This is a genomic window from Streptomyces sp. NPDC033136, assembly GCF_055578235.1.
The window spans coordinates 256914-308733 of the sequence record NZ_JBVIPD010000006.1; the positions used below are offsets into that span (position 1 = coordinate 256914).

At 71.8% G+C, this 51820-nt stretch carries 47 protein-coding genes and 7 tRNA genes; 38 read left to right on the forward strand and 16 right to left on the reverse strand.

What is annotated here, in order from left to right:
- Window positions 1-214 precede the first annotated feature (214 nt).
- The 4 genes from cobT (at window position 215) to ACZ5TL_RS14070 (ending at window position 5944) form a co-directional block, all read left to right on the forward strand.
- On the forward strand, window positions 215-3244 hold the full coding sequence (cobT, locus tag ACZ5TL_RS14055; protein WP_468589830.1) for a nicotinate-nucleotide--dimethylbenzimidazole phosphoribosyltransferase: 3030 nt from the start codon (window positions 215-217) through the stop codon (window positions 3242-3244).
- A 173-nt stretch (window positions 3245-3417) separates the two neighbouring features.
- Window positions 3418-4659, forward strand: a complete 1242-nt coding sequence (gene cobA, locus ACZ5TL_RS14060) for a uroporphyrinogen-III C-methyltransferase (RefSeq protein ID WP_468589831.1) — start codon at window positions 3418-3420, stop codon at window positions 4657-4659.
- 64 nt (window positions 4660-4723) lie between these two features.
- Window positions 4724-5542 (forward strand): TrmH family RNA methyltransferase, encoded by an 819-nt coding sequence (locus ACZ5TL_RS14065; protein WP_468589832.1) that lies wholly within the window; start codon window positions 4724-4726, stop codon window positions 5540-5542.
- Window positions 5543-5551: 9 nt separating this feature from the next.
- Window positions 5552-5944, forward strand: a complete 393-nt coding sequence (locus tag ACZ5TL_RS14070; RefSeq protein WP_468589833.1) for an NUDIX domain-containing protein — start codon at window positions 5552-5554, stop codon at window positions 5942-5944.
- A 25-nt stretch (window positions 5945-5969) separates the two neighbouring features.
- Here the strand turns inward: ACZ5TL_RS14070 and ACZ5TL_RS14075 are convergent, their stop codons facing one another.
- Window positions 5970-7427 (reverse strand): serine/threonine-protein kinase, encoded by a 1458-nt coding sequence (locus ACZ5TL_RS14075; RefSeq protein WP_468589835.1) that lies wholly within the window; start codon window positions 7425-7427, stop codon window positions 5970-5972.
- A gap of 195 nt (window positions 7428-7622) precedes the next feature.
- On the opposite strand from ACZ5TL_RS14075, the gene ACZ5TL_RS14080 reads away from it, so the two are divergent.
- The 4 genes from ACZ5TL_RS14080 (at window position 7623) to ACZ5TL_RS14095 (ending at window position 10154) form a co-directional block, all read left to right on the forward strand.
- Window positions 7623-7862, forward strand: coding sequence for a hypothetical protein (locus ACZ5TL_RS14080; RefSeq protein ID WP_468589837.1), 240 nt, complete (start codon window positions 7623-7625; stop codon window positions 7860-7862).
- Window positions 7863-8098: 236 nt separating this feature from the next.
- The gene (locus ACZ5TL_RS14085) at window positions 8099-8308 is read left to right on the forward strand and encodes a hypothetical protein (protein ID WP_468589838.1); all 210 of its coding nucleotides are present in this window, start codon (window positions 8099-8101) and stop codon (window positions 8306-8308) included.
- A gap of 525 nt (window positions 8309-8833) precedes the next feature.
- Window positions 8834-9775, forward strand: coding sequence for a phosphotransferase family protein (locus ACZ5TL_RS14090; protein WP_468589840.1), 942 nt, complete (start codon window positions 8834-8836; stop codon window positions 9773-9775).
- A gap of 79 nt (window positions 9776-9854) precedes the next feature.
- The gene (locus ACZ5TL_RS14095; protein ID WP_468589841.1) at window positions 9855-10154 is read left to right on the forward strand and encodes a TFIIB-type zinc ribbon-containing protein; all 300 of its coding nucleotides are present in this window, start codon (window positions 9855-9857) and stop codon (window positions 10152-10154) included.
- Window positions 10155-10217: 63 nt separating this feature from the next.
- Here ACZ5TL_RS14095 and ACZ5TL_RS14100 read toward each other — a convergent pair.
- The 5 genes from ACZ5TL_RS14100 to ACZ5TL_RS14120 all read right to left on the reverse strand — a co-directional run bounded on the left by ACZ5TL_RS14100 (window position 10218) and on the right by ACZ5TL_RS14120 (window position 10685).
- Window positions 10218-10289, reverse strand: a tRNA-Val gene (locus ACZ5TL_RS14100).
- Window positions 10290-10332: 43 nt separating this feature from the next.
- A tRNA-Val gene (locus ACZ5TL_RS14105) sits at window positions 10333-10404 on the reverse strand.
- Between the two features lie 25 nt (window positions 10405-10429).
- Window positions 10430-10501, reverse strand: a tRNA-Val gene (locus ACZ5TL_RS14110).
- Between the two features lies 1 nt (window position 10502).
- Window positions 10503-10576: transfer RNA gene (locus ACZ5TL_RS14115), tRNA-Cys, on the reverse strand.
- 36 nt (window positions 10577-10612) lie between these two features.
- A tRNA-Gly gene (locus ACZ5TL_RS14120) sits at window positions 10613-10685 on the reverse strand.
- A 178-nt stretch (window positions 10686-10863) separates the two neighbouring features.
- Between ACZ5TL_RS14120 and ACZ5TL_RS14125 the strand changes: the two genes are divergently transcribed.
- The 3 genes from ACZ5TL_RS14125 to ACZ5TL_RS14135 are packed head-to-tail and all read left to right on the forward strand — an operon-like array spanning window position 10864 to window position 13603.
- Window positions 10864-11907, forward strand: a complete 1044-nt coding sequence (locus tag ACZ5TL_RS14125; protein WP_468589843.1) for a chorismate-binding protein — start codon at window positions 10864-10866, stop codon at window positions 11905-11907.
- The gene (locus ACZ5TL_RS14130) at window positions 11904-12725 is read left to right on the forward strand and encodes an aminotransferase class IV (RefSeq protein ID WP_468589844.1); all 822 of its coding nucleotides are present in this window, start codon (window positions 11904-11906) and stop codon (window positions 12723-12725) included. Before ACZ5TL_RS14125 ends, ACZ5TL_RS14130 begins: the two co-directional genes overlap by 4 nt.
- 53 nt (window positions 12726-12778) lie before the next feature.
- Window positions 12779-13603: a GNAT family N-acetyltransferase gene (locus tag ACZ5TL_RS14135; RefSeq protein WP_468589846.1), complete on the forward strand. Its 825-nt coding sequence runs from the start codon at window positions 12779-12781 to the stop codon at window positions 13601-13603.
- A 26-nt stretch (window positions 13604-13629) separates the two neighbouring features.
- On the opposite strand, the gene ACZ5TL_RS14140 is transcribed toward ACZ5TL_RS14135, so the two are convergent.
- Entirely contained in the window at window positions 13630-14142 is a 513-nt protein-coding gene (locus ACZ5TL_RS14140; protein WP_468589847.1) for a DsbA family protein, read from the reverse strand.
- A gap of 204 nt (window positions 14143-14346) precedes the next feature.
- Between ACZ5TL_RS14140 and ACZ5TL_RS14145 the strand changes: the two genes are divergently transcribed.
- Together ACZ5TL_RS14145 and ACZ5TL_RS14150 are read left to right on the forward strand one after the other, a co-directional pair.
- A complete protein-coding gene (locus tag ACZ5TL_RS14145; RefSeq protein ID WP_468590040.1) occupies window positions 14347-14784 on the forward strand; it encodes a hypothetical protein in 438 nt (145 codons plus the stop codon).
- A 155-nt stretch (window positions 14785-14939) separates the two neighbouring features.
- Complete coding sequence (locus ACZ5TL_RS14150) at window positions 14940-15137, forward strand: hypothetical protein (protein ID WP_468589849.1); 198 nt, start codon at window positions 14940-14942, stop codon at window positions 15135-15137.
- 70 nt (window positions 15138-15207) lie between these two features.
- Here the strand turns inward: ACZ5TL_RS14150 and ACZ5TL_RS14155 are convergent, their stop codons facing one another.
- A complete protein-coding gene (locus tag ACZ5TL_RS14155; protein ID WP_468589851.1) occupies window positions 15208-15768 on the reverse strand; it encodes a CGNR zinc finger domain-containing protein in 561 nt (186 codons plus the stop codon).
- A 287-nt stretch (window positions 15769-16055) separates the two neighbouring features.
- Window positions 16056-16469, reverse strand: coding sequence for an SsgA family sporulation/cell division regulator (locus ACZ5TL_RS14160; RefSeq protein ID WP_004002642.1), 414 nt, complete (start codon window positions 16467-16469; stop codon window positions 16056-16058).
- Window positions 16470-16660: 191 nt separating this feature from the next.
- On the opposite strand from ACZ5TL_RS14160, the gene ACZ5TL_RS14165 reads away from it, so the two are divergent.
- From ACZ5TL_RS14165 to ACZ5TL_RS14195, 7 genes are all read left to right on the forward strand, one after another.
- Window positions 16661-17113, forward strand: coding sequence for a TIGR02611 family protein (locus tag ACZ5TL_RS14165; protein ID WP_468589852.1), 453 nt, complete (start codon window positions 16661-16663; stop codon window positions 17111-17113).
- A gap of 87 nt (window positions 17114-17200) precedes the next feature.
- Window positions 17201-17272 (forward strand) — tRNA-Val (locus tag ACZ5TL_RS14170).
- Window positions 17273-18075: 803 nt separating this feature from the next.
- Entirely contained in the window at window positions 18076-19365 is a 1290-nt protein-coding gene (locus ACZ5TL_RS14175) for an ABC transporter substrate-binding protein (RefSeq protein ID WP_468589853.1), read from the forward strand.
- On the forward strand, window positions 19365-20366 hold the full coding sequence (locus ACZ5TL_RS14180) for a carbohydrate ABC transporter permease (protein WP_468589855.1): 1002 nt from the start codon (window positions 19365-19367) through the stop codon (window positions 20364-20366). The genes ACZ5TL_RS14175 and ACZ5TL_RS14180 overlap by 1 nt, the downstream gene beginning before the upstream one ends.
- Window positions 20363-21250, forward strand: coding sequence for a carbohydrate ABC transporter permease (locus ACZ5TL_RS14185; protein WP_468589856.1), 888 nt, complete (start codon window positions 20363-20365; stop codon window positions 21248-21250). Before ACZ5TL_RS14180 ends, ACZ5TL_RS14185 begins: the two co-directional genes overlap by 4 nt.
- Window positions 21251-21257: 7 nt before the next feature.
- On the forward strand, window positions 21258-21848 hold the full coding sequence (locus ACZ5TL_RS14190) for a hypothetical protein (protein WP_468589857.1): 591 nt from the start codon (window positions 21258-21260) through the stop codon (window positions 21846-21848).
- A gap of 118 nt (window positions 21849-21966) precedes the next feature.
- Window positions 21967-24702 carry an exo-rhamnogalacturonan lyase family protein gene (locus ACZ5TL_RS14195; RefSeq protein ID WP_468589858.1) on the forward strand — a complete coding sequence of 912 codons (2736 nt, stop codon included), beginning with the start codon at window positions 21967-21969 and terminating at the stop codon, window positions 24700-24702.
- Window positions 24703-24802: 100 nt separating this feature from the next.
- On the opposite strand, the gene ACZ5TL_RS14200 is transcribed toward ACZ5TL_RS14195, so the two are convergent.
- The 4 genes from ACZ5TL_RS14200 to ACZ5TL_RS14215 all read right to left on the reverse strand — a co-directional run bounded on the left by ACZ5TL_RS14200 (window position 24803) and on the right by ACZ5TL_RS14215 (window position 30861).
- Window positions 24803-25009: a hypothetical protein gene (locus ACZ5TL_RS14200; protein ID WP_468589859.1), complete on the reverse strand. Its 207-nt coding sequence runs from the start codon at window positions 25007-25009 to the stop codon at window positions 24803-24805.
- An 11-nt stretch (window positions 25010-25020) separates the two neighbouring features.
- On the reverse strand, window positions 25021-26379 hold the full coding sequence (locus ACZ5TL_RS14205; protein WP_468589860.1) for a type III PLP-dependent enzyme domain-containing protein: 1359 nt from the start codon (window positions 26377-26379) through the stop codon (window positions 25021-25023).
- A 270-nt stretch (window positions 26380-26649) separates the two neighbouring features.
- Window positions 26650-28311 (reverse strand): helix-turn-helix domain-containing protein, encoded by a 1662-nt coding sequence (locus tag ACZ5TL_RS14210; RefSeq protein ID WP_468589861.1) that lies wholly within the window; start codon window positions 28309-28311, stop codon window positions 26650-26652.
- A 132-nt stretch (window positions 28312-28443) separates the two neighbouring features.
- Window positions 28444-30861 carry an SCO7613 C-terminal domain-containing membrane protein gene (locus ACZ5TL_RS14215; RefSeq protein WP_468589862.1) on the reverse strand — a complete coding sequence of 806 codons (2418 nt, stop codon included), beginning with the start codon at window positions 30859-30861 and terminating at the stop codon, window positions 28444-28446.
- A 61-nt stretch (window positions 30862-30922) separates the two neighbouring features.
- On the opposite strand from ACZ5TL_RS14215, the gene ACZ5TL_RS14220 reads away from it, so the two are divergent.
- Both ACZ5TL_RS14220 and ACZ5TL_RS14225 read left to right on the forward strand, forming a co-directional pair.
- Window positions 30923-31369, forward strand: coding sequence for an SRPBCC family protein (locus ACZ5TL_RS14220; RefSeq protein WP_468589863.1), 447 nt, complete (start codon window positions 30923-30925; stop codon window positions 31367-31369).
- A gap of 39 nt (window positions 31370-31408) precedes the next feature.
- Window positions 31409-31480, forward strand: a tRNA-Val gene (locus ACZ5TL_RS14225).
- A 127-nt stretch (window positions 31481-31607) separates the two neighbouring features.
- Here the strand turns inward: ACZ5TL_RS14225 and ACZ5TL_RS14230 are convergent.
- Complete coding sequence (locus tag ACZ5TL_RS14230; RefSeq protein ID WP_468589865.1) at window positions 31608-32336, reverse strand: exonuclease domain-containing protein; 729 nt, start codon at window positions 32334-32336, stop codon at window positions 31608-31610.
- Between the two features lie 169 nt (window positions 32337-32505).
- Here ACZ5TL_RS14230 and ACZ5TL_RS14235 point away from each other — a divergent pair, with 169 nt between their 5' ends.
- The 4 genes from ACZ5TL_RS14235 to ACZ5TL_RS14250 all read left to right on the forward strand — a co-directional run bounded on the left by ACZ5TL_RS14235 (window position 32506) and on the right by ACZ5TL_RS14250 (window position 36998).
- Window positions 32506-33072, forward strand: a complete 567-nt coding sequence (locus tag ACZ5TL_RS14235; RefSeq protein WP_468589866.1) for a DUF4365 domain-containing protein — start codon at window positions 32506-32508, stop codon at window positions 33070-33072.
- A complete protein-coding gene (locus ACZ5TL_RS14240) occupies window positions 33069-34295 on the forward strand; it encodes a hypothetical protein (RefSeq protein WP_468589867.1) in 1227 nt (408 codons plus the stop codon). The genes ACZ5TL_RS14235 and ACZ5TL_RS14240 overlap by 4 nt, the downstream gene beginning before the upstream one ends.
- A gap of 91 nt (window positions 34296-34386) precedes the next feature.
- On the forward strand, window positions 34387-36372 hold the full coding sequence (gene thrS, locus ACZ5TL_RS14245) for a threonine--tRNA ligase (RefSeq protein WP_468589869.1): 1986 nt from the start codon (window positions 34387-34389) through the stop codon (window positions 36370-36372).
- Window positions 36373-36437: 65 nt separating this feature from the next.
- A complete protein-coding gene (locus ACZ5TL_RS14250) occupies window positions 36438-36998 on the forward strand; it encodes an HIT family protein (protein WP_468589870.1) in 561 nt (186 codons plus the stop codon).
- Window positions 36999-37142: 144 nt separating this feature from the next.
- On the opposite strand, the gene ACZ5TL_RS14255 is transcribed toward ACZ5TL_RS14250, so the two are convergent.
- Both ACZ5TL_RS14255 and ACZ5TL_RS14260 read right to left on the reverse strand, forming a co-directional pair.
- Window positions 37143-38810 (reverse strand): hypothetical protein, encoded by a 1668-nt coding sequence (locus ACZ5TL_RS14255; protein WP_468589871.1) that lies wholly within the window; start codon window positions 38808-38810, stop codon window positions 37143-37145.
- A gap of 171 nt (window positions 38811-38981) precedes the next feature.
- Window positions 38982-41180 (reverse strand): elongation factor G-like protein EF-G2, encoded by a 2199-nt coding sequence (locus ACZ5TL_RS14260; protein WP_468589872.1) that lies wholly within the window; start codon window positions 41178-41180, stop codon window positions 38982-38984.
- A gap of 204 nt (window positions 41181-41384) precedes the next feature.
- Here ACZ5TL_RS14260 and pgsA point away from each other — a divergent pair, with 204 nt between their 5' ends.
- The 12 genes from pgsA (at window position 41385) to yajC (ending at window position 51688) form a co-directional block, all read left to right on the forward strand.
- Entirely contained in the window at window positions 41385-42134 is a 750-nt protein-coding gene (pgsA, locus tag ACZ5TL_RS14265; protein WP_468590041.1) for a phosphatidylinositol phosphate synthase, read from the forward strand.
- A complete protein-coding gene (locus ACZ5TL_RS14270; RefSeq protein ID WP_468589873.1) occupies window positions 42131-43039 on the forward strand; it encodes a phosphatidylinositol mannoside acyltransferase in 909 nt (302 codons plus the stop codon). The genes pgsA and ACZ5TL_RS14270 overlap by 4 nt, the downstream gene beginning before the upstream one ends.
- Window positions 43036-44247, forward strand: a complete 1212-nt coding sequence (locus ACZ5TL_RS14275) for a glycosyltransferase family 4 protein (RefSeq protein ID WP_468589874.1) — start codon at window positions 43036-43038, stop codon at window positions 44245-44247. The genes ACZ5TL_RS14270 and ACZ5TL_RS14275 overlap by 4 nt, the downstream gene beginning before the upstream one ends.
- A gap of 115 nt (window positions 44248-44362) precedes the next feature.
- A complete protein-coding gene (locus ACZ5TL_RS14280; RefSeq protein WP_468589875.1) occupies window positions 44363-44905 on the forward strand; it encodes a hypothetical protein in 543 nt (180 codons plus the stop codon).
- A gap of 122 nt (window positions 44906-45027) precedes the next feature.
- Complete coding sequence (locus ACZ5TL_RS14285) at window positions 45028-45747, forward strand: hypothetical protein (protein WP_468589876.1); 720 nt, start codon at window positions 45028-45030, stop codon at window positions 45745-45747.
- A 537-nt stretch (window positions 45748-46284) separates the two neighbouring features.
- Window positions 46285-47190: a pyridoxal 5'-phosphate synthase lyase subunit PdxS gene (gene pdxS / locus ACZ5TL_RS14290; protein ID WP_468589877.1), complete on the forward strand. Its 906-nt coding sequence runs from the start codon at window positions 46285-46287 to the stop codon at window positions 47188-47190.
- Between the two features lie 31 nt (window positions 47191-47221).
- Window positions 47222-47827, forward strand: coding sequence for a pyridoxal 5'-phosphate synthase glutaminase subunit PdxT (gene pdxT, locus ACZ5TL_RS14295; RefSeq protein WP_468589878.1), 606 nt, complete (start codon window positions 47222-47224; stop codon window positions 47825-47827).
- A 48-nt stretch (window positions 47828-47875) separates the two neighbouring features.
- The gene (locus ACZ5TL_RS14300) at window positions 47876-48628 is read left to right on the forward strand and encodes a YebC/PmpR family DNA-binding transcriptional regulator (RefSeq protein WP_468589879.1); all 753 of its coding nucleotides are present in this window, start codon (window positions 47876-47878) and stop codon (window positions 48626-48628) included.
- Between the two features lie 121 nt (window positions 48629-48749).
- Complete coding sequence (ruvC, locus tag ACZ5TL_RS14305) at window positions 48750-49280, forward strand: crossover junction endodeoxyribonuclease RuvC (protein WP_468589880.1); 531 nt, start codon at window positions 48750-48752, stop codon at window positions 49278-49280.
- Window positions 49277-49882 (forward strand): Holliday junction branch migration protein RuvA, encoded by a 606-nt coding sequence (ruvA, locus tag ACZ5TL_RS14310; protein ID WP_468589882.1) that lies wholly within the window; start codon window positions 49277-49279, stop codon window positions 49880-49882. Before ruvC ends, ruvA begins: the two co-directional genes overlap by 4 nt.
- A 28-nt stretch (window positions 49883-49910) precedes the next feature.
- The gene (ruvB, locus tag ACZ5TL_RS14315) at window positions 49911-51005 is read left to right on the forward strand and encodes a Holliday junction branch migration DNA helicase RuvB (protein ID WP_468589884.1); all 1095 of its coding nucleotides are present in this window, start codon (window positions 49911-49913) and stop codon (window positions 51003-51005) included.
- 185 nt (window positions 51006-51190) lie between these two features.
- On the forward strand, window positions 51191-51688 hold the full coding sequence (yajC, locus tag ACZ5TL_RS14320; protein WP_468589886.1) for a preprotein translocase subunit YajC: 498 nt from the start codon (window positions 51191-51193) through the stop codon (window positions 51686-51688).
- Window positions 51689-51820 lie beyond the last annotated feature (132 nt).

Consider the following 51820-nt stretch of genomic DNA (forward strand, 5'->3'; position numbering starts at 1 on the left):
GCTGAAGTGAGAATGAGTTCGCTGTTGTGGAGAACGGGGAAATCGCCAACCCCCCCCCCCCCCCCCCCCCCCCCCCCCCCCCCCCCCCCCCCCCCCCCCCCCCCCCCCCGCTGCGGATGCGGCTGACCCCGCTGCTGTGGAGCCGGGCCGGCCTGCCGCCGCAGTGCCGGCCGGTGACCAGGCCGAGGGGAACGCCGCCGCACAAGAGGCCCGGGTGGCTGCCGGCCCGGCAGCGGGTCAGGCGCCTGCCACCGAGCCCGAGGCCGTCCCCGCACAGGCCGTGGCGAGTGCTGGCCCGGAGGGAGCCCAGGTGGCTGCTACCGAAGCCGTGGCCGCGCCTGTTCCGGTCGCGGTTCCGTCCCCGGGAGCCCGTGGTTCCTCCGAGGACTCCGAGGACCCCGAGGCCTCTGAGGTCTCCGAGCCGGATGCCCCCGGTGATCCCGAAGGCGGTGGCGAACAGGCCCCGGCCGCCCCTGAACCAGCCGTGGCGTCCGCTCCGGCCCCTGAGCCCGGGACGGCTCCCGGGCCCGGGACGGCTCCCGAGGCCGGGACGGCTCCCGAGGCGGTGCCGTTCCCGGAGGCTCCCGCCGGCCCCGAGCAGGCCGTGGTCGCTCCGCCGGAGGCCGGTGCCGAGGAGGCGGCCGGTTCTCCCGAGGCCCCCGCACCGGCGACGGACGCGGTGACTCCCGACGTGGCGGAGCCCGAGCCCGTCGCGGAGGCTCCGGATGCCGAGAGCGCCGAGGTTCCTCTGGCTCCCGAGGCGCCTGCGACCGAACCAGCCGCCCGGAGAGCCGAGGTGACGACCCCCCAGGCCGCCGCCCCTGAAGTACCCGCCGCGGAAGCTCCTGCTCCGGAAGCATCCGCTCCAGAAGCTCCTGCTCCGGAAGCATCCGCTCCAGAAGCTCCTGCCCCGGAAGGACCCGCCCCGGAAGCACCCGCACCGGAAGCCGCCGCCCCGCAAGACGAGGCGACGGCACACGCGCCGGAGACGGCGGCCCCGGCTCAGCCTCAGGAACCCGCCGAGGTCCCCGAGCCCGCTCCGGCCCCCGAGCCCACACCGGCCCCCGAGGCGATCGCACCCGCTCAGGCCCTCGCACCCGCCCCCGCTCCGGCCCCCGACGCGGTCGCACCCGCCCCCGCTGCCGCAGCAGTTGAGCCCGAGCCCGTAGTGGAAGAAGGGGCCCCCGCACCCGCCCCGGCGGCCCCTCCCGCGCCCGAGGCGACCAGCCTCCCGGCATCCGCCGAGGACGTCACGGTCGTACTCCCCGGCCCGGCGGCGCCGGACGGGCAGGGCGGCCCGCCGGTCCAGGGCCCGCAGCAGTCCCCGGCGGCACAGCCCGAGACGTCCGGGACGCCGGATCCCGTGGCCACCGTCCCCGCTCCCCGGGACGGTGACGCCGAACTCGTACAGAGTGCCGACGACCTGGACACCCGGGCCGCCGATCAGGAAGACCAGGAAGACCAGGAAGAAGAGGGCGCGGCCGCAGTGGCAGAAGCACGTCAGTCCACCGGTCCGGCCGCCCCCGGCTACGACCCCGCCGAGCGCGAGGCCGTACTGAAGGTCATGCGCGAACGCCGCGACATCCGCAACGGCTTCCGCAGTGACCCCATCCCGCACGAGGTGCTGCTCCGTGTCCTGGAGGCCGCCCACCACGCGCCCTCCGTCGGCCACTCGCAGCCCTGGGACTTCGTCGTCATCCGCTCCGCCGACACCAGGCGCGCGATGCACGAACTGGCCATGCGCCAGCGCGACGCCTACGCGAAGTCCCTCCCCAAGGGCCGGGCCAAGCAGTTCAAGGAACTGAAGATCGAGGCCATCCTCGACACCCCGGTGAACATCGTCGTCACCGCCGACCCGACCCGTGGCGGCCGCCACACCCTCGGCCGCCACACCCAGCCCCAGATGGCCCCGTACTCGGCCGCCCTGGCCGTGGAGAACCTCTGGCTCGCCGCCCGCGCCGAAGGCCTCGGCGTCGGCTGGGTCAGCTTCTTCGACGAGCGCGAGATGGTTCGCGCCCTCGGCCTGCCCGAGCACCTCGAGGTCATCGCCTATCTGTGCGTCGGTTACGTCGACGAGTTCCCGGACGAGCCCGAGCTGCTGCAGGCGGGCTGGTCCAAGCGCCGCCCGCTGTCCTGGGTCGTGCACGAGGAGACGTACGGCCGCCGCGCCCTGCCCGGAGAGGAACCGCACGACCTGCTTGCCGAGACCGTGGCGCAGATCCGCCCGCTGGACGCCAAGGCGCTCGGCGAGGCATGGGAGCGCCAGAAGCGTATGACCAAGCCGGCCGGTGCGCTGGGCATGCTGGAGATCATCTCCGCTCAGCTCTCGGGCCTGTCCCGCCAGTGCCCGCCGCCCATCCCGGAGCCCGCGGCCGTGGCGATCTTCGCCGGCGACCACGGCGTGCACGCCCAGGGGGTCACCCCCTGGCCGCAGGAGGTCACGGCCCAGATGGTGGCCAACTTCCTCGGCGGCGGCGCCGTCTGCAACGCCTTCGCCACCCAGGTGGGCGCCGAGGTCTGCATCGTCGACGTGGGCGTCGCCGCCGACCTCCCGGCCACGCCCGGCCTGCTGCCCCGCAAGGTGCGGGCCGGTACGTCCGACATGACCACGGGCCCCGCCATGACCCGCGAGGAGGCCAGGCAGGCCATCGAGGTCGGCATCGAGACCGCCCGCGACCTGGTCGCCGCCGGCAACAAGGCACTCCTCACCGGCGAGATGGGCATCGCGAACACGACCGCGTCCGCCGCCCTGATCTCCGTCTTCACGGGTGCGGAACCGGCCGAGGTCACGGGCCGGGGCACCGGCATCAACGACGAGACCCTCGCCCGCAAGACCGAGGTCGTCCGCCGCGCCCTCGAACTCCACCAGCCGGACCCGGCCGACCCGGTCGGCGTGCTCGCCGCGATCGGCGGCTTCGAGCACGCCGCCATCGTCGGCCTCCTCCTCGGCGGCGCGTCCCTGCGCACGCCGGTGATCCTGGACGGCGTCAGCGCCGGCGCCGCCGCCCTGGTCGCCCGCGCGATCGCCCCGGAGGTCCTGGCCGCGTGCATCGCGGGCCACCGCAGCGCCGAGCCGGGGCATGTGGCCGCCCTCAACAAGCTGGGCCTGCGTCCTCTGGTCGACCTCGACCTCCGCCTGGGTGAGGGCACGGGCGCCCTCCTGGCCCTGCCGCTGGTCCAGAGCACGGCCCGGGCGATGCACGAGGTGGCGACGTTCGACTCGGCAGGGGTGACCGAGAAGTAGGTGCCGTGGTCCGTGCACAGCCGTTCCGCGGGGCGGAACGGACGGGCACGGACCACCCGCCGGCAGAGGGCCAGCGTGCTCAGCCACTGGACCCCCCGACCCGCCATGGCCCCTGCCCCTTAAAATCCGCACGTCAGGGCTACCGCACCGCCGTCAACAGGAGCCGCACCCCCATGGCCGAACACCCCGCCTACCCCGTAGGCCTCCGCCTCACCGGCCGCCGCGTGGTCGTCCTCGGCGGCGGCCAGGTCGCCCAGCGCCGCCTGCCCGCGCTCATCGCGGCCGGCGCGGACGTCCTCCTCGTTTCTCCCGAGGCCACCCCCTCCGTCGAGGCCATGGCGGACGCCGGCGAGATCACCTGGCAGCGGCGCCCGTACGCGGAAGGCGACCTCGCCGACGCCTGGTACGCCCTCATCGCCACCAGTGACGCCGCCGCCAACACCGCCGCCTCCGCCGAGGCGGAGCGCCACCGCGTGTGGTGCGTCCGCTCCGACGACGCCGACCGGGCCACCGCCTGGACCCCGGCCACCGGCCACAGCGAGGGCGTCACGGTCGCCGTCCTCACCACCGACGCCCGGGGCCGCGACCCCCGCCACACCGCCGCCATCCGCGACGCGGTCGTCGAGGGCCTGCGCGACGGCACGCTCGTCGCCCCGCACCACCGCACCCGCACACCCGGCGTCGCCCTGGTCGGCGGCGGCCCCGGCGACCCGGACCTGATCACCGTCCGCGGCCGCCGCCTGCTCGGCGAGGCCGACGTGGTCATCACCGACCACCTGGGCCCGCGCGACCTTCTCGCGGAGCTGTCACCGAGCGTCGAGGTGATCGACGCCGCGAAGCTGCCGTACGGCAGGTTCATGGCCCAGGAGGCCATCAACAACGCCCTGATCGAGTACGCCAAGCAGGGCAAGTCGGTCGTACGGCTCAAGGGCGGCGACCCCTTCGTCTACGGCCGGGGCATGGAGGAGGTCCAGGCGCTGGCCGAGGCCGGCATCCCGTGCACGGTCGTGCCGGGCATCTCCAGCTCCATCTCGGTCCCGGGCGCCGCGGGCATCCCGGTCACCCACCGGGGGGTCGCCCACGAGTTCACCGTGGTCAGCGGCCACGTCGCCCCCGACGACGAACGCTCCCTGGTCGACTGGCCGTCCCTCGCCAAGCTGACGGGCACGCTGGTGATCCTCATGGGCGTCGGCACGATCGGGAAGGTCGCCGAGACGCTCATCGCCCACGGCAGGTCCCCGGACGTGCCCGTCGCCCTGGTCCAGGAAGGCACCACGGCCGGCCAGCGCCGCGTCGACGCCACCCTGGCGACGGTCGCGGAGACCGTACGGACCGAGGACGTGAAGCCCCCGGCGGTCATCGTCATCGGCGAGGTCGTGAAGGTCGGCCCCACGGCCGTCGCACCCCGCGAGTAACCCCGGGTAACACAAACCGTACCGAGCCGTTGGCACCGCACCCAGGACAAGGCAGTATCACCCTGTGGCCGATCTCATCACCGTCGAGGATCCCGACGACCCGCGCCTGCGCGACTACACCGGCCTGACCGACGTGGAACTGCGCCGCAAGCGCGAACCCGCCGAGGGCCTGTTCATCGCCGAGGGCGAAAAGGTCATCAGAAGGGCCAAGGAAGCCGGCTACGAGATGCGGTCCATGCTGCTCTCGGCGAAGTGGGTCGACGTCATGCGCGACGTCATCGACGAACTCCCGGCCCCCGTCTACGCGGTCAGCCCCGAACTCGCCGAGCAGGTCACCGGCTACCACGTGCACCGCGGCGCGCTCGCCTCCATGCAGCGCAAGCCCCTGCCCACGGCCGCGGGACTCCTCCGGACCGCCCGCCGCGTCGTCATCATGGAGTCGGTCAACGACCACACCAACATCGGAGCGATCTTCCGCTCGGCCGCCGCCCTCGGCATGGACGCGGTCCTGCTCTCCCCGGACTGCGCCGACCCCCTCTACCGCCGCAGCGTGAAGGTCTCCATGGGCGCGGTCTTCTCCGTGCCCTACGCCCGTCTGGACACCTGGCCCAAGGGTCTGGAGTCGGTCCGGGAGGCGGGCCTCACCCTCCTCGCCCTCACCCCCGACGAGAAGGCCCGGCCCCTCGACGAGGCCGCCCCGCACACCATGGACCGCGTGGCCCTCATGCTCGGCGCCGAGGGCGACGGCCTGTCCACCCAGGCCCTGGTCGCCGCCGACGAGTGGGTCCGCATCCCCATGTCCCACGGCGTCGACTCCCTCAACGTGGGCGCGGCGGCCGCCGTCGCCTTCTACGCCGTGGCCACCGGCCGCCCCCAGGACTAGGCGGCGTACGTGGAGCAGCGCGAGGCCGTCGTGGCCGTACTCCGGCGCGGTGAGCGCCTGCTCGCGATCCGGCGCGGTCCGGCCGTCGCCCGCCCCGGCTACTGGCAGCCGCTCAGCGGCAAGGTCGAGCCCGGTGAAAGCCAGGAGCAGGCGGTCGTCCGGGAGGTCCGCGAGGAGGTCGGCCTCACCGCCGTACCGGAGGCGAAGGTCTGGGAGTCGGAGACCGACGACCGCTCCTTCCGCCTCCACTGGTGGACCGCCCGCGCGGACACGGGGGAGGTGGTCCCCGACCCGGCGGAGGTCGCCGAGACCCGCTGGGTCACCCCGCGGGAGTTCCTGGCCCTCGACCCGGTCTTCGAGGGCGACCGCGAGTTCTTCGAACGGATCCTGCCGGGGCTGTGACAACCCGCCGAACTGCGGGTTCTCCCTACGGCCGGTAGTCCCGGGGTGCCTGGTCGTGCTGCACGTGCTCCTGCCGTACGCCGGGTTGGTCGCCGCCGAGTCCCCGCGCCGGGCCCTGGCAGCCCTGCACCAGGGCGATGCCGACCGCCACCAGAAGCGTCACCACGACGAACACGAACAACCGCTGCCGCAGCAACCGCGGATTGGCGGGCCGCAGCCCGGTCCCCGTGTTCCTGGAAGCGGAACGTCCGGTCCCGCTGTGCGGGGCGGGGCGGCTGCCGCTGCCCGACCGTGTTCCGTTGCGTCCGGTGGGCGTCGGGCGTGAACCGGACCGCGACGGGGCGCCGCCGCGCGAGGCGCTCGGACCGCGCACCGGAGTCCTGCCGCGGTTGCCGCCGTTCGCCGTGCGGTTCCCGCCACCCGGCGCCCGGGCTCCGCTGCGCGGACCGGACCCGCCCTGGGAAGGCGTGCCGTCCGGCGCCGGAGCACCGTCCCGCGCCGGTGAACCACTCCGCGGTGGGGGAGTACCCCGGCCCCGCTGCCCGCCGGACGTCCCCTGCCGGCCCGGCCGGCCCCGAGCCCGCTCGGGGTAGGTGTCGGCGAGCCGCTCGCTCTCGGCGCCGCGTGGCGCGGGCGGCCGTACACCGGCGAGGTCCTGGGACTCGCGGGCCGCGATCTCCTTGAGCCGCTGGGACAGTTGGAGCGTGCTGGGCCGCTCCTCGGGGTCCTTCGCCAGGCACGTCCGGACGAGCGGGGCCAGCGCGTCGGGCACGCCGTGCAGCTGCGGCTCCTCGTGCACGACGCGGTACAGCATCACCTCGGAACTGCCGTGTCCGAAGGGCGAGTCGCCCATCGAGGCGTACGCGAGCGTGGCGCCGAGCGAGAACACGTCCGTGGCCGGGGTGACGGCCGCCCCACGCACCTGCTCCGGCGCGAGGAAGCCGGGCGAGCCGACCGCCGTGCCGACATGGGTGAGCGTGGAGGCGCCGGTCGCCCAGGCGATGCCGAAGTCGATGATCCGCGGGCCCTTCGGGGACAGCAGGATGTTGGACGGCTTCAGGTCCCGGTGCACCACCCCGGCCTCGTGCACCGCGACCAGTCCCTCCGACAGGGCGGCGCCGACGGCGGCGACATCGGCCGCGCCGAGCGGTCCCTCGGCGGCGATCTTGTCGTGCAGGGACGGGCCGGGCACGTACTGCGTGGCGAACCAGGGGCGGTCCGCGTCGAGGTCGGCGGCCACGAGCCGGGCCGTACAGCCGCCGCGGATCCGCCGGGCCGCGGAGACCTCACGGGCGAACCGGGAGCGGAACTCCTGATCCTCCGCCAGGTCAGGCCGGATGACCTTGAGCGCGACCCGCTGCCCCTTCTTGTCGGAGCCCAGGTAGACCACGCCCATCCCGCCCGCGCCGAGCCGTCTGTGAAGCCTGAACGAGCCGACGACGCGCGGGTCCTCGCGCCTCAGGCGCATCATCGCCATGTTCATCCCCGCTGCCCGGTCCTGTGACGAGCCACAGCTTACGTTTCCACGGCCGCCCGCGCGCAGAGGCCGCGCCCTCTCAGAGTGATGGATTGTCAGTGGTGGGTGGGAGACTTGAAGGGTGGTCAGGGAGGGCGCGAAGGGGTGGACTTCGGGTCGAAAGTGATCCCAACCACCCGTCACAGAAGGGGGATTGGTCCCGTGAAGGGTGACCGTGTGGAGATAGTCGTGGACGCGGGGGACACGACGCGCACGTACGAGGTGGTGGCGAGCAGGGCGGGCCGCAGGGTGGAGACAGCGGTACGCCGAGGTGTCGTGGAAGTGAGCGAAGTCACGCGTAGCGGGACAGTCGTACGTACGGCACGGTTCATGGCGAACCGGGTGCTCGCACTGGTGGAGCAGCCGGTTCCGCGGGAGGAGATCGGGGAGAAAGCGGGATGATCCGGGCGCCCCGTCGGGGAGGACCCTGAGACCTGGGCCCGCGTCTCCACCCAGGGGAGTACATCGCGGGTGAGCGGCTCATCCTCCGGGAGGCCCGGTAATCGATACGAAGGCATGACGCCCGGAGAGGGCCCGGCGCCTAACGTTGAAGTCAAGCGGCGGGTGGCAGCACTCGTCCCCCGAGGTCAGACGCCCGCCGCTGCCCATGACAACTGAGAACGGTCAGGAGAGGGGCCATGGCCCAGACGGCACCGCGGACGCTGATCCGCGAGGAGGGACGCAAGGTGTACGCCGCCGCGTTCCGCCCCCGCCGCCAGGGCCGTCGCCACCCGGTGGTGGCGACGCTGATGGCCCTTCCGCTGGCGGTCCTGCTCCTCCTCGTCTTCGACGGGTGGGAGACAGTGGCCACACAGGCGTCGTCCGTGGGAGAGATGCTGGGGCGCTGAGCGGCGACTCCAGGCCCGGAAGAGCGGTCCGGGCGGGGACATCCACCCATGAAACCCCGTGGGGACGGGGGTGCGGCGGACGGCACAAATGCCGGCGCAGCTGGGGAGCTGCGCCGGCATTGCTTTGCCCGCGGGTGCCTCCGGCGGTTGGCCGGGGCGCCTGATGCCGGGCGGCGGGCCGGGGCCGCGCCGGGGGCGTCCTCGGAACGGCGCGATCGGGTCGGACGCCGATTCGCTGTCCGCCGACGTGCCGACCGCTGCGGGCGGACACCCTCCGACACGTCCCCTTATGCCGTCCGGCGGGTGCGCGCGTATCCGCCGAGTTGTGGACCATCGTGCCGCTCAGGGCGATGGAGGCCCCTGCACGAGCGAAGCCGGGAGCCTGGGGAGGGCGGGCGCAGCGGCCCCCCGCTCCTTCCGCCGGGCTGCGGACCCACCCGGCCCTACCACCAGGGAGGCCCAGGGCCTGAAGCCGGCGGCCGTGGCAGGCGTACTCTCGCCCCAGACGCTCACCCAGGGAGCTCCGTGACGCCCGCGCCCGACCTGCTCATACCCGCCCTCACCGCCGAGGCCCGAGCCGCAGCCCACGCCCGCTCCCCGGCCTGCCCCTGCGGCGCGGCCACACTCGCCGACCGCCCCGACGGCATCGTCGTACGCCACGCGGACACCGTCGCCAAGGCTCACCCCCCGGACACCACCCCCGGCGAACTGGCCGGCCGTCTCGCCGTCGCCGCCCGCCACCCCCAGATCCTGCTGCCGCCGCTCGACTCGGCCCCGGTCGACCTGCACGGCCGCCTCGTGACGTTCTGGCCGTACGGAACCCCAGTGGATCCGGACGAACCGGACGCGGCCCCCTGGGAAGCCGCCGGCGCACTCCTCGCCCGCCTCCACCGCACTCCGGCCCCCGACGCCGTGCCCCCGATGCGAGGCCCCGCCAAAGCGGCCCGAGCCGTCGGCCGGCTTCGCGAGACCGGCCCGCACCCCGCTGCCGAGCCCGTCCTGCGCGCCTGGGACACCCTCCCGCCCTGGGCCCGAGCCGAGACCCCCATGGCGGACACGACCACCCTGTGCCACGGCGACCTCCACCTCGGCCAGTTCGTACGCCACCCCGCCCCCGACGGCCCCTGGCTGCTGATCGACGTCGACGACCTGGGCGTGGGCGTCCCCGCCTGGGACCTCGCCCGTCCCGCCGCCTGGTACGCCTGCGGGCTGCTCACGCCCGACGAATGGTCCCGCTTCCTCACCGCGTACCGGGAGGGCGGAGGCCCGGCCGTACCCGCCGACGGCGACCCCTGGCCCGCCCTGGACGTGCCCGCTCGTGCCCTCACCGTGCAGACCGCCGCCCGGGCCGTCGCCAAGGCGGTCGCGGCCGGCCGCTCCCTGGACGAGGTGGAGCAGGCGGTCGTGGACGCCTGTGACCGAATGGCTACCGTCCCGCCCCAGTTGACGCAGTCACACGCGCAGTAGGGTGCAACCGACCACAGCGGGACGGAGTCTGTCCTGGCAAGACGTGAAGCAGGACCGACCGGCGAGGAGTTGAACGACCATGCAGTGTCCCAAGTGCCGTGCCCCGATGCACACGTACAACCGCAACGGCGTGCAGATCGAGCAGTGCAGCGGCTGCCGCGGGATCTTCCTCGACTACGGCGAGCTGGAGTCGCTGACCCGCCTGGAGGCCCAGTGGTCCCAGAGCGCCCCGCCGCCCCCGCCCGCCCCGCAGGCCTACCCCGCCCCTCCTGCCCCCGCCTGGGGCGCTCCGCACGGCGGCCACGGTCACCACGGCCAGCACGGTCACCACGGTCACCACCGCAACAAGAGCTTCGGGCGCATGCTGTTCTCGTCGTGACAGGACGACACGGACACGACGGAGCCCCCGGCCGATGCGTCGACCGGGGGCTCCGGTGTGATGTGGACGATACTGGGATTGAACCAGTGACCTCTTCCGTGTCAGGGAAGCGCTCTCCCGCTGAGCTAATCGTCCTCGGGACCATGGCCACTCAGTGGAGCAGATCATGGGCACTGCGTGCGCGATACTGGGATTGAACCAGTGACCTCTTCCGTGTCAGGGAAGCGCTCTCCCGCTGAGCTAATCGCGCGGGTTCGGATCTTCGACAGATCCAGTGGACGATACTGGGATTGAACCAGTGACCTCTTCCGTGTCAGGGAAGCGCTCTCCCGCTGAGCTAATCGTCCTTGGAGGTGGAGACGGGATTTGAACCCGTGTAGACGGCTTTGCAGGCCGTTGCCTCGCCTCTCGGCCACTCCACCAGGAGTGTAGGGGGCCGGGAGCCCCCTCTTCCTTCGAGCGGACGACGAGGTTCGAACTCGCGACCTCAACCTTGGCAAGGTTGCGCTCTACCAACTGAGCTACGTCCGCCTGTCGTTTCGGTCCGCTCCCGCGGCCCGGCGACGTGTTGAACTCTAGCGGATTCCGGTGCCAGTACAAAAACGCGTTTGTGCAGCGTGCTGCGCATGCCCTGCTCAGGGAGGCCGCAGCGCCTGCTGAGGGGACATCCCCCGGTCGCCCGCAGGGCTCCCGCCATAGACTCGACTGCGTGCTCGACCTTCCTCCTCTCGCCCGTTTCGGCGACCGCGTCGCCACCGGGCTCCTCGACGTCACCGATGATCCCGAAGCCCTGGACACCAGCGGCTTCTGGGCCGTCTGCGCCGACTTCGAGGGCCGTCTGACCTGCGCGCGCTTCAGCGAGGTGCGGAAGGCGGACGGGCCCGCGCCCGTGCCCGGGGCCTGGCGCGGACCGGCGGCGGGTGACTGGAGGTCCTCGCTCGATCGCGCCGCGTACACGGCCGCCGTGCGGCGGATCCGTGAGCACATCGCGGCCGGCGAGGTCTACCAGGCGAACCTGTGCCGCGTATTGTCCGCGCCCGTCGAGCCCGGCGCCGATGTGGACGCCCTCACTTCCTTGCTGGCCCGGGGCAACCCCGCGCCGTATGCAGGAACGATCCGGCTGCCCGGTCACGGGGTGGAGATCGCCACCGCGTCCCCCGAACTGTTCCTGCGGCGCGAGGGGCGGATCGTCGAGTCCGGGCCGATCAAGGGCACCGGCCGTACCGAGGCGGACCTGCTGGAGAAGGACTACGCCGAGAACGTGATGATCGTGGACCTGGTCCGCAACGACATCGGGCGGGTGTGCGCCACGGGCAGTGTGACGGTGCCGGACCTGTGCGCCGTCGAGAAGCACCCGGGGCTGGTCCACCTCGTGTCGACGGTCCGCGGTGAGCTGAGGGAGAGGGCCGGCTGGGCCGAGCTGCTCGGCGCCGCCTTCCCGCCCGGCTCCGTCACCGGCGCGCCCAAGCCGAGCGCCCTGCGGATCATCGACGCCCTGGAGACGGCGCCCCGGGGACCGTACTGCGGGGGGATCGGCTGGGTCGACGCCGACCAGGGGACCGGTGAGCTGGCCGTCGGCATCCGCACCTTCTGGATCGACCGGGCCGAGGGCATGCTGCGCTTCGGCACCGGCGCGGGCATCACCTGGGGCTCGGACCCCGAGGGGGAGTGGCGCGAGACCGAGCTGAAGGCGGCCCGGCTGCTCGCGATAGCGTCGGGAGCGTACGAGGTGAGTGGAGAGGACCTGACGTGAAGATCTGGCTCGACGGCGGACTGCAGGACACCGAGTCCGCCCGCGTCTCCGTCTTCGATCACGGACTGACCGTGGGCGACGGCATCTTCGAGACGGTGAAGGCCGTGGACGGGCGGGCGTTCGCCCTCACCCGGCACCTCGACCGGCTCACCCGCTCGGCACGCGGCCTGGGCCTGCCCGACCCGGACCATGACGAGGTGCGCCGCGCCTGCGCCGCCGTCCTCGCCGCCAATCCCGTGCCGCTCGGCCGCCTCCGCATCACCTACACCGGCGGCCACGGCCCGCTCGGCTCCGACCGCGGCGAGCACGGCCCGACGCTCGTCGTCGCCCTCGGCGGGACGACCCGCCGCCCCGACTCCACCGCCGTGATCACCGTCCCCTGGACCCGCAACGAGCGCGGCGCGCTGACCGGCCTGAAGACCACCTCGTACGCCGAGAACGTCGTCGCCCTCGCCCGGGCCCGTGAACAGGGCGCGTCCGAGGCCCTGTTCGGCAACACCGTGGGGCGGCTCTGCGAGGGCACCGGCTCCAATGTCTTCGTCGTCCTCGACGGGGAGATCCACACCCCGCCGCTCGCCTCGGGCTGCCTCGCCGGCATCACACGTGCCCTGGCGGTCGAATGGACCGGCGCCAGGGAGACCGACCTGCCGCTGGAGGTCCTGGAACGGGCCGACGAGATCTTCCTGACGTCCACCCTGCGGGACGTGCAGGGCGTGCACCGGGTCGACGGCCGTGAGCTGCCGGGCGCGCCGGGTCCGGCGACCGCCAAGGCCATGCGGATCTTCGAGGAGCGGTCCGGGGACGACCTCGACCCCTGACAACCCCGCTTGTCCGGCAGAGCAGAGCACCGGTTGCGGGTAGAACTCCCCTGATGACCACGACCCTGCGGCCGATCGAGCCGCTTCAGCAGAACGCCGACGGGACGCGCTCACGCCGCTACCAGGTGTGCGTGAACAGCCGTCCCGTGGGGGCGATACATCTCGGCACGCATCCCGTGTTCGGTGACGCGGTGGCCCGGATCACGAAGCTGCGCATCGAGGAACCGGACCGCGGACGCGGCCGGGGCACGGTGGCCGCGCTCGCCGCGGAGGAGGTGGCGCGCGGCTGGGGGTGCCGCCGCATCGAGGCCACGGTGCCCGCCGAGGCGGAAGCGGCGTTCCGGCTCGCCACCGCGCTCGGCTACGTCGTCCGCAACCGCGGCATGGAGAAGTCGCTCGGCGACACCCCGCCGGACCTGCCCGAGGGCAGCCGCGCCCGGCCCATGACCCAGGCGGAGTTCGGCCCCTGGCTGGAGAGGGGCAAGCAGGACTACGCCCGGAGCTGGACCGAGCGGGGCGTCCCGGAGGCCGAGGCCCGCGCCAAGTCGGAACGGGACCACGCCACCCTGCTGCCCGACGGCCTCGTCACCCCGCGCATGCTCATCAGCGTGGTGGAACACCTCGGGACACCGGTGGGCACGCTCTGGGTGGCCGTGCGCGAGGACAGCGCCTTCGTCTTCGACGTCGAGGCCGACGCCGCCCACCGGGGAAAGGGGCACGGCCGCACTCTCATGCTGCTGGCCGAGGCCCAGGCCATCGCCGAGGGGAGACGCACCGTCGGCCTCAACGTCTTCACCGGCAACGCCCCGGCCGAGCGGCTGTACGCGTCACTCGGCTACGAGACGAAGCAGTACGCCATGTACAAGCCGCTGCTGTAGCGGCCCGGGGGAGCGGGGGAGGGTGATCAGTGCTCCTGGCCGGCCAGCAACCGGTCCGTGATCTCCTCGATCCGCTCGCGCAGCCCCTCCTGGCTCTTGCCGCCGTCGAGCCGCTCACCGCCGATGACGTATGTCGGGGTGCCGGTCACGCCGATCGCCTTGCCCTCGGCCTGGTCGGCGTCCACGATCAGGATGTGCCGGCCGTCGACCAGAGCGGTGTCGAACTCCTCAGCGTCCAGGCCCAGTTCGCCGGCCAATTCGACCAGGAAGGGTTCTCCCGCACGGCCCAGCTCCTCGACCCGTCCCAGCAGGGCCTCCGCGTAGGTCCACCCCTGGCCCTGCTCCCACGCCTCCTCCACGGCCTGGGCGGCGGCGAAGGCGTGCTTGTTCTTCGCCAGGGGGAAGTGCCGCAGCCGCAACTCGAGACGGTCGCCGTAGCGGGCGCGCAGGGCACGGAGATCGTCCAGCGCGGTACGGCAGTCCGGGCACTGGAGGTCGCACCAGATCTCGAGGACGGGGGCGGGGGTGGAGTCGCTCATGCGGACAGTCTTCCAGCCGCCGGGTGCCGCGGTCGCCCCAGGGCCGGAGCCCGCACCGGCACCGGCACCGCACCGGCACCTGCGGAGGAGGTGACCCGGAGATGTCCCTGATGTCGGGCCGGGGCATGGCCCGCCGGGGTGCGGTGGGTGCAGGATGGAAGGGACGAAGTGTCCCTGCTCGACCGCGCACGCCTGGAGGACCGGATGATTGCCGAGACCGTCTGCTCCGCCGTGTCCGCGGCGGGCCTGGGCATCGCGGCCGTCGCGGCGTACCGCAAGCGTTTCCTCGCGGCTGTCCGTATCGCGGCGTACTCGCTGGTGCCGATCGGCCTGGTGATGACGGGTGTCGTCGAGTGGCTGGCCGACACCGCGTTCAGCCCCACGGCCTGGGCCGGGTTCGCGCTGCTCGGCCTCGCGTGGGTGCTGTTCATGACCACCCGGGTCGTGGAAGGCCGCCGCGGCGGCACCCGCAAGGAGCGCCGGGAGGCGGCCCGCGCGGCGGACCGGACCGACGCGGTCGCTCCGGCAGCCTCGCCGCCCTCTCTGGGGGAGGGCAACCGCCCGGCGGCCCGGCCTGCGGCGTCCCGGGGCGACGACGACTTCAGCGACATCGAGGCCATCCTCAAGAAGCACGGCATATGACGCCCCGCGTGCCGGGCTGAATCGTCACAGTGGGTCCCGCGGGCGCGCGGAAGTGATCACAACTCGAACCGGACCTCGCGGAATCGGTGCACTCCCGCACGGAACGAGGCCCCTGATCGCGTCCGGCCGGGCAACTGCGTCATCATCGCCGCGAGATGCTGGACACGACGAAACAGAGCGACCCCGCCCCGCCGCAGGACGAGCCACATCCTGCGCGGGACGACCCCCGTCCTGCGCAGGACGAGACCCGTGGTTGCCTCTTCGCCCTTTCCCAGCCACCGCTGATGATCTTCCTGGCGGTGATCGGGTGTCTGCTGCTCATGGCCTCGTTGCACGATCTGCTGTTGCTGTGAGCCGTACCCGCGGTACCCGGCGCCACCCGCCGGGGCCGCGTCGGCATCGACGACCCCTGTGGCGGCTCCCTCAGCCTGCCGCTTCCTTGCGGCGCGCCCGGTACGCGGCCACGTGCAGGCGGTTTCCGCAGGTACGGCTGTCGCAGTAGCGACGCGAGCGGTTGCGGGACAGGTCGACGAAGGCGCGGCGGCAGTCGGGCGCCTCGCACCTCCGCAGCCGTTCCTGCTCCCCGGCGACCACGAAGAACGCCAGCGCCATCCCGCAGTCGGCGGCCAGGTGGTCGGCGACGGAGGCGCCGGGGGCGAAGTAGTGGACGTGCCAGTCGTAGCCGTCGTGATCCGTGAGCCGGGGCGTGGTGCCGGCGGCAGCGACCAGCTCGTTGATCTGGCCGGCGGCGGCCCGGGCGTCCGGGGCGGCGAAGACGGCGGCGAACCGCCCGCGGATCTTGCGCACCGAGGAGAGGTCGAACTCCGAGAGCACCCCGACGTCGCTGATCTCGTGGTTGCGTACGAACTCCGCGAGGGTCGCCACGTCCGGCAGCCCGTCCGGTGCCGCGTCGTCATCCGGTGCGGTGTTCACCAGATCGACCACGGTGTCGAGGGCGCACCGGGTGTCGTGGGTGATCAGCACGATTCGCTCCCTGGCCTGGGGGTCGGGCGGGCGCCCGCCGATGCTGGCCGATGGTAACGGCTCCGACATCGCCGGACCGCACTCATGCCCGCACACGGCTTCGACAACAACGCCGCCGGACCCTCCGTGGTTCCCACCTCACCCGCCGGCGGCCCCTGGACATACGCGAACCGGCGCCGCCCCGCGTGAACCGCGGTGCCGGCGCCGGTGTATCCCGTATGCGGTTGTCCAAGCCCGTGCCGTCTCCCCGAGTCGACGGCGCCGGGCGGCTTGGTGAGCGCCTCGCCCTAGCTTTCCGCCAGGATGTGCGAGAGCTCCTGGTCGAGATCGAAGTGCCGGTGTTCCGTGCCGGGCGGCACGGCGGCGTCGGTCCGCTTCAGGAAGGACTCCAGGGCCCGTGCGGGGGCCTCGAGCAGGGCCTCGCCCTCCGGCGAGCTCAGGGCGATGCACACGACGCCCTGACCGTGGCTGCGCGACGGCCAGACGCGGACGTCGCCGGTGCCCGTAGGGCGGTGAAGTCCCTCGGCGAGGAGGTCGCGGGCGAACACCCACTCGACGGTCTCCTCGGCTCCGGTGTGGAAGGTGGCGTGCACGGCGTAGGGGTCGGCCGTGTCGTACCGCAGGCCTGCGGGGACAGGCAGGGAGGACTCGCTCGACACAACGAGGCGCAGGTGCAGCTCGCAGCTGACCGTGGTGTTCATAAGCGCCAGGGCCTTTCGCTCAGTGTGCGCTCGGGGATTCGCACGTCGGCGAAATCGACATGCCACCTACGGTGCCGTTGTAAACCCCTCTGAGTGTTTTGGGTGCCTTTACGTAACTCTTCCGGCCGAGAGATCGTTCGCGTCGTGCGTCCATTCCGGTGACTGGTTTCGCTCGGGTAGTGTTCGGCCGTATGAATACGGGGAGTAACGAGCCGGGCGAGGTGGCCGTGGCGTCGGACGAGACCGGGACGAGCGAGGTGCACGGCGAGCGGGGACTCGGCTCGCGGGCGCCGGAATTCATCAAGGCCCGTCGTCTGCTGCACGTGAGCTGGCAGGTCGGCGTTTTCATCATCGGGCTCGCGGTCGTCGTGACCGGCATCATCATGCTGCCCCTGCCCGGGCCGGGCTGGGTCGTGATCTTCTGCGGCATGGCGATCTGGGGGACGGAGTTCGTGTGGGCGCAGCTGGTGCTCCGCTGGACCAAGCGGAAGGTCACCGAGGCGGCGCAGCGGGCCCTCGACCCCAAGGTGCGGCGGCGCAACATCATCCTGACGACCATCGGGCTGGTCATCGTGGCCGTACTGGTCGGTATCTACCTGTGGAAGTTCGGCATGGTCATGCCGTGGAAGATCGAGAACCAGTGAGCCGAGCAGGGGGTGCCGTCTCGGCCGGTGCCGGCCGGTGCTGGTCACAGGCACCCCCTGACATGGGGTAATCTTCTTCCTGCGTCCGGGCGATTAGCTCAGTGGGAGAGCGCTTCGTTCACACCGAAGAGGTCACTGGTTCGAACCCAGTATCGCCCACCGGATCGACGGCCCATCTGCGTATGTGCAGGTGGGCCGTTTTCTATGGGTGCGGCGGGCCTGCGGGCTCCTGGTGCCTGAGGCCGTGTGCGGGGCCTGCCGTGCGGCAGCAGCCGGCCGGCGGCGTGGCCGGAGCGTGTCGACCCGGTCCGTCCGCCTGTGGGGTGCCTGGGCTGCGCGGTCCGCTCGTGGCCGCGCGCCGACGTGGCGGGGGCGCGCCGATGAGGGGCCTGCTGCCGTCCGCCTGCCCCTGGGGCTCCCGGCTTGTCACCTGGTGGGCGCCCGAGAGCCTGTGGGCGGCTGCAGGTGCGGTCTCCGTTCGCCGGTCCGGGGGTGCTTGGCTGCCGCGTCCGCCGATGGCCGCCAGGCGGTGCTGTCGGGTGGGTCCGCAGGGTGAGGCTGCACATACCGGGCCGCCCCGACCGCTCGCCGCGGCTCGCGCCCCTCACCCCCTGCCACCACTGCACCCCCCACTCGGTCACCCTCCAGCCACCACCTGGCCGAAACCGGACCACACTCGGCACGCTCATCCGCCCCCGCCCCACCCTCGTCTTTCGGTCGCCCCCGAAACCCGTACGGCCGTCGGTCGTCCGTTCGGCTCCCCGGTCGCGCTCACCCCACCAGCGACGTCACCCGAACCCGCCCCCGGCTCCGCCCTGTTGTCCCGGTCCGCCGCACACCCCCTCGGCAAGAAATTCCTGTCCGAATCATTGACGCACTCTCACCCTCTCCGTAACTTGTGCCAGCAAGCGCTTACTTGAAACGATTCATGCGAGCGGGATGACGTGCGGGGAGGTCCAACCGTGGTGAACGGTGGGAATGTTGAGAGGCGAACGATCCTGAAGGCGGCCGGTGCCACGGCAGCCACGCTGGGGCTGGCCGCGACCACCGGTTGCGGTGGTGACGGAGGGGCCTCCGCGGATGGAACGGTGACGATCCGTTACGCGTGGTGGGGTGCGGAGGACCGCGCCGAGCGCATCAACAAGACCATCGCGCTCTTCGAGAAGAAGTACCCGAAGATCAAGGTGAAAACGGACTTCCAGCAATATCCCGACTTCTGGAAGAAGTTCAACACCCAGGCCTCCGGCGGAAATCCGCCGGACGTCTTCCAGAATGCCGTGGGTTTCCTGCGTAAATACGACGCGAAGAACGTGTTGCTCGATCTCAGCGAGCAGGTCAAGGCCGGCAACCTCCGGATGGAAGGATTCCGCGCCGGACTCGAGAAGTTCGGCGAGATCGACGGCAGGCTCCTCGGAGTTCCGGTCGGTTCCAACTCGATGGCCCTGGTCATCGACAAGCCCGTCTACACCAGGGCGGGCGTGAAGCCGGAGATGGGCTGGACCTGGGGCGACTACGACGCGGCGATGAAGAAGATCCGTGACAAGACGGGCCGCGCCGGCGACAGCGGCATGTACGGCACCATGTACCTCTACGACCTCTACCTGCGCCAGAACGGCAAGGCGTTCTTCACTGAGGACGGACTCGGCTTCACCGAGGCCGATCTGACGGACTGGTGGGCCAAGGCCAAGAAGGGCGTCGAGGAAGGCCTCTTCTCCGATCCCAAGAAGGTCGTCCAGATCAAGCCCAAGTCGGCGCTCGCCGCGGAGCTCTCCGGCGGCGAGTTCACCTGGGACAACTTCACCGTCCGCTACACCGCCGAGGGCAAGAGCGAGTACGCGCTGGCGCCGATTCCCACCACGGACGGCAAGAAGACCGGCCAGTACCTCGGCTCGCTCATGCTGAGTGCCTCCAAGCGCACCCAGCACCCCAAGGAAGTCGCCCAGTTCATCGACTTCATGGTGCACGATCCCGAGGTCGCCAAGATCATGGGCTACGACCGCGGTGTGCCCGCGACGCAGGCCCAGTTCGACGCGTACAAGCCGACCGATCCGGTCAACAAGGCGATCGCCGCCTACGAGGAGTCCCTCGTCGAGGCGGGTGTCCTTGAGCCCATCACGCCGCACCCGAACGGCGCGGACATCTGTGAGTCCGCGTTCCTGCGCATCGCCGAGGAACTCGGCCTGGGCAAGCGGTCGGTGGACGACGCCGTCAAGCAGTTCTTCTCCGAGTCGAAGACGGCTCTCGGCAGCTGATGGGAACCACCGTGACACACGCCCCTGCGATGGAGGACCTGTCCCAGGACTCCGAGCCGCGGCACGGTCCGGTGAAGCCCGAGCGCCCCGCCGCCCTCACGCGGCGGCGGCGCCGGGAGAACCTGGCCGGCTATCTCTTCATGTCCCCCTGGATCGCCGGGTTCCTGCTGCTCACCGCGGGCCCGATGGCCGCCTCGCTCTACTTCGCGTTCACCGACTACAACCTGTTCGACGCCCCCAAGTGGATCGGCCTCGACAACTTCTCCGAGATGTTCGGCGATCCCCGCTGGCGCCACTCGGTGCAGGTGACGCTCTGGTACGTCGTCGTCGGTACGCCGCTCAAGCTGCTCGCGGCCCTCGGTGTGGCCCTGCTGCTCGCACAGAAGCGGCGCGGGCAGGCCTTCTACCGTGCGGCCTTCTACGCGCCGTCGCTGATCGGCGCGAGCGTCTCCGTCGCGATCGTCTGGAAGGCGATCTTCTCGGACGACGCGATCGTGGACCGCGTGCAGAAGACCTTCGGGATCGACGTCGGCGGCTGGACCGGCGACCCGGACCTGATCATCTACAGCCTGGTGGCCCTCACCGTCTGGCAGTTCGGCGCCCCCATGGTCATCTTCCTGGCCGGCCTCAAGCAGGTCCCGCGCGAGCTGTACGAGGCGGCCGAGGTCGACGGGGCGGGCAAGCTGCGGCGGTTCTGGAACATCACGCTGCCGATGATCTCCCCGGTCCTGTTCTTCAACGTCCTGCTGGAGACGATCCACTCCTTCCAGATCTTCAGCTCGGCGTACATCGTCGGCGGCGGCGCCGGAGGCAACGCCTGTGGTCCCGCGGACGGCTCGATGGTCTATACCTGCTACCTCTACGTCCAGGGCTTCGAGAACAGCCGGATGGGGCTGGCCTCCGCCATGGCCTGGGTGCTGCTCGTGGCGGTCGCCCTGGTGACGGCGGTGCTGTTCTGGTCACAGAAGCGCTGGGTGCACTACGAGGAGGGCGCCCGATGAGCGCACAAGCCACCGACGTGAAGCCCTCCCCGGGGGCCGGGGCGCTCCGTCAGAAGCTGCCCGGCTCCCTCGCCTGGCACCTCGGGTCCCTGCTCGTCCTCGCGGTGATCCTCTACCCGGTGGTCTGGGTCATCGGCGGGTCCCTCAAGAAGAGCGAGGACATCGTCGGCAGCCTGGACCTGCTGCCGGCCGACCCGATCCTCGACAACTACAAGAGCCTCGCCGACGGCATCGCCGACATCCCGATCTCCACCTTCTTCTTCAACTCGCTCTTCCTCGGGGTCGGTTCGGTGATCGGGATCCTGGTGTCCTGCTCGCTGACGGCGTACGCCTTCGCGAGGATCGGGTTCGCCGGCCGCAATCTGCTGTTCACGCTGATGATCGGCACCCTCCTGTTGCCGTACCACGTGCTGCTGATCCCGCAGTACGTGCTGTTCCGCAACATGGAGATGATCAACACCTACACCCCGCTGCTGCTGGGGAAGTACCTGGCCACGGAGGCGTTCTTCGTCTTCCTGATGGTGCAGTTCATGCGCAACATGCCCAGGGAGCTGGACGAGGCGGCCCGCCTCGACGGCTGCGGGCACCTGCGGATCTACTGGTCGATCATGCTGCCGCTGTGCCGGCCGGCCCTGATCACCAGTGCCATCTTCACCTTCATCAACTCCTGGAACGACTTCATGGGCCCGCTGATCTACCTCAACGAGCCCGACAAGTACACGGTCTCGCTCGGCCTGAAGATGTTCGTGGACCAGGACGCGGTGGCCAACTACGGCGGCATGATCGCCATGTCGCTCGTCGCGCTGCTGCCGGTCCTCGCCTTCTTCCTCGCCTTCCAGCGCTATCTGATCGACGGCATGGCCACGTCGGGTCTGAAGGGCTGAGGTGAGCATGGCCGGGACACGGGTGAAGGCACGGGGCGAGTCGGCACTGGCCGAGCGGTTCGCGGTGTTCGCCGAGTGTCTGCTGACCGGTGTGTGGATCGCGGTGGCCTCGCTGGGGGTCGTGACGTATCCGGCGGCCTTCGCCGCCGGGGCGCGGCACCTGCGGCGCCGAGCCGCCCACGAGGGTGGCGGCTGGCGGGAGTTCGTCTCCGACTTCCGTACCGCCCTGCGGGGCGGGTGGCTCGCCGGGCTCGCCGGGTGGGTGGCGGTGGCCGCGGTCTGGGTCGACGTGCAGGCGGCCCGGGCGGGGATTCCCGGCGGGCCGCCGGCCGGGGCGGTCGGCGTCGTCGCGCTGCTCGGGCTCGTCGTGGCCGGACTGCGGGCGGCGGCGGTGTGGACGCCGGAGACCCGCTGGCGGACGCTGCTGGCCCAGGCCGGGCGCCGGACGGTGCTCGACCCGGCCGGGTCCTTCCTGATCATCGGCGGACTGGCCGTGGTGGTCCTGTCCGCCTGGTTCACCGCGCCGCTGTCGGTTCCCGTCCTCGGGGCCGTCGCGGCGGCGGCCGTCGCCGTGGAGGAGCGGTACCGGCGCCGCTGAGCGGCGGTGCCCCTCCCCATCGGGTCGGTGGCCCTTGTGGCGCCGCACCCTCTCTCTGTCATGCCCCTGACCCCGCACGGATTCGCTTCCCGCACGGACAAGGAAAGGCATCAACTCTATGTCTCCCATCCCCCGCAGGTCCCTCCTCAAGGCAGCCGCCGTCGCCGGAGCCGCCGCCCAGTTCAGCTGGGCGCTGGGGGCGCAGGACGCGCAGGCGGCCCCCAGAGCCGAACCCGCCGACGCCGACCCGGTGACCCTGGACTGGCTGGAGGACGGCGGCCTCGGCGCGGCACCCGGCTCCACCGTCGGAGTGCCCTGGCCGAAGGGCGCCTACCAGGAGGACCAGACCTTCGCGCTCACGGACGCGGACGGCAAGGCCGTACCCGTGCAGTCCTGGCCGATCGCCTACTGGCCCGACGGCTCCCTCAAGTGGACCGCGCACGCCGTCACATCGGGCAACGGCAAGCTCAGCCTCAAGGCCGGTTCGCCCGCCGCGCCCGAGAAGAAGGTCACCGTCGACAAGCGCGGCGGCACCATCGACATCTCGACCGGCGTCATCACCGCGAGGATCGGCAAGGCGGGCTCCACGATCGTCAAGTCGGTCTCCAGGGGCTCCACCGAGATCGCGAAGAACGGCCGGCTCGTGCTGATCCGCCAGCCGGAGTTCGAGGACGAGGACCAGGGCGCGGTGAAGACCGAGCGCTTCGACGGTGCCGTCTCCAAGGTCACCGTGGAGCAGGAGGGACCGGTCCGCGCGGTCGTCCGCATCGACGGCAAGCACCGCAAGGGCAGGCGCAGCTGGCTGCCCTTCTCGATCAGGCTCTACTTCTACGCGGGCGCCGAGTCGTTCCGCATGGTGCACACCATCACCTTCGACGGCAAGCAGGAGCCCGGGAAGGCGAGCGGCGACTTCATCCGCGGGATCGGCGTGCGCTTCCAGGTCCCGATGCGGGACGAGTCGTACGACCGCCACATCCGCATCGGCGGCGACGGCACCGGCCTGCTGCGTGAGGCCGTCAAGGGCATCACCGGCCTGCGCCGTGACCCGGGCGCGGCCGTGCAGGCGGCGCAGTACGAAGGGAAGAAGCTGCCCGACCCGGCCACCTGGGACCAGCGGGTCACCACCCGCCTCCAGTACATCCCCGAGTGGGGCGACTACACCCTCTCCCAGCTGTCCGCCGACGGCTTCACCCTGCGCAAGCGCACCAAGAAGGGCTACGGCTGGGTCGGCGCGGGCGGCGGCCGGCGGGCCTCCGGCTTCGGGTACGTCGGCGGGACGAGCGGCGGATTCTCCTTCGGCCTGCGCGACTTCTGGGAGAAGTTCCCCGCCCAGCTCGACATCCGGGACGCCCACACCGACGAGGCCGAGGTCACCCTCTGGCTCTGGTCCCCCGAGGCACAGCCCATGGACATGCGCTTCTACCACGACGGCATGGGCCAGGACACCTTCCCCGAGCAGCTCGAAGGCCTCAACATCACCTACGAGGACTACGAGCCCGGGTTCGGCACCCCGTACGGCATCGCCCGCACCTCCGAACTGCTCTTCTGGGCCAACGAGTCCACGCCGAGCGCCGAGAAGCTCGCCGAGCAGGTCGAGGCCGTCCGGGTGCTGCCGCAGCTCGCCGCCCCGCCCCAGCAGCTCATCAGGGCCGGAGTCTTCGGCAAGGGCCTGTTCGCCGAACCCGACCGGTCCACCCCGGCCAAGGCGAAGATCGAGGACCACCTCGACTTCCTCTTCACCTACTACAAGGACCAGGTGGAGATGCGCCGTTGGTACGGCTTCTGGGACTACGGCGACATCATGCACACCTACGACACCGTCCGGCACCAGTGGCGCTACGACGTCGGCGGCTACGCCTGGGACAACTCCGAGCTGTCCCCGGACCTGTGGCTCTGGTACGCGTACCTGCGCTCCGGCCGCGCCGACATCTTCCGCTTCGCCGAGGCCATGACCCGCCACACCGGCGAGGTCGACGTCTACCACCTGGGCAAGTGGGCCGGACTCGGCACCCGGCACGGCGTGCAGCACTTCGCCGACAGCGCCAAGCAGCAGCGCATCGCCAACACCACCTACCGGCGCTACTACTACTTCCTCACGGCGGACGAACGCGTCGGCGATCTCATGCACGCCAACGTCGACTCCGACGAGACGTTCCTCGCCCTCGACCCGCTCCGCAAGATCCGCACCGAGCCGTACACGCCCGACCGCCACGCCCTGTCGATCGGCTTCGGCACCGACTGGAGCGGCCTGGTCTCGGCATGGCTCACGGAGTGGGAGCGCAAGGGACCCAAGTGGGAGAAGGCACGCGCGCGTGTGCTGTCCACCATGGAGACCATCGCCGCCCAGCCCAACGGCTTCGTCCAGGGCAGCGGTCTGTACGACCTGGACACCGGCAAGTTCGCCGTGGCCGCCCAGCCCAAGGTGGATGTCTCGCACCTGTCGGCCGTCTTCGGCCTCAACGAGCTGTGCGCCGAGCTCATCGACCTCGTCGAGATGCCGAAGTTCAAGGAGGCGTACCTCGACTACTGCCGCTACTTCAACGCCACCAAGGCCGAACAGGCGGCCCGATACGGCAGCAACTTCGGCTCCCTGATCCTCTTCCAGGGGCACTCGCGCCTCGACGCCTACGCCGCCGTCCAGTCCGGCGACGAGAAGCTCGCCAAGCGCGCGTGGGAGAAGTTCTACAACTCCGACGGCTACAAGGAGTCGGCGCCCTGGAAGACCGAGAAGCTCAGCGGCCCGCTCACGCTGGTGCCGGGCAGTGAGGCGCCCTGGGTGTCCACGAACGAGACCTCGCTGTACGGTCTCGCCGCCATCGAGAACCTGGCGCTGCTCGGCGACAGGATGCCGTAGCGGGGGACCGGACGAGCGGATCCCGGGGTGAGGCACCGGGACCCGCTCGTCCAGGGCCTGGTACTCAAACGGCGCCTGCCGCGCGACGCCCCGGCCCTCCCTAGTCGATGATCTGGTTGAAGAACAGGACGGCCGGGGCCACCACCCCGCCTCCGACGCTCACCGCGACCGGCCACACGTGGCCGGCCAGCACCGCCAGAACAGTGGCACCGATGCCGGCCAGGGCCGCCAGCAGGAAGACGATGGCGGCGCGCTGACTGAGGAGCGGTCCGTCCCGGCCGGGCCCTCGACGGTTGGCCTGTGCCACCTCGGTGCTCCTTACCCGACGCCGTGAACGGGCTCATACGCCCGTTGCCGCGGGGGCGTGCCGTGGCCGCCCGGGCCCGGCACGTCCCACGGATCCTGCGCGGGACGCAGCAGCTCGAAGCGGACACCGCCGTCACCGCCCGTCCGGACCCCGTGCACGGCGGGTTCGGGCAGGCTGTTGTAGTGGAACGGCGTCGAGAAGTAGTACGCGCCGGTGTCCGGGACGGCGATGATGTCGCCGGGTTCCAGGAGCGGCAACGCGCGGTCGCGCGCCAGCAGGTCCCCGGCGAAGCAGGCGGGCCCGGCGATGTCCTGGCGCACCGGCCCGCCGCGCTTGGCCCTCCCGCCGCCGTCGTGCGCCTCGATCCGCAGGGGCCAGGCGTCGGGGTTGAACACGGTCCGGGTGGCCACCTGCACACCGGCGTGGGTGACCGCGATCGGCCGGCCGCCCATGCTCTTGGTGTACTCGACGTACGCGGCGGTGAACCCGTTCTTGGCCAGGACGGAACGCCCGAACTCGGTGACGATCTCGTACCCGCCGGAGAACAGCGCGGGCGCCTGGGCGCGCAGCTGCCGGACGTACGTGTCGAAGGTCGGCGTGGTCTCGTCGTCGGCGAAGTTGACGGGCAGTCCGCCGCCGATGTCGATGCCGACGACCTGGCGCCGTCCCAGGGAGGCGTTGACCTCCTCGGCGAACGCCACGGCCTGCGCGATCCCGCCGGCCATGAGGTCCAGGGGGCAGCCCTGCGACCCGGCATGGGTGTGCACCCAGGTCAGCCACGGATGGTCGTGGTAGGCACGCAGCAACCGCCGCCGGCTGCCCGGGTCCGCCAGGGGGACGCCGAACTTCGAGGTGCTCGTCGCCGTGCTCATGGCGGCGATGCTGCCGCCGCCCAGCTGGGAGTTGACCCGTACCCCGATCCTGGACACCGGGACGCGGCCGCCCAGGATCCGGTCGATCCTGGCCAGTTCCTGGTAGTTGTCCGCGTTGACGGTCACGCCCAGGTCCAGGGCGCGCCGCAGTTCGGTCTCCGTCTTGGCCGGAGAGTCGAAGACGATCCGGTCCGGCGCGAATCCGGCGGCCTCCGCACGGGCCAGCTCACCCGCGGTGGCCACCTCGCAGCCCATGCCGAGCCGCCGCAGCTCCGCCAGTACCGGCACCAGGCAGTTGGCCTTGGCGGCGAACGCGTGCAGCACCCGCGGCGACGAGGGGAAGGCGCGGTGCAGGGAGCCGACGGTCGCGGCGACGCCGTCGAGGTCGACGAAGGCGGCCAGCTGGGACCGCTCGGCGTCCAGCAGTCCCTGCCGCACCGCTTCCTGGAGGATCCGTTCACGCCGCTCGGCGGCGGCGGCGGGGGTCAGTCCGGTCATGGCGAGCCTTCCGGTGTCGGACGCGCAGCACCCGGGACGGCCCCGGGGTGGACTACCAGGCTGCTGCCCGCACCGGGACGGCGTCTTCGTCGAGTCGTCAAAGGCGCGGGCCTCACCCCGGGGCGGTTGGACGCAACAACCCCTGTGTCAGGCACGGGCGTTGTGCGGTACGACGAAGGAGAGGCCCTTCGATGGTGGCCGTGGCCAAGCGGCGGACGGCCCGCACGCGGCCGCGTGTGCCGGTGCGATCGCGTGTGCCGGTGCGGTCGCTCAGGGGCGTGCGCCGTCGGCGTCTCCCTCCAGACGCAACTGCAACTGGGCGAGCAGCCGGGCGTCGGGGCTCTCCAGGTCCAGCCCCGACTCCTGCGTGATACGGCGCAACCGGTAGCGCAGGCTGTTGGAATGGACCCCCAGCGTGCGCGAGGCGGCGGACACGTCGCCGAAGTGGTCGAGGTAGGCGCGCAGGGTCTCCACCAGGCAACTGCCGCTGTGCGTGGCGTCGAACTCCCTCAGCCGGGCCACCGAGGTCCGAGTCGGCAACGTCAACTCGCGCAGGGACTCCATGACTTGCAGGATGCCCACCGTGTCCGCGACGTCCGCGCCCCGCGCGACGGTGCGTGGCCCGGCGGCCGCGACGAGCGCCTGGAGGGCCCGTTCGGCCGACCGGCGCGACGCGGGTGCCCCTGCCAGCCCGGGGGCCACCTCACCGAGCCCGACCTTCACCGACGTGCCGATCGTCGCCGACAGCTGTTCGGCCAGCGATTCCCCGAGCCGTGTCACCTGGCTGTCGGCCCGCCCCGGGTCGCGCTCCAGCCCGCTCACCAGCACCAGGATCCTGCCGCCCGCCGGGACCACCACCACGCGGTGGCCCAGAGCCGTGCAGTGCAGCGTCAGCAGCCCGTACAGCCCGGACGGGGCGTCCTCCCCGTGGTGGCCGGACCCGGTGCCCACCGCCAGGACGGCACAGGGCTCCCGGGGCGGCAGCGAGGCCCGCTCCGCGAGGACCTCCACGGAGCCCCGGTCCTCCAGCAGTGCCCGGGCCGCGTCCTCCACCAGGCGGCTGTCCGAGCTGTGGGTGCGGTGGTGCAGCAGATGGGCGGCGGCGGCCCGGGTCGCCGCACGCAGCGTCTCGGAGGCGTTCGGGGACAGGGGGCGCCCGGCGATCGCCGCCACCCAGATGGACCCCAGTGCCTCTCCGCCCGCCCGTACGGCGCCGACCAGGCGCTCCGGGTCCTGGCCGTGGGCCGGCCGGTACAGCACGTCGCCCGCACCCCACAGTGCCTGGAAGAACCCCGCCTCCCGCATGGCCGCCACCCGCCAGGGCGGCACGCGACGACCGAGGATGGTCAGCCGGCGCATCTCGTCCACGTTCTCCTCGGTGGAGGAGTACGCCAGCACCCGCGACTCCGTGTCCTCGATGGTGACAGAGCCTCCCACCAGTGCCGCCACCGCGTCGGCCAGTGAGTCCAGATCACCCAGGCGCACGCCGCCGGCCGCGGGCAGCGGGGGCACGCCCGCCGAGGCCAGCCCCGCCCGCAGCGCCCCCACGAGCTGTGCCCAGGTGCACCAGGCGGTGCGGAAGAGCACCGCCGTGCGGCTCTCCTCCGCGGCCGCCTGGAGCGCCCGCGCGGTGGGCTCGGGCCGCCCCGGGCCGAACACCACACCCGCCGCGCCGGCCTCACCCGCCCGGCGCACCACGTCGACCGCGTGCGCCGAGCGCGGGTCGACACCGACCGCCAGCAGTAACTCCCGCGGTCTGATGACGGGTTCCAGGGCGTCCAGCACATGGACGCCGGTGACACCCGTCCGCAGACCCTCCGGGGCCGTGTGCAACTCCAGGGCTCCCGCCCCCACCACCGAGAGCAGGTGCTCCAGCGTCCCCCGGTCCTCGCTGGCCGTGCCCCGGCCCGCCGCTTCGTCCAGGTCCGTCATGATGCCTCCCCCGTCCCCGCCCGCCCGTGCCCGGCCGTGCCTCCTGCGGCCGGTGGCTGATCGGACAACGTATGACATCACGCGCCTTGTCCGCGGTCGAGACGCCCTTACGGCACGAACTCGGTGGTGGGGCTAGTTCATCCGTCCCACGGCCTCCCGCACCCGCCGGACGTCCCGGATCCGCTGCTCGTACGTCGCCCCGAGTCCGAGCAGCAGCAGTCCGGCGAGGGCGGGAGGCGCCCAGCGGGGGAGCGCCCCCGTCACCTGCACGACGTACGGGGCGAGTTCGTGCAGGGTGACCAGGGCCAGCACCGAGCCGCCGAGCACCAGCGGCGCCTGGAGGCGGTGCCGGGCTCCCCCCAGGGTGACCACCAGCGCCGCCGTGCCCAGCAGCAGCGGTCGCGTCCAGTGCGGGTCGGCCCAGGCCGCGGCCAGGCTCGGCACGAGGGTGACGGTGAGGCCGGGGCCGTACGCCGTCCAGGACGAGGCCCGCGGGTCGCGGCGCCGGCGCAGGGCACCGACCAGCAGCGCCGGGACGGTCACCGGCAGTGTGTACGCCTCGGGCATGCCGATGTCCCAGGCGGCCAGGCGTACCCAGGCGGCCAGCACGAACAGGGCCGTGGCCGTGTAGCCGACGGGACGGCGGCCGGGTCGCAGCGCGGTGCCCCCGGCGATCACTCCGCACAGGGCCAGTACCAGCGCGAGCATCGGCGGGTCGGTGACGGCGAGGCCCACGGCGAGCAGACCGGCGGCGGCTCCGACGGCCTCGACCGGCACCGTCGCCGGGGAGGCGCCGAGCCGCGCCGCCAGCAGGGCTGCGGCAGCGGGAACGGCCAGGACCAGCAGGGCGGTGCGGGCCGGCGGCCAGTCCGCGGCGGCACCCGTCGCCGAGGCCAGCGCGGCGGCGTGCACGAGGGCGGCCGGAGCCGTGAAGGGAGCCAGGCTCACCTGCCACGAGGCCGCGGCGAACAAGGCCGTCAGCACCGACAGCACGACGAGGGTCGCGGTCTGGGAGGCGAGGGAGACCAGGGTGAGACTGAGGGCCGTGACCAGGGCGAGGACGAGGGCCGAGACCCGCGCGTCGATCCTGGCGTTCCGGCACGCCAACAGCGCGGCCGCCGTCACGACTCCCAGCACCGCCATCCCCGCGGCGTAGGGGATCGCGAAGACCGCCGGGAGCGTCAACGTGACGGCCCAGAGCAGGCCCAGGGCGCCGAGCCGGGCCCGGAGACGCCACTGCTCCGCACGGACCGCCAGGGCGAGAACGGCCGCCACGGCCGGCAGGACCAGGGCAGCCGCCGCCGCGTCCGGCGGCCAGGGCGCCTCGACGGTCACCGCGGCTCGGGCGTCCGACGGCGCCCCGCTCCACACCCGGCCGATCCAGGCGGCCGGTCCCAGCACCACCACGGCCAGGACGGGCAGCGCCCACAGTACGGCCAGCGCCTGTACGGCACCGGAGGCCCAGGCGAATCCCCGCCGTACTCCCTCGGGCAACCGGCTGATCCGTACAGCCGTCAACAGAGCGATACCGACGGCCAGATGCGCCGGCACCGCCCACCCGGACGGCAGCCCGGAGCGGGCCACCCCGCCGAGCGCGGCCACCGTGAGCAGCCCCGAGACGATCGTGAGGCCCAGGGCGTGAGCCGCCCCGGGGCCTCGCCAGGCCGCGCCCAGCGCGATCCCCGCAGCGAGCAGGAGCAGCGCCCCGGCCCGGGACGCGGCGCCCGGGCCGTCGGCCGTCAAGGACAGCCAGCCGGCGCCCAGCACGCCCCAGCCGCCCATGCCGTACGCGCCGACGACCGCCGTGATCCGTACGGAAGCGGTCGTCACACGCAGCGCCACCAGGGCGTCGAGCCCGGCCGTCACCAGCAGCGCGGCCGTGATGCCGTACGGACCCGCGTCCGCGGCCAGGGCCCCCAGCAGCAGCGGGAACTGGGCCGCCGCGAGGGCGGAGGGGAGGGGGAGGCGGAGCGCGGCCGTGGCGGGCAGCAGACCGTACGCCGACCAGACCGCCGCCAGCACCGCCGACGCGGCCGCGGCGTAGCCGGTCCCGTCCGTTCCGGCGAGGGCGGCCCCGTGCAGCGCGTAGGCGTCGAGGACGGTGAGCGCGAGTCCGAGGCCCGCCACGGACTCGGCCGTCGACCGCAGGCCCCGCTTCAGGAGCGGCACGGGCGCGGCGAGCGTGGCCAGCGTGACCGCGCCGAGCACCAGTGCCCGGCCGGTGATGCCCATGTGCCCCCAGCTGACCAGGGTGAACACCGCCGCCGCGAGCGTGAGCAGCACACCGCCGAGTACCAGGAGCACGTTCTGCACGCTGGGTGCGGTGGTCTCATGGCGGGGCGGACGGGCGGGCGGCTGGGTCCGTGCCTGGGCCCGCGACTGCTGCTGCGTCTGCTGCAGGGCCGCGACCAACCAGGCGCGGCGTGCCAGCAACTGGGCCCGTCGGGCGTCCAGTTGCCAGAGCTCGGCGTCGAGGAGCCGCAGTTCCTCGGCCGGGGGCGGAAGGTGCGTCATGGCACGCAGTGTGGTCCGCGTCACCCCGCAGGTCATGAGTGCGGATACTCAGGCGCGTACTCAGCCGGCCCCCGGCCTGAGGGGGCAGACTGCGGTCATGGACTGGAACCACTACCGTTTCCGCAGCCTGTGGCCCCTGCCCGCGCCCCCCGCCGCCGTGTACGAGGTGCTGGCACGCCCCGAGGACTACCCGCGCTGGTGGCGCCAGGTCAGGGAGGTGACCCGGCTCGACGACAGCACCGGGGTCTTCCGGATCCGCTCCGTCCTGCCCTACGACATGACCTTCACGGCACGGCAGGAGCGGCGCGACCCCGACTCCGGTGTGCTGGAGATCGCCGTGTCCGGGGACATCGAGGGCTGGGCGCGCTGGACGGTCACGCCCGACGGGGCGGGCAGTCTCGCGCGCTACGACCAGGTCGTGGGCGTGCACAAGCCGCTGCTGAGGAGGTTCGCCGTACCGGGACGTCCCGTCTTCCGGGCCAATCACGCGCTCATGATGCGGTCCGGGCGGCGCGGGCTCCTCGGGCACCTCCAAGCAGTTTGAAGGAAGCACGCCGGGGCCTGTATTGTTCAGTGCGTTCCCGGGCGATTAGCTCAGTGGGAGAGCGCTTCGTTCACACCGAAGAGGTCACTGGTTCGAACCCAGTATCGCCCACCGGAAACAGCCGGTCCGTCGCAGACGGTCCGGTTTTTTCATGCGCTTCCATGCGCTCTTTCCTGAGGTTCTTCCTGCGGCCCTCCCGCGGTCTCTTGGCGCCCTGACCCAGGACCGGGCCAGCCGCTCAGGCCGCCGCCGGCAGATCCGGACGCAGGGGCCACGCCGGGTCGACCGCCTCGTCCACGCCACTGCGCGCGAACCACGCCTGCAGGCCCCGGGCCTGCGCCGCGTGCCACACCGCCTGCAGCGTGTGCAGCTCACCGGGGGCGAGCCGCTCCAGTCGGGACGCGAACCGGCGGCCCACCGCCCGGGTGACCTCCAGCGCCGCCACGGCATCGGCCGCCGCGTCGTGCGCGCCCTCCAGGGCGACGCCGTAGTGCGCGCACAGGTCGGTCAGGGTGCGGCGGCCCTTGCGGTAGCGGTCCAGATGCTTGTCCAGGACCCGCGGGTCGAGCACCAGCAGCGGCGCCGGCTCGAACCAGCGGCCGAGGGCCGAGGCGCGATGACGGCGCAACTCCCGGTCCAGCAGGGTCAGATCGAACGGCGCGTTCATCACCACGACCGGGCGGCCGGCGTGCGCCTGCGTGGCCAGCGCCTCCGCTATCTCGTACATCACCGGCGCCGGCCAACGGCCGTTGCGCTGCAGGTGTTCCTCCGTCAGCCCGTGCACCGCCGTCGCCTCGGCGGGCACCGGCACTCCCGGGTTCACCAGCCAGCGGCTCACCCGCGGCCGGACGCCCGGCGCGTCCTGGACGACGACGGCGGCCGACACGATCCGGTCGGTCTCGACGTCCACGCCCGTCGTCTCCGTGTCGAAGGCGGCCAGCGGCCCCTCGTACCAGCACGTCGTCATACCCACACAACCCCTCGTTCACCTTCGGCAGTTGACGCCCCGTCCGCTGCCCGAACCGGTGATACCCGGGCTGTTTGCGCCGTACGCCGGAAGGAGACAACAGGAGTACGGGTTGTTGCAGTTCAGCGGCCCGCAGCGGGGACCTGACTGTTCTGGAAGGCTGTTGGCCATGGCCGTTGCGCAGCCCGAACGGGGCGGGCTGCTGCCCGAGCGCACGGCTCCCTCTCGCGGCACTCTCGCCACCACCGCCTGCATGGAGACCCTGCAGGTCGGCTATCTGCACGCCGTCGCGGCGGCGGCCGGCTGCTCGCTGTCCCAGCCCTTTCCCGACAACGGCATCGACTGGCACGTCAGCCACAGCGCCCCCGGGCACACGGTCGACGACGAGGTCACCATCAAGGTGCAGCTCAAGGCCACCTACCAGGTGCCGCCCAACCCACCGGGCCGCACCTTCTCCTTCACGCTCGACAACGACCACCTGGCCAAGCTCGCCCGCACACCGGTGTCCGTGCACAAGATCCTGGTGGTCATGCTGGTGCCGCGCGCCCAGGACGACTGGCTGCGCGCCGGCCACGACCGGCTCGACCTCAGGCACTGCTGCTACTGGACCAACCTCGCCGGCCACCCGATCACCGGCCGCCGCCGCACCACCGTGCGCATACCGACCGCGCGCATCTTCGACGACCGGGCGCTGTGCGAGATCATGACGCGGGTCGGGACGGGAGGAAGACCGTGACGCACCGCCCGACCGAGGAACCCCTCAGGCCCGTGCGGCCCCACCCCGCCGACACCGCCCGGAACGGACCCCCGCCCGGGCCCGCGGAGGTCGACCCGGCCGCGCTCGGCGCCCTGCTGCGGCGGCACGGCTGGCAGCGGCGCGGCGGCGCCCCGGGACGCTACGGCCGCTGGACCCCGCCCGGCCCGGGCGGCAGCGGCACCAGTCTGCTCGTGCCGGAGAGCCGCGCCTTCCCCGACAGCGACGAGCTGCTCGGCGAGGCCCTGCTCGCCCTGTCCCGCAGCGGCTCGCCCTCCGCCCGCGAGGTCCTCGTCTCCCTCGCCGTACCCAGCGACGAGATCCGCTGGTGGCACGACGTCCCCGCCGGACCCGCCGGCACGGCGCCCTGGACGGTGGAGGACCGGCTGCGCACCGCCGCGCGCCGGATGCTGCTCGCCGCGGCCCTCGCCGCACGCGCGCGTGCCGGCTACCACGGCGCCCGCCACCGGCGCTCCGCCGCCGCCACCCTGGAGAACGTCCTCGTCGGCTCCGCCACCGGTGGCCGGCTCACCGCCTTCTTGCCCGTCGCCGGCGGCCGCCCGATCGCCGTGCGTCTCCACCAGGCCCTGTACGCCGCCCGCGAGGCCATCGACTACCAGCGCGCCACCGGCGGCATGGACGCCTTCGACGGGGCTGTCGAGGCCGGAGTGAGCCATGAGCTCACCGAGGCCCTCGTGGCCCTCGTCCGGGGAACCGAGGGCGCCCGGATCGCCGTCGAGTGGGCCCCGGCGGCCGGAGTGCCCGAGGGCTGCGCGCCCTTTGCCGAGCCCGTCGGGTTCTCACCCGGCGACCTGCCCGTGCTGCGTGAGGCGGGCGCCCGCTACCTGCGCGAAGAGCCCGCCGTGCCGGTGCGCATCACCGGGGCGGTCACCCGCATGCGCAGGTCCGGGCCGCGCGGCGACGGCACCGTGCGGCTGCGGGTGCTGGCCGGGGCCGCGGTGCCCCACGTCCGGATCACCCTGGACGAGGAGGCGTACCGGATCGCCGGGCACGCCCACCTCGTCGGGCTGCCGGTGCGGGTGCAGGGCCGGTTGGAGAGCCGGGGCGGATTCCGGCGCCTCACCGGGGCCCACGGCGTCGTACCCGTACAGGTCGACGACGCCGAGCGGGACCGGCTGATGAAGGAGCTCCACGAGAACCTCGACTTCTTCGAGGAGGCCTGCGGCGGGGACTGCGCGGAATGATTTCGCGAAGGGCGGTCCCGGGTCGGTACGATCCTTACTCGTGCGCGCGCTCCGGTATGGCGCCGCAGCCCCCTTCAGTCAGGAGAGACCGGTGTCAGACGTCCGTGTGATCATCCAGCGCGATTCCGAGCGGGAAGAACGCGTGGTGACGACGGGCACTACGGCCGCCGAGCTCTTCGCCGGCGAGCGTTCGGTCATCGCCGCGCGCGTGGCCGGCGAGCTCAAGGACCTGTCGTACGCGCTCTTGGACGGTGACGAGGTCGAGGGCGTCGACATCTCCTCCGAGGACGGCCTGAACATCCTGCGCCACTCCACCGCGCACGTCATGGCGCAGGCCGTGCAGGAGCTCTTCCCCGAGGCCAAGCTCGGCATCGGCCCGCCCGTCAAGGACGGCTTCTACTACGACTTCGACGTCGAGAAGCCGTTCACGCCCGAGGATCTCAAGGCCATCGAGAAGAAGATGCAGGAGATCCAGAAGCGCGGGCAGAGGTTCGCCCGCCGCGTGGTCACCGACGAGGCCGCCCGCGAGGAGCTGGCCGGCGAGCCGTACAAGCTGGAGCTGATCGGCCTCAAGGGCTCCGTCGCCGTTCAGGATGGCGCCGACGGCGCGGACGTCGAGGTCGGCTCCGGCGAGCTGACGATCTACGACAACCTGGACGCCAAGACCGGCGACCTGTGCTGGAAGGACCTCTGCCGAGGCCCCCACCTGCCGTCGACCCGTGCGATCCCGGCGTTCAAGCTGATGCGCAACGCGGCCGCCTACTGGCGCGGCAGCGAGAAGAACCCCATGCTCCAGCGCATCTACGGCACCGCCTGGCCCACCAAGGACGAGCTGAAGCAGCACCTGGAGTTCCTCGCCGAGGCCGAAAAGCGCGACCACCGCAAGCTCGGCAGCGAACTCGACCTGTTCTCCGTCCCGGAGCAGATCGGCTCCGGCCTCGCCGTCTTCCACCCCAAGGGCGGCATCATCCGCCGGGTCATGGAGGACTACTCGCGCCGCCGCCACGAGGAGGAGGGCTACGAGTTCGTCTACACCCCGCACGCGACGAAGGGGAAGCTCTTCGAGACCTCGGGCCACCTGGACTGGTACGCCGACGGCATGTACCCGCCCATGCAGCTCGACGAGGGCGTGGACTACTACCTCAAGCCCATGAACTGCCCGATGCACAACCTGATCTTCGACGCACGCGGCCGTTCCTACCGTGAACTGCCGCTGCGCCTCTTCGAGTTCGGGACCGTGTACCGGTACGAGAAGTCGGGCGTCGTGCACGGCCTGACCCGGGCCCGCGGCTTCACCCAGGACGACGCGCACATCTACTGCACGCGTGAGCAGATGTCGGAGGAGCTCGACAAGACGCTCACCTTCGTCCTCGGCCTGCTGCGCGACTACGGCCTGACCGACTTCTACCTGGAGCTGTCCACCAAGGACCCGGAGAAGTTCGTCGGCTCGGACGAGGCCTGGGAGGAGGCGACGGAGACGCTGCGCCAGGTCGCCGAGAAGCAGGGCCTGCCCCTCGTCCCGGACCCGGGCGGCGCCGCTTTCTACGGCCCGAAGATCTCCGTCCAGACCAAGGACGCCATCGGCCGCACCTGGCAGATGTCGACGATCCAGCTCGACTTCAACCTGCCGGAGCGCTTCGACCTGGAGTACACCGGCCCGGACGGCGCCAAGCAGCGCCCGGTCATGATCCACCGCGCCCTGTTCGGCTCCATCGAGCGCTTCTTCGCGGTCCTCCTGGAGCACTACGCGGGTGCCTTCCCGGCGTGGCTGGCCCCGGTCCAGGCGGTCGGCATCCCGATCGGCGACGCGCACGTGGAGTACCTGGAGAAGTTCGCCGCCGCGGCCCGGAAGAAGGGCCTGCGGATCGAGGTCGACTCCTCCTCCGACCGCATGCAGAAGAAGATCCGCAACGCCCAGAAGCAGAAGGTCCCCTTCATGGTCATCGCGGGCGACGAGGACATGTCCCACGAGTCCGTGTCCTTCCGCTACCGCGACGGCTCCCAGGAGAACGGCATCCCCTTCGACGAGGCCATCGCGAAGATCCAGAAGGTCGTCGAGGAGCGGGCGCAGGTCTGATCGCACTGCGTACGGGCCCCCGGGGAGATCCGGGGGCCTTTGCCGTCCTCCCAGCTCGACGCCATATGCTGCACTGCATGACGAGTGAGCCGGAGCAGCAGCTGGGAGTAGGGACGCGGGACGCGTTCCAGCGACTGTGGACGCCCCACCGGATGGCCTACATCCAGGGCGAGAACAAGCCGACCGGCCCGGGCGCCGGCGACGGCTGCCCCTTCTGCTCGATCCCGGCCAAGTCCGACGAGGACGGCCTGGTCGTCCGCCGCGGCGAGCAGGTCTACGCGGTGCTCAACCTCTACCCGTACAACGGCGGGCACCTGATGACCGTGCCCTACCGCCACGTCGCCGACTACACCGACCTCACGGCCGCGGAGACCGCCGAGCTCGGCGAACTCACCAAGCAGGCGATGACGGCCCTGCGCACGGCGTCCGGCGCGCACGGCTTCAACATCGGCATGAACCAGGGCACGGTCGCGGGCGCGGGCATCGCGGCGCACCTGCACCAGCACATCGTGCCGCGGTGGGGCGGGGACACCAACTTCATGCCGGTGGTGGGCCACACGCGGGTGCTCCCGCAGCTGCTCGCCGACACCCGCAAGATGCTGGCGGAGTCCTGGCCGACCGGCTGAACGCGACGCGGGCGGGTCTTCCCAGCCCGTCCGGCACGCGAGACGAGGCCGTTCAGGCCGATGGGAGCCCGGGGGAACTGCTCCCAGGGACACCAGCCCCCCGCCGCCCGCGGATGATCGGCGAGACCGCCCTAGCCAATGCCGTTAGGCATCGTAGACATCCGCCTTCTTCGGCGAAGCCTCCTGCACCGCCCCGCTCAGCGCCGCCGACCTCGACCCGAACTTCTCCACGTCGACCCCGTTCTCCCGCAGCACCTTCAGTGCGGCGGCGTGCACCACCCGCAGCACCGGCGTGGCCGCCCGCAGCGCGTCGTCCGCCATGAACCGATGCCGCCACGGCTGGTCCGCCCAGGCGTGCCGCAGCCCGAACGGCTCCGGAAGGGTCAGACTGCCCCCGAGCCAGTTCAGCAGCGGCGGATACCAGGTCAGCGGGGCGCGCGCGGCCAGCCGTACCACCTCGTCGGCGTCGATCAAAGGCATCTTCACGGTGCGGGTCTCCCAGAAGCGGAAGGCCTTCTGGACCGTCTTCTCCTTGGCCGCCGGCTTCTCGTTGAACAGGGAGTTCACCGGCCCCAGAGCATGCCCGGTGACCTCGATGCGCAGCGTGTCGTGCAGCACCGTCACCGTGATCAGCATGGTGATCACCAGGTGGCCGTCCCACAGGGTCCACTGCACGCCCAGATAGTGCCGGTCGCCGCTGCCGAACTGCTGCTTGTTGCAGATCTCCTGTATGGCGTGCGTCCGGACCGTGTACGCGTCGACGTCCGTGCCGCTCGGCCGGGACACCTCCGTCGCCTTCTCGCCGATCGGCGAGACGATCCAGTGCGTGATGGACGGCTTGGGGAAGCCGCCGGTGTTGATGGAGGTGCGCTCCAGCATGCCCAGGCCGCCCTGGATCGCCACGATGACGTCCCAGCTGCGGAAGGGGTGGAACTCCTTGCCCGGCTCGGCGGAGACCAGCTCCTCAGCAAGCTGCCAGCTGCCCCACCGCGTGCCCATGCCGAGTATGCCTTTGGGGCCGGCGTAGAAGACCGAGTTGGACCGCTGCTCGGCGGCCAGCCGGGCCAGCTCCTTGCGGACCTGCTCGGCCGCGTCGCCCGGGTTGCCCGGGACGGCTTCGGGAATCTTGGCGCCCACCCCGCCGCCCGCCAGCAGGCTCGACCAGCGCTCGCGCAGATCATGGGCCGTCCGTTCGCAGATCTGCTTGGCCCAGAACCAGCCGACGACCGGCATGAGGATCGCCGCCCGCGCGTACAGGGCCCAGAACCCCGTGAACGGCATACGGATCAGGAACAGCACGGCCAGCGCGCCCACGGCGACCAGCAGGGTCGTGGCGAGGGCGCCGGCGCGCTTGTCCTCGCGCTTGGTCATGGTGGTGCGCAGCGTGAACACCAGCAGCCACACGAGGAAGCCGGGCAGGAAGAGCACCCCGCAGATCACCGTGATCGCCGAGAGCCAGTTGTCGCGGTCGCGGCGGATGCGGTGGGCCGCCAGGCAGTGCTCCACCACGACCTGGGGCTCGATGCCGAACGACTGGATGACCGGCTTGCGCCCGGCGCCCAGCATCCGGTCGATGACGGCGCGGGAGAAGGCCTCGCCGAACCTGGGACGGAAGATCTTGGCCCAGGAGCGGGGCGGGGTCACCTTCGACTGGTGCCACTCGTTGTCGGCGTTGAGGATCTTGGAGACCTCGTCGTCCCGGTACGCCGCCGCGGCCAGGGCGTAGGTCGCCGCCGTCTGGCCGCTCGCACCCGCCAAAGGCACCTGGGCCCCGGGGCTGAAGTCAAATCCGTCCGTCACTGCCGCCCCCATCGCTGCCGCATCCGCATCTGCGGCCTTCCCGACTTCCGAGCTCCGCACACCTGTTGATCAGGTCATCAGCGTATCCGTCCGCACCGGCCTGCGTCGGCGGGCGGCCCGTCAAGCCGCCCGCCGACGCGGAGGGAAGCCCTCACGAGGGCACTTGGAGGCGCCGGGCGCCAACTACGAGGCCTTGCGCGCCTCTTCACGCACCCGGTCCGCGACCTGCGCCGGCATCGGTTCGTGCCGCGCGTAGCGGCGGCTGAAGCGGGCGGTGCCGTGCGTCATCGACCGCAGGTCGATCGCGTAGCGGCCGATCTCGATCTCCGGCACCTCGGCCCGGATCAGGGTGCGCCCGCCGGGCGTCTGCTCGGTGCCGAGCACCCGGCCGCGCCGCCCCGACAGGTCGCTCATCACCGCGCCCACGAAGTCGTCACCGACCAGCACCGACACCTCGGCCACCGGCTCCAGCAGATGGATCTTCGCGTCGGCCGCGGCCTCCCGCAGCGCGAGCGCCCCGGCCGTCTGGAACGCGGCGTCGGAGGAGTCCACCGAGTGCGCCTTGCCGTCCAGCAGGGTCACGCGTACGTCGATGAGCGGATGCCCCGCGGCGACCCCCCTGGTGGCCTGGGCCCGAACTCCCTTCTCCACCGACGGGATGAACTGCCGGGGCACCGCGCCGCCGACGACCTTGTCGACGAACTCGATGCCCGAACCGCCCGGCAGCGGCTCCACCTCGATCTCGCAGATGGCGAACTGCCCGTGCCCGCCGGACTGCTTGACGTGCCGGCCGCGCCCGGCCGACCTGTCCGCGAACGTCTCGCGCAGCGACACCTTGTGCGGTACGACGTCGACCTGGACGCCGTACCGGCTGCGCAGCCGCTCCAGCGCGACGTCCGCGTGCGCCTCGCCCAGGCACCACAGGACCACCTGGTGGGTGTCCTGGTTCTGCTCCAGCCGCATCGTCGGGTCCTCGGCCACCAGCCGGGACAGGCCCTGCGACAGCTTGTCCTCGTCCGGCTTGCTGTGTGCCTGGATGGCCAGCGGCAGCAGCGGGTCGGGCATCTGCCACGGCTCCATGAGCAGCGGGTCGTCCTTGGCGGACAGGGTGTCCCCGGTCTCGGCCCGGCTGAGCTTGGCCACGCACGCCAGGTCACCGGCGATCACGTGCGACACCGGGCGCTGCTGCTTGCCGAACGGCGTGGACAGGGCACCGATCCGCTCGTCGACGTCGTGGTCCTCATGGCCCCGGTCGGCCAGCCCGTGCCCGGAGACGTGGACGGTCTGGTCGGCGCGCAGGGTGCCGGAGAAGACGCGGATCAGCGACAGCCGGCCCACATACGGGTCCGAGGACGTCTTCACGACCTCCGCGACCAGCGGCGCGTCCGGATCGCACGGCTTGAGCTCGCGCGGCTTGCCGTCGATCGTCGTCACCCGCACCGTCTCGTGCTCCAGCGGTGTCGGGAAGCCCCGCGTGATCAGCTCCAGCAGCTCCACCGTGCCGAGCCCCTGACGGGAGCCGTCGGCCGCGGGGGCGGCGGCCAGGACGGGGAAGAAGACCCCGCGGGCCACGGCCCGCTCCAGGTCGTCGATCAGCGTCTTGACGTCGACCGGCTCCCCGCCGAGGTAGCGGTCCATGAGGGTCTCGTCCTCGCTCTCCGAGATGATCCCCTCGATGAGCCGGTTGCGGGCCTCCTCGATCAGCGGCAGCTGGTCCTCGCCCGGCTCCGACTCCTTGCGCTCGCCGGTGGAGTAGTCGAAGAGCTGCTGCGACAGCAGCCCGACCAACCCGGTCACGGGCGCGTGCCCGTCGGGTGCCTGCGGGCCGTGCAGCGGCAGGTACAGCGGCAGGACCGCGTCGGGGTCGTCCGCGCCGAAGGCCTCCGCGCAGATCCGGGTCATCTCCCCGAAGTCGGCGCGCGCCGCCTCCAGGTGCGTGACGACGATGGCCCGGGGCATGCCCACGGCCGCGCACTCCTCCCACACCATGCGGGTCGAGCCGTCCACGCCGTCCGAGGCCGAGACGACGAAGAGGGCCGCGTCCGCCGCTCGCAGACCGGCCCTGAGTTCACCGACGAAGTCGGCGTATCCGGGGGTGTCGAGAAGATTGACCTTGATGCCGTCCCACTCGACGGGCACCAGGGACAGCTGTACCGAGCGCTGCTGCCGGTGCTCGATCTCGTCGTAGTCGGATACGGTGCCGCCGTCCTCCACACGGCCCGCCCGGTTCACCGCCCCCGCCGCGAGGGCGAGGGTTTCCACCAGAGTCGTCTTGCCCGATCCGGAGTGGCCGACCAGCACCACATTCCGTACGGACTGAGGGTGGTCGGCCGCCTGTGCCCTGCCGGCGGCCCCAGGGTGTGTCTGTGCCTTGTCGCCCATGATCCTGCCTCCCGTGCACGGTGAGGTCACTGTGGGCGCGGACACGCGGGATCCGCGTGCGATGGCGGCTCCGGCGACGCCCGCGGTCCTTCGAGCTTTCCACTCCCGTCACGGTGCGTCCATACGAACGACGTGATCGCGCTCCGGCCCGCCGGGACACGGGCCTCGGGTCCCGCCCCTCGCCCGTACGCGCGCGTGGCTACGATGGGCCAGCCGGTGGCCAGCAGGGGCCAGACGGCGACACCGACCCTCGGGAAGGCCATGCTGAACAAGTACGCGCGTGCATTCTTCACGCGTGTCCTCACACCGTTCGCCGCGTTTCTGATCCGGCGGGGCGTCAGCCCCGACACCGTCACGCTCATCGGCACCGCCGGTGTGGTCGCGGGCGCGCTGGTCTTCTACCCCATGGGCGAGTTCTTCTGGGGCACGGTCGTGATCACACTGTTCGTGTTCTCCGACCTCGTCGACGGCAACATGGCCCGCCAGCTCGGCCGCTCCAGCCGCTGGGGCGCCTTCCTGGACTCCACGCTCGACCGGGTCGCCGACGGTGCGATCTTCGGCGGCTTCATCCTCTGGTACGCAGGCGGGGGCGACGACCTCGTCCTGTGCGCCGTCTCGATCTTCTGCCTGGCCAGCGGCCAGGTGGTGTCGTACACCAAGGCCCGCGGCGAGTCGATCGGCCTGCCGGTCGCCGTCAACGGGCTGGTCGAGCGGGCCGAGCGGCTGGTGATCTCCCTGGTCGCGGCCGGTCTGGCGGGCCTGCACGCGTTCGGTGTGCCCGGCATCCAGTACCTGCTGCCGGTCGCGCTGTGGATCGTCGCCGTGGGCAGCCTCGTCACGCTGATCCAGCGGGTCGTCACCGTCCGCCGGGAGTCCGCGGAGGCCGAGGCCGCCGCGCAGGACGATGGAGACGAGCAGGAGAACGCCTCCCACGGGAGCGAGGCGGCCACGTGAGCGCACAGGACCGGCTGACGGACGCCCTGTACGGCCTCGGCTGGAGCACCGTCAAGAAGCTCCCCGAGCCCGTCGCCGTACGGCTGGGCACCACCATCGCCGACCTCGCCTGGAAACAGCGCGGCAAGGGCGTACGGCGCCTGGAGAGCAACTACGCGCGCGTGGTGCCCGGCGCGGGCCCCGAGCGGCTGGCCGAGCTGTCGCGGGCGGGCATGCGGTCGTACCTGCGTTATTGGATGGAGTCGTTCCGGCTCCCCGCCTGGAGTCCTGAGCGCATCAGGGCGGGAGTCGACGTCAAGGACCTGCACTACCTGCAGGAGGGCATGGCCGCGGGCAAGGGCGTCATCCTCGCCCTGCCGCACCTGGCCAACTGGGACCTCGCCGGCGCCTGGGCCACCACCAAGCTGGGCATCCCCTTCACGACGGTCGCCGAGCGGCTGAAGCCCGAGACGCTGTACGACCGGTTCGTCGCCTACCGCGAGGGCCTCGGCATGGAGGTCCTGCCCCACAGCGGCGGCACCGCCTTCGGCACCCTGGCCCGGCGGCTGCGCGACGGCGGCCTGGTCTGTCTGGTCGCCGACCGGGACCTGTCCGCCTCCGGCGTCGAGGTCGGCTTCTTCGGCGACACGGCCCGGATGCCGGCCGGACCGGCCCTGCTCGCCCAGCAGACGGGCGCCCTGCTGCTGCCGGTCACCCTCTGGTACGACGACTCGCCCGTGATGCGGGGACGCGTCCACCCACCCGTCGAGGTACCCGAGTCAGGCACGCGCGCCGAGAAGACGTCCGTGATGACACAGGCGCTGGCCGACGCCTTCGCCACCGGGATCGCCGACCATCCGGAGGACTGGCACATGCTGCAGCGCCTGTGGCTCGCGGACCTCGACCCCGAGAAGGGGCGCCCGTGAGAATCGGCATCGTCTGTCCGTACTCCTGGGACGTACCGGGCGGCGTCCAGTTCCACATCCGCGACCTGGCCGAGTACTTCATCCGCCTCGGCCACGAGGTGTCCGTCCTCGCCCCGGCCGACGACGACACCCCGCTGCCCCCGTACGTCGTCTCGGCCGGGCGTGCGGTGCCGGTGCCGTACAACGGCTCGGTGGCCCGGCTGAACTTCGGCTTCCTGAGCGCCGCCCGGGTGCGCCGCTGGCTGCACGACGGCGCCTTCGACGTGATCCACATCCACGAGCCGACCTCGCCGTCGCTGGGCCTGCTGACCTGCTGGGCCGCCCAGGGCCCGATCGTGGCGACCTTCCACACGTCCAACCCGCGCTCCCGCGCGATGATCGCCGCGTACTCGATCCTCCAGGCCGCCCTGGAGAAGATCAGCGCCCGGATCGCGGTGAGCGAGTACGCCCGCCGCACCCTCGTCGAGCACCTCGGCGGGGACGCGGTGGTGATCCCCAACGGCGTCGACGTGGACTTCTTCGCCGAGGCCGAGCCCAAGGCCGAGTGGCAGTCGGACGAGGCGCGAAGCTCCCTTGAGGGCGGTGGCGGGAGAGGGGCGGGCGGCACCATCGGCTTCATCGGGCGCATCGACGAGCCCCGCAAGGGCCTGCCCGTCCTGATGAAGGCCCTGCCGAAGATCCTCGCCGCCCGCCCGCAGGCCCGGCTGCTGGTCGCCGGACGCGGCGACGAGAAGGAGGCGGTGGAGACCCTGCCCGTCGAGCTGCGCTCCCGGGTCGAGTTCCTCGGCATGGTCAGCGACGCGGACAAGGCCCGCTTCCTGCGCAGCGTCGACCTGTACGTCGCGCCCAACACCGGCGGTGAGAGCTTCGGGATCATCCTGGTGGAGGCCATGTCCGCCGGTGCTCCCGTCCTCGCCTCCGACCTGGACGCCTTCGCCCAGGTCCTGGACCGCGGGGCGGCCGGCGAACTGTTCCCCAACGAGGACGCCGATGCCCTGGCCGACGCGGCCGTACGGCTCCTGGAGGACCCGGAGCGGCGTGCGGACCTGCGCGAGCGGGGGAGCGCGCACGTACGGCGCTTCGACTGGTCGACCGTCGGCGCGGACATCCTGTCCGTCTACGAGACGGTCACGGCCGGAGCGGCGGCCGTGGCCGAGGACGAGCGGGCGACGGGGCTGTGGGGACGGCTGGGGCTGGCGCGGGACTGACGGGGGGCTGCGGGTGCGTTGCGAGCCACGTCGAACACCGCCCGGACGGTGATGCCCCGTGCCGGACAGGGCGGAGTGCGCGGACGGACCGGCCCTGGCGCTAGCCTTGCCGCCCGTGACCATCACTCTCATCTGGATCGCCGTGGCCCTGGTGGCGATCGGGCTCTACCTGAGCTGGACCGCCGGGCGTCTCGACCGCCTCCACGCCCGGATCGACGCCGCCCGGGCCGCCCTGGACGCGCAATTGCTGCGCCGGGCCTCGGTGGCGCAGGAACTGGCCACCTCCGGGGTCCTCGACCCGGCCGCCTCGATCGTCCTCTACGAGGCCGCCCACGCCGCCCGGCAGGCCGAGGAGGAGCAGCGGGAGGTCGCCGAGAGCGATCTGAGCCAGGCGTTGCGAGCGGTGTTCGGGGAGCCCGCGCAGGTGGAGGTCGTGCGGGAGGCGCCCGGGGGAGAGGAAGCCGCCCGGGAGCTCACGGAGGCGGTCCGCAGGGTCCCGATGGCCCGGCGCTTCCACAACGACACCGTACGGGCCGCCCGGGCACTGCGCCGGCACCGCAAGGTGCGCTGGTTCCGCCTGGCCGGCCACGCGCCCTTCCCCATGGCCTTCGAAATGGACGACGAGCCTCCGGTAGCCCTGGTGGACCGGGCTGCTTAGGGCATGTCTCACGCGGTGAGCTTCTCGATCACGAGCGGTGGCCGCCTTGGCACGATCAGCCGAGGCTGATCACACCCAGTAAATGAGTATGCGGCCGCGCGGCGTCAGCCGATCATGTGAGGATGACCGATCAGCTGGCGATCAGCACTTTGACTTTGCAGCACAGGATCCCGGAGGACTGGGCGGCGGACCCCTGGGCCGAGGTGCGGCCTCTGATCGACGGAGTAGACGTTCTGAAGGAAGTCCACCCGGAAGGGGTGGCACTCAGTTGCCGACACTGGACAGGCCCGGCCGAGAGCTGGCCGCTGGCGGTCACGGAGGAACCGCGCAGGGTCATGATCACCGAGCCGACCTGCACCGCCGGCTGCTGCGGCGCCCTATATGTCACCATGCGCCGCGAGGGTGACCGGGTGATCTGGGACGCCTGGGAAAACACCAGCAATATCACCGCCTTGCCCGCGGACATCCACTTCGATGCTGCCCAGTACGAAGCCGAACTCGCACGGGCCGCAGCGGACCGCAGCTGGGAAGAGCCGGTAGACACCGTTGCCCGGCTACTCAGGCAGACCCTTGAGGGCAGCGGCTGGTTCGAGCAGTGGGGCTGCGTTCTCACGGGTGTCTGGCCACGACGCGAGGAGCCCGACGTCCCCGAGGAGTTCACCAGCCCCGAGGGCGTCGATGTCGAGTTCCACCAGATCCAGGCACCGGGGGGTGGTACATGTTCCTACGGGTACGAGCTGTTCGTCACCCACGATCAGTCCGTGGAACAGCAGGTACGGCAGCTCGCGGCCCGCATTCTGGCGGACGATCCGCGGAAGACTGCTGAGCGTCGAGAACGCTGAGGACCGGATGCGGCCTTTCCTCGGAGCAAGCCGACACGGTCGAGGCGGCCGTCGTCGCGGCGGCGACGGGACTTCCGACGCCAGCCCGCGCCGTGATCGTCGATCGGCGGGGAGTGGGCGACCCCGATGACTGGGACTCGGCCGTGCTCTACGGGGGAGAGGGATCGCCGGTCGTCCGCGACCGAGTGCTGGTGCGTGAACCGCTCACGGACAGGCTCCTGAGGTCGTCGCCGGAGCTGAGAAGTGAGGAGATCGGGGCCGGTCTGGCCCTGCTCTCTCCCACCCGTCCGCTCTGAGACCCGGACGTTCCGCCCCGCGGCGACCGCCGGAGGAGGCCCCCGCTGGACTCACCACGTCCACCGGGGGCCTCCAAGCGCGCACGGCCCGAGGGCCTCCATGCCGAGTTGACCGGCCCTTGCTGAACGGCCGCTCACCCAAAACGATCCACCGGCTTCCCATTGGCCCTTGCTGTGGCCTGGTCCCCTCGCGTTTCCTCGGTGCTGCAGAAAACCCCCTTTCCCCTCAGCGAGGTCACCCGTGTCCATCTCCGAAAACCAGGCTCCCGAGACCGGCACCGCCCGTGTGAAGCGCGGCATGGCCGAGCAGCTCAAGGGCGGCGTCATCATGGACGTCGTCACGCCGGAGCAGGCGAAGATCGCCGAGGACGCGGGCGCCGTCGCCGTCATGGCCCTGGAGCGGGTCCCGGCCGACATCCGCAAGGACGGCGGCGTGGCCCGCATGTCCGACCCGGACATGATCGAGGGCATCATCGAGGCCGTCTCCATCCCGGTCATGGCCAAGTCCCGCATCGGCCACTTCGTCGAGGCCCAGGTCCTGCAGTCCCTCGGCGTCGACTACATCGACGAGTCCGAGGTCCTCACCCCGGCCGACGAGGTCAACCACTCCGACAAGTGGTCCTTCACCACGCCGTTCGTCTGCGGGGCCACCAACCTGGGCGAGGCCCTGCGCCGCATCGCCGAGGGCGCCGCGATGATCCGCTCCAAGGGCGAGGCCGGCACGGGCAACGTCGTCGAGGCCGTGCGCCACCTGCGCCAGATCAAGAACGAGATCGCCAAGCTGCGCGGCTTCGACAACCACGAGCTGTACGCCGCCGCCAAGGAGCTGCGCGCCCCGTACGAGCTCGTCAAGGAGGTCTCCGAGCTCGGCAAGCTCCCCGTGGTGCTGTTCTCCGCCGGCGGTGTCGCCACCCCGGCCGACGCGGCCCTGATGCGCCAGCTCGGCGCCGAGGGCGTCTTCGTCGGCTCCGGCATCTTCAAGTCCGGCGACCCGGCCAAGCGCGCCGCCGCCATCGTGAAGGCCACCACCTTCTACGACGATCCGAAGATCATCGCGGACGCGTCCCGCAACCTCGGCGAGGCCATGGTCGGCATCAACTGCGACACCCTCCCCGAGACCGAGCGCTACGCCAACCGCGGCTGGTGATCAGCCTGCTGAAGGACCTGGTACCCACTCCATGAACACTCCTGTCATAGGCGTCCTGGCCCTCCAGGGCGACGTCCGGGAGCACCTCGTCGCCCTGGCCGCGGCCGATGCCGTGGCCAGGCCGGTGCGGCGCCCCGAGGAACTCGCCGAGGTGGACGGCCTCGTCATCCCCGGCGGCGAGTCCACCACCATCTCCAAGCTGGCGGTGCTGTTCGGCGTGATGGAGCCGCTCCGCGCGCGCGTGCGGGACGGCATGCCCGTCTACGGCACCTGCGCCGGCATGATCATGCTCGCCGACAAGATCCTCGACCCGCGCTCGGGCCAGGAGACCATCGGCGGCATCGACATGATCGTGCGCCGCAACGCCTTCGGCCGGCAGAACGAGTCCTTCGAGGCGGCCGTCGACATCAAGGGCGTCGGGGGCGACCCTGTGGAGGGCGTCTTCATCCGCGCCCCCTGGGTCGAGTCCGTCGGGGCCGGTGCGGAGGTGCTCGCCGAGCACGGTGGCCACATCGTCGCGGTCCGCCAGGGCAGCGCGCTGGCGACCTCGTTCCACCCGGAACTGACCGGCGACCACCGGGTGCACGCCCTGTTCGTCGACATGGTGCGGGCGAACCGGACAGCCGAGTCCTTGTAGGATTCCTGCGTTCGTTGCTGAGATGGGTTACGCGAAGGAGACAGGCAGATGTCCGGCCACTCTAAATGGGCCACGACGAAGCACAAGAAGGCCGTCATCGATGCCAAGCGCGGCAAGCTCTTCGCGAAGCTGATCAAGAACATCGAGGTGGCGGCCCGGATGGGCGGCGCCGACCCCGAGGGCAACCCGACGCTCTATGACGCCATCCAGAAGGCGAAGAAGTCGTCGGTACCCAACAAGAACATCGACTCCGCGGTCAAGCGCGGCGCGGGCCTGGAGGCCGGCGGCGCCGACTACGAGACGATCATGTACGAGGGCTACGGCCCGAACGGTGTCGCGGTGCTCATCGAGTGCCTCACCGACAACCGCAACCGCGCCGCCTCCGAGGTCCGCGTCGCCATGACCCGCAACGGCGGCTCCATGGCCGACCCGGGCTCGGTGTCGTACCTGTTCAACCGCAAGGGCGTCGTGATCGTCCCCAAGGGCGAGCTGACCGAGGACGACGTGCTGGCCGCCGTGCTGGACGCGGGCGCCGAAGAGGTCAACGACCTCGGCGAGAGCTTCGAGGTGCTCAGCGAGGCCACCGACCTGGTCGCGGTCCGCACCGCCCTTCAGGACGCCGGCATCGACTACGACTCCGCCGACGCCAACTTCGTCCCGACCATGCAGGTCGAGCTGGACGAGGAGGGCGCCAAGAAGATCTTCAAGCTCATCGACGCGCTCGAGGACAGCGACGACGTGCAGAACGTCTTCGCCAACTTCGACGTCAGCGACGAGGTCATGGAGAAGGTCGACGCGTAACGCCGCGCCCTGCGAAGGGCTCCGAGGACCAACGGGCCGACGGGACACACCCCGTCGGCCCGTCGCGTTGTCGGTGGCACCCGATAGCCTGCACAAACAGGCGATCGAAAGGGAGGGGCGCGTGCGCGTCTTGGGGGTGGACCCGGGACTGACCCGGTGTGGTGTGGGCGTGGTCGAGGGTGTCGCCGGACGGCCGCTCACGATGATCGGCGTCGGCGTCGTCCGCACGCCCGCGGACGCCGACCTCGGCCACCGCCTCGTCGCCATCGAGCAGGGACTCGAGGAGTGGCTGGACGAGCACCGGCCCGAATGCGTCGCCGTCGAGCGCGTCTTCAGCCAGCACAACGTCCGTACGGTGATGGGCACCGCCCAGGCCAGCGCCGTCGCCCTGCTGTGCGCCTCCCGTCGCGGCATCCCCGTGGCGCTGCACACCCCGAGCGAGGTCAAGGCCGCCGTCACCGGCAGCGGCCGGGCCGACAAGGCCCAGGTCGGAGCCATGGTGACCCGCCTGCTCCGGCTCAGCGCGCCGCCCAGGCCCGCCGACGCGGCCGACGCCCTCGCCCTCGCCATCTGCCACATCTGGCGCGCCCCCGCGCAGAACCGACTCCAGCAGGCCGTCGCCCTGCACACATCGAAAGGCCGTACGGCATGATCGCCTTCGTCAGCGGCACGGTCGCCGCGCTCGCCCCCGACGCCGCGGTCGTCGAGGTCGGGGGCGTCGGCATGGCCGTCCAGTGCACGCCGAACACCCTGTCCACGCTCCGCACGGGCCGGCCCGCCAAACTGCACACGTCCCTCGTCGTCCGTGAGGACTCACTGACCCTGTACGGCTTCGCGGACGACGACGAGCGGCAGGTCTTCGAGCTGCTCCAGACGGCCAGCGGGGTCGGCCCCCGGCTGGCCCAGGCCATGCTCGCCGTGCACAGCCCGGACGCCCTGCGCCGGGCCGTCGCGACCGCCGACGAGAAGGCCCTCACCGCCGTCCCCGGCATCGGTAAGAAGGGTGCCCAGAAGCTGCTCCTGGAACTGAAGGACCGGCTCGGCGCCCCGGTCGGCGCACCCGCCGTCGGCGCCCCGGTCAGCAGCGGCTGGCGCGACCAGCTGCACGCGGCCCTGATCGGCCTCGGGTACGCGACCCGGGAGGCCGACGAGGCGGTGGCCGCCGTGGCTCCGCAGGCCGAGGCCGCCAAGGGCACGCCCCAGGTGGGCCAGCTGCTGAAGGCGGCCCTGCAGACCCTGAACCGCGCCCGATAGTCCGCACCGAGATTCCGAGGCACACTCCATGAACTGGGACGACACGACCGACGCCGAGGCCGCCGAGGGGCTCGCCGGTCCCGACGCGGAGCGGCTGGTGGACTCCGTCGCCGACCGTGAGGACCAGGCCGTCGAGGCCGCCCTGCGTCCCAAGGACCTGGACGAGTTCATCGGCCAGGAGAAGGTCCGCGAGCAGCTCGACCTCGTCCTGCGGGCGGCTCGCGCGCGTGGCGCCACCGCCGATCACGTCCTGCTCTCGGGCGCCCCCGGCCTCGGCAAGACCACCCTGTCGATGATCATCGCGGCTGAGATGGAAGCCCCCATCCGCATCACCTCGGGCCCCGCCATCCAGCACGCCGGCGACCTCGCCGCGATCCTCTCCTCCCTCCAGGAGGGCGAGGTCCTCTTCCTCGACGAGATCCACCGCATGTCCCGGCCCGCCGAGGAGATGCTGTACATGGCGATGGAGGACTTCCGCGTCGACGTCATCGTCGGCAAGGGCCCCGGAGCCACCGCCATCCCCCTCGAACTGCCCCCCTTCACCCTGGTCGGCGCCACCACCCGCGCCGGCCTGCTGCCGCCCCCGCTGCGCGACCGCTTCGGCTTCACCGCGCACATGGAGTTCTACGAACCGGCCGAACTGGAGCGGGTCATCCACCGCTCGGCCACCCTCCTGGAGGTCGAGGTCGATCCGGCGGGCGCCGCCGAGATCGCCGGCCGCTCCCGCGGCACCCCTCGTATCGCCAACCGCCTGCTGCGCCGCGTCCGGGACTACGCGCAGGTCAAGGCCGACGGGCTGATCACCCAGGACATCGCCGCCGCCGCCCTCGCCGTGTACGAGGTGGACGCGCGAGGCCTGGACCGCCTCGACCGGGGCGTGCTGGAAGCGCTGCTCAAGCTGTTCGGCGGCGGGCCCGTCGGACTGTCCACGCTCGCGGTCGCGGTGGGGGAGGAGCGTGAGACCGTGGAAGAGGTCGCCGAACCCTTCCTCGTACGGGAGGGACTGCTGGCCCGCACCCCCCGCGGCCGGGTCGCCACCCCCGCCGCATGGGCGCATCTCGGCCTCACCCCGCCCCGCTCCCAGACCGCCGGAAACGGACAACAGGACCTGTTCGGGGCGTGATGGCGCCGTCACGGCTCCGGGACGGCGAGGCCAGTGGCCGGAGCAGGAACCCCGGTGCCATGCTGAGCGTTGTTCCATGCGCGTGGACTCGCTTAGACTCCGCCGATGCCGCCTTTGTCGGCGGCGTACACACCCCCAACCATCTGGCCGCTCACAGCGCGGTCGTGTGAAGGAAGTACCGACCCGTGAGTCTCCTGACCCTCCTCCCGTTCATCGTGCTCATCGGGGCCATGTTCCTGATGACCCGGTCGGCCAAGAAGAAGCAGCAGCAGGCCGTGGAGATGCGGAACCAAATGCAGCCCGGCAGCGGTGTCCGCACCATCGGGGGCATGTACGCCACGGTCAAGGAGGTCAACGAGGACACCGTCCTCGTCGACGCCGGTCCCGGCGTCGAGCTCCTCTTCGCCAAGAACTCCATCGGCGCCGTCCTCACCGACGACGAGTACAACCGCATCGTCCACGGCATCGAGCACGACCTGAAGTCCGACGCCGACATCGTCCCGGACGACGCCTCCTCCCTCACCGAGACCGACGACTCCGCAGCCGACGCCCCCGCTGACGACAAGGCCGTCGACCTCGGCAAGAAGGACGCGGCCGACGAGCCGGCCGGCGACACCGCCGCCGGTGAGGCGAAGACGGACGCAGAGCCGAAGAAGACCGACGGCGACTCCGAGGCGAAGTAGTCGTGTCCCGGGGTGCGCGGGCCCGGCCCGCGCACCCCCCCCCACGACCCGCCCGGACAAAGTCCCCACAACACGTCCCGGCTCACCGTCCGCCCACCCGAAGAGAAGAAGAACCAAAGGAAGGACAAAAAA

Coding starts and splice junctions, on each gene's coding strand:
- cobA (WP_468589831.1), top strand. CDS start 3,418: ATGGCCGAACACCCCGCCTACCCCGTAGGCCTCCGCCTCACCGGCCGC.
- ACZ5TL_RS14075 (WP_468589835.1), bottom strand. CDS start 7,427: ATGAACATGGCGATGATGCGCCTGAGGCGCGAGGACCCGCGCGTCGTC.
- ACZ5TL_RS14085 (WP_468589838.1), top strand. CDS start 8,099: ATGGCCCAGACGGCACCGCGGACGCTGATCCGCGAGGAGGGACGCAAG.
- ACZ5TL_RS14095 (WP_468589841.1), top strand. CDS start 9,855: ATGCAGTGTCCCAAGTGCCGTGCCCCGATGCACACGTACAACCGCAAC.
- ACZ5TL_RS14135 (WP_468589846.1), top strand. CDS start 12,779: ATGACCACGACCCTGCGGCCGATCGAGCCGCTTCAGCAGAACGCCGAC.
- ACZ5TL_RS14140 (WP_468589847.1), bottom strand. CDS start 14,142: ATGAGCGACTCCACCCCCGCCCCCGTCCTCGAGATCTGGTGCGACCTC.
- ACZ5TL_RS14145 (WP_468590040.1), top strand. CDS start 14,347: ATGATTGCCGAGACCGTCTGCTCCGCCGTGTCCGCGGCGGGCCTGGGC.
- ACZ5TL_RS14150 (WP_468589849.1), top strand. CDS start 14,940: ATGCTGGACACGACGAAACAGAGCGACCCCGCCCCGCCGCAGGACGAG.
- ACZ5TL_RS14160 (WP_004002642.1), bottom strand. CDS start 16,469: ATGAACACCACGGTCAGCTGCGAGCTGCACCTGCGCCTCGTTGTGTCG.
- ACZ5TL_RS14165 (WP_468589852.1), top strand. CDS start 16,661: ATGAATACGGGGAGTAACGAGCCGGGCGAGGTGGCCGTGGCGTCGGAC.
- ACZ5TL_RS14180 (WP_468589855.1), top strand. CDS start 19,365: ATGGGAACCACCGTGACACACGCCCCTGCGATGGAGGACCTGTCCCAG.
- ACZ5TL_RS14185 (WP_468589856.1), top strand. CDS start 20,363: ATGAGCGCACAAGCCACCGACGTGAAGCCCTCCCCGGGGGCCGGGGCG.
- ACZ5TL_RS14190 (WP_468589857.1), top strand. CDS start 21,258: ATGGCCGGGACACGGGTGAAGGCACGGGGCGAGTCGGCACTGGCCGAG.
- ACZ5TL_RS14195 (WP_468589858.1), top strand. CDS start 21,967: ATGTCTCCCATCCCCCGCAGGTCCCTCCTCAAGGCAGCCGCCGTCGCC.
- ACZ5TL_RS14205 (WP_468589860.1), bottom strand. CDS start 26,379: ATGACCGGACTGACCCCCGCCGCCGCCGCCGAGCGGCGTGAACGGATC.
- ACZ5TL_RS14210 (WP_468589861.1), bottom strand. CDS start 28,311: ATGACGGACCTGGACGAAGCGGCGGGCCGGGGCACGGCCAGCGAGGAC.
- ACZ5TL_RS14215 (WP_468589862.1), bottom strand. CDS start 30,861: ATGACCTGCGGGGTGACGCGGACCACACTGCGTGCCATGACGCACCTT.
- ACZ5TL_RS14220 (WP_468589863.1), top strand. CDS start 30,923: ATGGACTGGAACCACTACCGTTTCCGCAGCCTGTGGCCCCTGCCCGCG.
- ACZ5TL_RS14230 (WP_468589865.1), bottom strand. CDS start 32,336: ATGACGACGTGCTGGTACGAGGGGCCGCTGGCCGCCTTCGACACGGAG.
- ACZ5TL_RS14235 (WP_468589866.1), top strand. CDS start 32,506: ATGGCCGTTGCGCAGCCCGAACGGGGCGGGCTGCTGCCCGAGCGCACG.
- ACZ5TL_RS14250 (WP_468589870.1), top strand. CDS start 36,438: ATGCTGCACTGCATGACGAGTGAGCCGGAGCAGCAGCTGGGAGTAGGG.
- ACZ5TL_RS14255 (WP_468589871.1), bottom strand. CDS start 38,810: ATGGGGGCGGCAGTGACGGACGGATTTGACTTCAGCCCCGGGGCCCAG.
- ACZ5TL_RS14260 (WP_468589872.1), bottom strand. CDS start 41,180: ATGGGCGACAAGGCACAGACACACCCTGGGGCCGCCGGCAGGGCACAG.
- pgsA (WP_468590041.1), top strand. CDS start 41,385: ATGGGCCAGCCGGTGGCCAGCAGGGGCCAGACGGCGACACCGACCCTC.
- ACZ5TL_RS14285 (WP_468589876.1), top strand. CDS start 45,028: ATGACCGATCAGCTGGCGATCAGCACTTTGACTTTGCAGCACAGGATC.
- pdxT (WP_468589878.1), top strand. CDS start 47,222: ATGAACACTCCTGTCATAGGCGTCCTGGCCCTCCAGGGCGACGTCCGG.
- ACZ5TL_RS14300 (WP_468589879.1), top strand. CDS start 47,876: ATGTCCGGCCACTCTAAATGGGCCACGACGAAGCACAAGAAGGCCGTC.
- ruvA (WP_468589882.1), top strand. CDS start 49,277: ATGATCGCCTTCGTCAGCGGCACGGTCGCCGCGCTCGCCCCCGACGCC.
- ruvB (WP_468589884.1), top strand. CDS start 49,911: ATGAACTGGGACGACACGACCGACGCCGAGGCCGCCGAGGGGCTCGCC.